The organism is Streptomyces sp. NPDC038280, from assembly GCF_055600045.1.
Genome location: NZ_JBVJYZ010000005.1, coordinates 227,390 through 282,069, shown reverse-complemented (window position 1 = coordinate 282,069; position 54,680 = coordinate 227,390). Strand labels below are relative to the sequence as shown.

Genomic DNA, 54,680 nt, shown 5'->3' with positions numbered 1-54,680 from the left:
GCTCAGTAGCAGGGCGGGACGATCCTTCCCATGAACTTCCTGATCCTGCACGGCTTCCAGAACCACCGCCCCGACGGACACTGGCAACACTGGCTGGCCGAACGCCTCACGGCGCTCGGCCACGACGTGCGCCGCCCCCAGCTGCCGGAGCCGGACGCCCCGGAGCTCGACCGGTGGCTCGCCGCCCTCGGCCGGGAGCTCGACGCGCCCGCCGAGGGCGAGCGGGTGGTCGTCTGCCACAGCCTCGCCGTCCTGCTCTGGCTCCACGCGGCCGCCCGCACTCCGGACGACCTGCCGGCCGACCGCGTCCTGCTCGTCGCGCCGCCGTCCCCCTCGATCACGCGCGAGTACCCGGAGATCAAGGGCTTCGAACTGCCGGACCTCGCCGGGGTGCGCCTCAAGGCGCCGACCCGTCTGGTCGCCGGACACCACGACCCGTACTGCCCCGAGGGAGCCGTCCACCACTACGGGGCCCCGCTCGGCCTCGACACCGACGAGATACCGACCGGCGCCCACCTCGACATGGAGGCGGGCTACGGCCCCTGGCCGTCCCTCCTCGACTGGTGCCTGGACCCGGCCGTACGGATCCGTGCGCGGGCCTGACCGGCCCCGCACGCCCGGACGGCCGCGAAGCGGGTGCCCCTGACCGGCCCCGCACGCCAGTCCGCGAGGCGGGTGACCCGGGTGGCGGAGGGACCCGTACGCGGGTACTCGCCGCGCCCGGCCGGTGGACGGGCGAGATCATCGGAGCATGACGAAGACCATTCACCTCGCCCAGCAGCCCGAGGCCGACGCGCTGCTCGCCCGCAGTCCCCTCGCCGCTCTCGTCGGCATGCTGCTCGACCAGCAAGTGCCGATGGAGTGGGCGTTCTCCGGCCCGTACACGATCGCCCAGCGCCTCGGCGGCGACGATCTCGACGCCCAGGAGATCGCCGCGTACGACCCCGAGGCCTTCGCCGCGCTGCTCTCCGCCAAGCCGGCCGTGCACCGCTACCCCGGCTCCATGGCCAAGCGGGTGCAGCAGCTGTGCCAGTACCTCGTCGACGAGTACGGCGGTGAGGCCGAAGCCGTGTGGGCGGACGTGGCCGACGGAAAGGAGCTCCTGGCGCGGCTCAAGGCGCTGCCCGGATTCGGTGTGCAGAAGGCGCAGATCTTCCTGGCCCTGCTGGGCAAGCAGTACGGCGTGCGGCCCGAGGGCTGGCGCGAGGCGGCGGGTTCGTACGGCGACGAGGGGTCGTACCGGTCCGCCGCCGACATCACCGGGCCGGAGTCGCTCGCCAAGGTCCGGGCGTTCAAGCAAGAAGCCAAGCGGGCAGCAAAAGCAGCCAAATCTTCCGCGGAATGATGTCAATACTGCGAAATATCGCGTGAGTTGTGGCACATCTGTTCACAGGAGCTCTGGAGATCGCTAGCTTCCCTTCAACCTCGCTCGTAATTGGGAAGGACCTCTGTGAAGGCATCGCATCGCAGAGCCGTGGCCACCCTGGCCGCAGCCGCACTCGCCACCCCGCTCCTGCTGGCATCCGCCTCCCCCGCCTCCGCCACCCGTGACCCCGGGAAAGCCGCGGCAAAGGACGCTGCGAAGCTGTCCAAGAAGCTGGTGCGCGGGGCGTCCGCCAAGGACGCGTTCAAGCACCTGCAGAAGTTCCAGCAGATAGCCGACTCGGCCGGCGGCAACCGCGCCGCCGGCACGCTCGGACACGACGCCTCGGCCGCGTACGTGTACCAGCTGCTGAAGAAGGCCGGATACAACGTCTCGTACCAGAAGTTCGAGTTCATCTACACCCAGACGCAGGCCGAGAAGCTCTCCGTGGTGACGCCCTCGCCGCGTGACGTCGACGTCAAGGCCATGACGTACACCAAGTCGACGCCGACCGGCGGCATCAAGGCCGACCTGGCCGCCGTGCCGGTGGACGCCACGACCGGCTGCGAGCCGGCGGACTACGCAGCCGGTGCCTTCACCGGCAAGATCGCGCTGATCCAGCGCGGTGGCTGCACGTTCGCCGACAAGCAGGCGCAGGCGGCAGCGGCGGGCGCGGTCGCCGCAGTGATCTACAACAACACCGAGGGCGCCCTCTCCGGCACCCTGTCGGCGCCGGAGAACGGCAAGATCCCGACCGGCGGCGTCACCAAGGCCGACGGCGAGAAGCTCGCCGCCGACCTCGCCAAGGGTCCGGTGAACATCTCGCTGGAGATCCGTCAGCTCCAGGAGAAGCGCACCACCAACAACGTCCTCGCCGAGACGAAGACCGGCAACGCGGCCAACACCGTGATGCTCGGCTCCCACCTCGACTCGGTCACGGCCGGCCCGGGCATCAACGACAACGGATCCGGCTCCGCCGGTCTGATCGACGTCGCCCTGAAGCTGGCCGCGTCCAAGGAGAAGCCCACCAACAAGGTGCGCTTCGCCTGGTGGTCCGCCGAGGAGAACGGCCTGCTGGGCTCCGAGCACTACGTCGAGAACCTGAGCGAGCTGGACCGCAAGGAAATCAAGCTCTACCTGAACTTCGACATGATCGCGTCGCCGAACTACGGCCTCTTCGTCTACGACGGCGACGACTCCGACGGTGTCGGCGCACCGGCGGGCCCGGCGGGCTCGGCCCAACTCGAGCGCGACATCAACGAGTTCATGGACAAGCAGGGCGCGCCCCACGAGGGCACGGACTTCACCGGCCGCTCGGACTACGGCCCGTTCATCGGCGTCGGCATCCCGTCGGGCGGCACGTTCACCGGCGCCGAGGGCATCAAGACCGAGGCCCAGGCGGCGAAGTTCGGCGGCACGGCGGGCGTCGCGTACGACGTGAACTACCACGCCGCCGGCGACACGATCAACAACATCAACATGAAGGCGTTCGACGTCAACATCGACGTGATCGCCCACGCGGTGGGCACCTACGCCCACGACCTGAGCTCCCTGCGCAAGCCCGTGGTCACCGTCCCGACGGACGGCGGCGCGGGCAGCGGTGGCGGCCTGCACGAGGACCACGGCCACGAGGTCACCGAGTAGCGGCTCCCTGTTCCACGTTCCACCCGGCCCCCGGGGCCCCGCCACACCGGCGGGCGGCCTTCCCCGGGGGCCGGCCCCGTCGCGGGGGACCTACCGGCGGCGTCTCGCCGTGCCGAAGAGGGAGCGGGAGATCTCCCGGCCCAGTTGCGTGCCGATCGACCTGGCCAGCGACCTGAACATGCCGCTCTCCACCACCTGCTCCACCAGCGACTCGTCGCGCTTCGCCTTCGGGGCGGGTCCCCGTGCCGGTGGCCCGGCCTTCGGCTCCCCCTCCTGCGGGGCGGGCGCCGTCAGCCTCTCGTACGCCGACTCCCGGTCCACCGCCTCCGCGTACCTCCCGTACAGCGGGGACGACGTCACGGCCCGCTCCAGCGCCGCCGCCTCGATCGGCCCCATCCGCGAGACCGGTGCCCGCAGACGCGTCGCCGCCACCGGCGTCGGGGCACCCCTCTCGCTCAGTACGGTGATCACCGCCTCGCCCGTGCCGAGAGCCGTCAGCAGCTCCTCGAGGTCGTACGCCGAGTTCGGGAACGTCCGCACCGTCGCCTTCAGCGCCTTCGCGTCGTCCGGGGTGAACGCCCGCAGCGCGTGCTGCACCCGGTTGCCCAGCTGGGCCAGCACGTCGCCGGGCACGTCCTTCGGCGTCTGGGTGACGAAGAAGACGCCGACCCCTTTCGAGCGAATCAGCCGCACGGTCTGCGTGATCGACTCCAGGAACGCCTTCGACGCCCCCTTGAACAGCAGATGCGCCTCGTCGAAGAAGAAGACGAGCTTCGGCTTCTCCACGTCCCCGACCTCCGGCAGATCGTGGAAGAGGTCCGCCAGCAGCCACATCAGAAACGTGGAGAAGAGCTGCGGCTTGTCCTGAACGGCGGGCAGCTCCAGTACGGACACCAGCCCCCGCCCGTCCGGCGCGGTCCGCAGGAGTTCGCCCGTGTCGAACTCGGGCTCCCCGAAGAACCCCCCGGCTCCCTGCTGCTCGAACGCCGTGAGAGCCCGCAGGATCACCCCGGCCGTGACCGTCGAGAGCCCCCCGATCCCCTTCAGCTCCGGCTTGCCGACGTCCGACACCAGGAAGGAGACGACGGCCCGCAGGTCCTTCAGGTCGATGAGCTCCAGGCCCTTGGTGTCGGCGTAGTGGAAGATCAGCCCGAGCGACTGCTCCTGCGTCTGGTTGAGCTGGAGCACCTTCGACAGGAGTACCGGTCCGAAGCTGGTCGCCGTCGCCCTCAGTGGAATGCCGGGGCCGATGCCGCCGAGGCCGTAGAACTCGCACGGGAAGCCCGCCGCGCGCCAGTCCTGTCCGACCTCCGCGGCCCGCTCCCGGACCTTCTCCCCCGCTTCTCCGGGTGCCGAGATGCCGGAGACGTCGCCCTTGATGTCGGCGAGGAAGACGGGGATCCCGTGGGCGGAGAGCTGCTCCGCGATGAGCTGGAGGGTCTTGGTCTTGCCGGTCCCGGTGGCGCCGGCGACGAGGCCGTGCCGGTTGAGCGTCGGCAACGGGACGCGGATCCGGGCGTCGGGACGGCACACGCCGTCCCACAGCAGCGCGCCGAGGTCCAGGGCGTCCCCGTCGAAGGAGTATCCGGCGGCGATCTCCGCGGCGGGCCCGGACAGGTCCGGCATCGGCTCGCTGTCGCTCATCGCAGCCCACCCGTTCTGGTTCGCTCAGGTTTGGTCCGGTTGAGGGGATTTTGACCAGCATGGCACTGCCCGCGCGTGGCTGCGCCGGGCACCCCTTGCCCGGTAGGCTTTCCGTGTGATCTTCAAGCGCATCGGTAACGGGCGGCCCTATCCCGACCACGGCCGGGAAAGCACCCGGCAGTGGGCGGACGTCGCGCCGCGCCCGGTCCGCCTCGATCAGCTGGTGACCACCAAGGGCCAGCTGGACCTGGAGACGCTCCTCGCCGAGGACTCCACCTTCTACGGCGACCTCTTCGCGCACGTCGTGAAGTGGCATGGCGATCTCTACCTCGAGGACGGACTGCACCGCGCCGTGCGCGCGGCGCTCCAGCAGCGCCAGGTGCTGCACGCGCGCGTCCTCGAGATGGACTGACCGGAGAGACGGCTGGGCCTTTCGGGGCCTAATACCGCTCGACCGGACGCGATCTATTGATCATTTAGTAGGCATCGCCACCGCGTCCCATTACGCTGCGCCCATGAGCATGCTCACTCCCCCAGGGATGGGCGGAAAGTACCGCATCACGGGCAAGACGTTCCCCCGGATGCGCCGCCCCCACCGCCGCCGCAGGATCGCGCTCGTGCTCGTCGCCGCCGTGGTCGCCCTCGGCCTCGCCGGCTGGGGGACCCTGCAGGTCGTCGACGTCTTCTCCGGCGGCGCGCAGAAGAAACGGACGACCGCCGGACACAAGGCGTGCGAGAAGGCCAAGGCCGCCGCGCCCGCCGCCCCGGCCGTCACCCTGCCCAAGCCCGGTCAGATCACGGTCAACGTCTACAACGCGACCCCCCGCTCTGGGCTCGCCAAAACGACCGCCGACGAGCTGAAGAAGCGTGGCTTCGCGATCGGCAAGGTCGGAAACGCCCCGCCCGCCTACGACAAGAAGGTTCCCGGCACCGGGATGCTGCTCGGCGCCGCCGACGCCACCAAGGGGGCCTTCACCGTCCTCGGCACCCAGCTGAAGGGCGCCACGACCAAGACCGACCCCCGCCCGACGGCGGACGTGGACCTGATTCTCGGCACGGCCTTCAAGGCGCTGGACGCCAAGACGACGGCGGACGCGGCCCTGGTCGCACTGACCAGGCCCGCGCCCGCGCCGTCGAAGAAGTGCTAGCCCGACGAGTGCCGGGGAAGCGGGGAGGGACGCCCTAGTCGGCGGTCCCGTACATGCGGTCACCCGCGTCGCCGAGGCCCGGCACGATGTAGCCGTGCTCGTTGAGGCGCTCGTCCACGCTGGCCGTCACGACCGTCACCGGCGTGCCGGCCAGCTCGCGCTCCATGACCGCGACGCCCTCCGGCGCCGCCAGCAGCACGACCGCGGTCACGTCGTCGGCGCCGCGCTTGATCAGCTCCTGGATCGCCGCGACGAGCGTGCCGCCGGTGGCCAGCATCGGGTCGAGGACGTACACCTGGCGTCCGGAGAGGTCCTCCGGCATCCGGGAGGCGTACGTCGACGCCTCCAGCGTCTCCTCGTTGCGGATCATGCCGAGGAAGCCCACCTCGGCGGTCGGCAGCAGCCGCACCATGCCGTCCAGCATGCCGAGACCCGCCCGCAGGATCGGCACCACCAGCGGTCGCGGGTACGACAGCTTCACGCCGGTCGTCGCGGCCACCGGGGTCTGGATGTCGGCCTGCTCGGTGCGCACGTCCCGGGTGGCCTCGTACGCGAGCAGGGTGACCAGCTCGTCGGCCAGGCGCCGGAAGGTCGGGGAGTCGGTGCGCTTGTCGCGCAGTGTGGTGAGTTTGTGCGCCACCAGCGGGTGGTCGACGACATGGATCCGCATGTCGTCCACAGTAGCCGGGACTGGCATCAACCCATGCTCTGGAGGGAAGGTGGGGTCAGACGGACCCAGCCTTGGGGTGGTGCGTTATGCCGGACCAGGACGAGGAAGAGTACGAGAGCGCCGTGGAGCGCAGGCGGCGCCGCGCGCAGTTCCTGCGCGATCTGCACGAGGCCAAAGCACTGCGCGACCGGGTCCAGCCACGGCGGGCCCGGGCGGCCCGGATGCGTCAGGCGATGCGGATGCGCACTTTCCGCTGGTGAGCCCATGGCGAGGCCCCCAAGGGGCCAAGAGCTCAGACTGATGCACGACGCAAGAGCGGAAGACCTCTCCTGAAGGCGAGGTTTCTGCCACGATGCCGATTGGGCGGGGCACTTCAAGCAGGCGCCGCCGGATCGACACACCTCTGATCAGTGGGAGAGTCACGGTGTACTTCGCCGCACTGCTCGCGCGCACCGAAGACGGGTGGAAAGCGAGCGACACAGAGCTCGACGACGTGGAGACCCTGTCGGATCTGACCGACCTGGCCCGTGAGGCCTCGGTGGACGAGGACACGGTCCTCGTCTACATCGAGCAGGAGGACGCGTGGTTCGGCCTTGTCCGCGTGGAGGGCGAGGAGGACCCCCGTATCTATGTGTCGGATGCGGCATCGGCCGCCCGCTCCTCGTACGGGGAAATCCTCACGAATGAACTGCTGGGCGCGGACCAGGACGGCGACCCCGACCTGGACGCACTGGACCTCGACGGTACGGAGGACGGAGAACCGGACGCTGACGCCACCGAAGACGACGAGGACGGGCCGGACGTCGCGGCCGATGCCGTACCCGCGGCACCGGTCGGCGACCGGGAGATCCTGAGGGACCTGGGACTGTCCGAGAAGGACCTGCTGGCACTCGACACCGACGCCCTGTCGGAGATCGCCGACGCACTGGGGGCCGCGGAAGTACTGGAGTCCGTCCGCTAGTGCGAGAAGCAGTACACGACCCCCTGCCCGACCCCGACCACGCATCGGAGCACGGCTCCACCTCCGCCCCCGCGCCGGATCCCGTACGGGATCCGTGGCGGGCGCCGATGCGCCTCGCGCTCGAAGAGGCCGAACGAGCGGCGCTGGCCGGCGACGTGCCGGTCGGCGCGGTCGTGCTGTCCCCGGACGGCAGTGTCCTCGCCACCGGACACAACGAGCGGGAGGCGACCGGCGATCCGACCGCGCACGCGGAGGTCCTGGCGCTGCGCAGGGGCGCCGCGGCCCACGGCGAGTGGCGGCTGACCGGGTGCACGCTCGTCGTCACCCTGGAGCCGTGCGTGATGTGCGCGGGCGCGCTCGTGCAGGCGCGCGTGGAGCGGGTGGTGTTCGGCGCCCTGGACGAGAAGGCGGGCGCCGCCGGCTCGCTCTTCGACGTCGTCCGCGACCGCCGCCTCAACCACCGACCCGAGGTCGTCCTGGGCGTGCTCGGCGAGGAGTGCGCGGCGCAGCTCACGCGCTTCTTCCGGGACCGCTGACCCGCTGATCGATACGGATTTCTGCGCACGGGCACCTTTGGGCTAAGCTCTCTCTCGGTAGCGTGTCCGAGCGGCCGAAGGAGCTCGCCTCGAAAGCGAGTGTGGCGCAAGTCACCGAGGGTTCAAATCCCTCCGCTACCGCTCTCTTGGAAGGGCCCCGGCGCGAAAGCGCCGGGGCCCTTCGCTTGTTCACCGGCCTGTTCAGGCGCCCGTTCACACATGCTGCGCGCCCGCCTCCTCCGCGCTCCGCGAGCCCTCCGCGAGGCCTCCACGAAAGGCCCCCGCCGCCGGGCTCTTGGCCCATAAACGCTCGGCTAGACTCACGCGACCGCGCAGGGGAGGCAGAAGATGGTGCAGGCGAAGAAGGTCACGCTGTACATACTGGTCGTCTTCGTGCTGTACACGATCATTACCTCCCCCAAGGAGGCAGCCGACCTGGTCCAGATAGGGTTCGAGGGAATTTCCAGCGCCGCGAAGGCCGTCGGCGAGTTCATGACTGAGCTCATCAGGTAGGAGTGCCCCCGTGATCCGTCACCTCGTCCTCTTCAAGCTCAACGAAGGTGTGGCGCGCGACGAGCCGCGCGTGGTCGCCGGCGTCGAGGCCTTCCGGGCGCTCGACGGGGCCATTCCGGAGCTGGAGTTCTGGGAGTGCGCGTGGAACATCACCGACCGGCCCATCGCGTACGACTTCGCCATCAACTCGGCGGTCGCGGACACCGATGCGCTGAAGCGGTACATCGAGCACCCCGACCACCAGGCCGCCGCCGGCCAGTGGCGCGAGTTCGCCACCTGGGTGATCGCGGACTACGAGTTCTGATCCACGGCTCCCCGCCACCCCTTTCATCCCTGCCTCCGCCCCTCACCGTCACGGTGAGGGGTGTTTTGTGGTTTAAGAACCCGCATGCCGTCAACACGACGTTATGAGGTGCTTGCACACAGTGGACATGTCTTGTGATGCTATGACCGCTTTTGATGGATGAGTGGACCGTAGTTGACCAGATCGTGAACCACAAAGGGGTGGCGTGAACGTGCCGGCCAGTACTGCGCCTCAGGTGCCGCCCCAGAACGAGACCAGCGAGAACGAGACGGCGAGGAGCCAGGCCCCGAGGACCGAGCAGGGCGCCGGCGAGGCCGCCGACGAGGCCGCGGGCCGCCCCAGACCCCAGGGCCGGGGCGCGGACACACGGGCCCTCACCCAGGTCCTCTTCGGCCAGCTCAAGACCCTGGAACCGGGCACCCAGGAGCACCACCGGGTGCGCGGCGCGCTGATCGAGGCGAACCTGCCCCTGGTGCGGTACGCGGCGGCCCGCTTCCGTTCCCGCAACGAGCCGATGGAGGACGTCGTCCAGGTCGGCACCATCGGGCTGATCAACGCGATCGACCGGTTCGACCCCGACCGGGGCGTGCAGTTCCCGACGTTCGCGATGCCGACCGTGGTCGGCGAGATCAAGCGGTACTTCCGGGACAACGTACGGACCGTGCACGTGCCCCGGCGGCTGCACGAGCTGTGGGTCCAGGTCAGCGGCGCCACCGAGGACCTGACGACGGCTCATGGCCGTACCCCCACGACGGCCGAGATCGCCGAGCGGCTGAAGATCTCCGAGGACGAGGTCCTGGCCTGCATCGAGGCGGGCCGTTCCTATCACGCGACCTCGCTCGAGGCCGCGCAGGAGGGCGACGGCCTGCCGGGGCTGCTCGACCGCCTCGGCTACGAGGACCCGGCCCTCGCCGGCGTCGAACACCGCGACCTCGTACGCCATCTGCTCGTACAACTGCCCGAGCGCGAACAGCGGATCCTGATGCTGCGCTACTACAGCAACCTGACCCAGTCTCAGATCAGCCAGGAGCTCGGCGTCTCGCAGATGCATGTGTCAAGGCTCCTCGCCCGCAGCTTCGCCCGGTTGAGATCCGCAAATCGGATCGAGGCGTAGCTGAAACGGGTAGACCGGTTCGGAGTAGTTCCACGGGGCCCGAAGAGGCGCACACCCCTTGTTTCCTGCGCGAATCCCCCTCTGCCTTGTCGACATGTCACTACAGCGTGTTGCCGACATGTGACATTCTGCGGGAACCGCGTTTGCCGCAGCCCCGCCTCCGGTATTCAGGTGGAGGCTGCGTTCCTCCGATGGTCGCGGCCACCGCGACCGTCCGCGACCTCAAGGGGGTGGCATGTCCGTAGAACAGGGCAGCTCGAAGGTGCTCACGCGTGCGTCGAACGAGCCCGCGACGCCTCTCGGCCCTACGCCTGTCGGCACTTCGGAAGCCATCGACACCCGCACGCTGTCCCGGGCCCTGTTCCTGCGGCTGGCGGTACTCGACCAGGACAGCCCGGAGCGCACCTACGTACGCGACACGCTCATCGAGCTCAACCTCCCGCTGGTGCGGTACGCGGCGGCCCGCTTCCGCAGTCGCAACGAGCCGATGGAGGACATCGTCCAGGTCGGCACGATCGGCCTGATCAAGGCGATCGACCGGTTCGACTGCGAACGCGGCGTGGAATTCCCGACGTTCGCGATGCCGACCGTGGTCGGCGAGATCAAGCGGTTCTTCCGCGACACCTCGTGGTCGGTGCGGGTGCCGCGCCGGCTCCAGGAGCTGCGGCTGGCGCTCACGAAGGCCAGCGACGAGCTGGCACAGAAGCTGGACCGGTCCCCCACCGTCCCCGAACTCGCCGCGGTACTGGGCGTGTCGGAGGAGGACGTCGTCGACGGGCTCGCGGTGGGCAACGCCTACACGGCCTCGTCGCTGGACTCCCCCTCCCCCGAGGACGACGGCGGCGAGGGCTCGCTCGCCGACCGGCTCGGGTACGAGGACATGGCACTCGAGGGCGTCGAGTACCGCGAGTCCCTCAAGCCCCTGCTGGCCAAACTCCCGCCCCGGGAACGGCAGATCATCATGCTCCGCTTCTTCGCCAACATGACCCAGTCGCAGATCGGCGAGGAGGTCGGCATCTCGCAGATGCACGTGTCGCGGCTCCTCACCCGGACCCTGACCCAGCTGCGCGAGGGCCTGATCGGCGAGTGAAGTGAGCGCTGACGCTTCCTAACTGACGCATCGTCAGCCACACTGGCGCGATGCGAAGGACGGGTCTGGCCACGGTCGCGCTCTGCCTCTGCGGAGCGCTGACCGCGTGCGGCGGGAGCGGTGACGGGGACGGTTACGCGGCGGTCGGCGCCGCCGGAGCCTCGCCGGGAGCGGCGGTGCCGCCGTCGGGCAAGGTGGTCCTGGAGCCGCTGGACGGCTCCCCGTCGTCCTCCACCTCGTCGTCCACCTCGTCGTCCACCTCCTCGCCGCCGGCGGGGAGCGGTGAGGGCGGCGCGAGCGGAGGCGGCGGCGGCGGCGACACGAGTGGCGCGAGTGGCGGTCCGGGCGCCGACGGCGGCCCGGGAAGCTCGGCGCTCCCACCGGCCGGGACCGGAGCCACTGGCGCCCCTGGATCCACGACACCGCTCCCCGGCACCCCGGGCGCTTCGGGACCTCCCGACTCACCGGGGACGACGACACCCGGCCCGACCGCGCCGGCGACCAGCCCGCCCGCGACGACTCCGCCGCGGCCCGCCGCGCTGACGATCAGCACCCCGGCGCTCGCGGACGCGGACCGGCGCTGGTGCGAGAAGGTGACCGTGGAGTTCCGCAACACCGGTGGCTCACCGGTGCGTTCGGGCACGGTCACCTTCGCGACGCACATCATCGGCGCGCTCGGCGTCGACTGGGCGACGATCGAGTCGGCCCAGGCCCTGCCCGCGCCGATCGCGGCGGGGGCGGCGAAGAAGAAGACGTACACCGTCTGCCTGGACGCCTGGCGGGTGCCGCTGGGGATGCACGTGGACACCCGGCGCGTCACCGCCGTGTGGAAGTGACCTAGCTGAAGGCGAGCCAGGCGACCGCGGCCAGGACCACCACGAGCGCGACCACGCCGGCGATCACCCCGACACGGGGGCCGGCCGGCGCCGGGGCCTGCTGCTGTCGCTGCGGGGTGCCCTCGTCGACGAAGGCGCGGAACATCTGCGTGCTGCCGGAGGGGTCGTAGGAGCCCTCGGGGCCCTGACCCTGCGGTGCGTGGGGGTTGTGTGCCATGGGGCAGGACCCTAGCGAACCTGGGGTTCCGGCCCAACCCCCGCACGCGCCTGAGCTCCTTTGCCAGTTTTTTAAGACCCTTCGCCCCTTTTTAGTTTGCCTGTAGCAACCAACAGCTTCTATGGTTGCCCTAAGCAACAAGATGGAGAAGGGTGCTCTCGATGGCCGAACAGAGTCGGTACGAGAACCTCGCCCGGCAGCTGAGTGCCATCGGCGCCGTGAAGCGGGGACTCGCACGGACCCTGCCCGCCGAGTGCCCGGGTGGTTCCGCCGCCGTCCTGACCCTGCTCGACCACCACGGCGACATGCGGATCAGCCGGCTCTCGGAGCTGATGGCCGTCGACATGTCGGTCAGCAGCCGTCATGTGGCCCACGTCGCCGAGCGCGGCTGGATCGAGCGGCTGCCCGACCCGGCCGACAAGCGCTCGCGCATCCTCCGGCTCACCCCCGCGGGCAGGGACATGCTCACCGAACTCGACCGCCGGGTACGGGAGATGTTCGCCCGCACGCTCACCGAGTGGTCCGACGAGGACGTCGAACGGCTCACCACCCTGCTTGGCCGTCTCCGCGACTCGTTCGGGGACTGCCGGGCCCACGCCACCCGTACATCAGCACCACAGACTTAGAGGCAAAGGAAGTTCATGGCTACGACCACACCAAGTACCGGTGTGCGGGGCGGCCACGCCAGGCATGGTGGGCACAGCTCCGCCGACGGCGCTCCGATGACCCACCGGCAGATCATGGAGGCGTTGTCCGGGCTGCTGCTCGGCATGTTCGTCGCCATCCTCTCGTCGACGATCGTCTCCAACGCCCTGCCCGAGATCATCAAGGATCTCGACGGCACGCAGAGCGCCTACACCTGGGTCGTGACCGCGGCCCTGCTGTCGATGACCGCCACCACCCCGCTCTGGGGCAAGCTGGCCGACCTCTTCTCCAAGAAGCTGCTCGTCCAGGTCGCCCTGGTCATCTATGTGGCGGGCTCGGTCGTCGCCGGTCTCTCCCAGAACACCGGCATGCTGATCGCCTGCCGGGTCGTCCAGGGCATCGGCGTCGGCGGTCTCACCGCCCTCTCCCAGATCATCCTGGCCGCGATGATCGCGCCGCGTGAGCGCGGCCGGTACAGCGGCTACCTCGGCGCCACCTTCGCCGTGGCGACCGTCGGCGGCCCGCTGCTCGGCGGGGTCATCACCGACACCGACTGGCTCGGCTGGCGCTGGTGCTTCTACGTCGGCGTGCCATTCGCGCTCATCGCGCTGCTCGTCCTCCAGAAGACCCTGAAGCTTCCGGTCGTGAGGCGGCAGGTGAAGGTCGACTGGGCGGGTGCCCTGGTGATCAGCGCCGCGGTCTCGCTGCTGCTGATCTGGGTCACCTTCGCCGGTGACAAGTACGACTGGATGTCGTGGCAGACGGCGGCGATGGTCGGCGGCGCGGTCGTGCTCGGCGCGCTCTTCGTCCTCGTCGAGTCGAAGGCCGGCGAGCCGATCATCCCGCTGCGCCTGTTCCGCAACCGCACGATCACCCTTGCCTCGCTCGCCTCGCTCTTCGTCGGTGTCGCGATGTTCGCCGGCACGGTCTTCTTCAGTCAGTACTTCCAGCTGGCCCGGGACAAGTCGCCGACGATGTCCGGCGTGATGACCATCCCGATGATCGCGGGCCTGTTCGTCTCGTCCACCGCGTCCGGCATGATCATCACCAAGACCGGCAAGTGGAAGGCATGGCTGGTCAGCGGCGGTGTGCTGGTGACGGCGGGTCTGGGTCTGCTGGGCTCGATCCGCTACGACACCGCGTACTGGCAGATCGCGATCTTCATGGCGGTCATGGGTCTCGGTCTCGGCATGATGATGCAGAACCTGGTGCTCTGCACCCAGAACCAGGTGGCCCCCGCCGATCTCGGCGCGGCCTCCTCGGTGGTCACCTTCTTCCGGTCCCTCGGCGGCGCCGTCGGCGTCTCGGCGCTGGGCGCGGTGCTCGCCAACCGGGTCACGAAGTACGTCAAGGACGGGCTCGCGGACCTCGGCCCGCAGGGCGCGGCGATGGGCCACGGCGGCACGGGCGGCGGCGGCATCCCGGACCTGGACGCGCTGCCCGCGCCGATCCGTACGGTGATGGAGAGCGCCTACGGGCACGGTGTGGCGGACGTCTTCCTGTGGTCGGCGCCGTTCGCGCTGCTGGCGTTCCTGGTGACGCTGTTCATCAAGGAGGTGGCGTTGAAGAGCAGTTCGGTGACTCCCGAGGAGAAGGCCGCCGAGAAGTCCGTCGAGATGACGGGCGAGATGACGGGCGAGATGAGCGCGGAGCTCCCGGCGTCGGCTCCGGCCACCGCGGCTCCGGTGAACGGCGTCGCCGTCCGTGGTGCGGTCCGCACCGCCGAGGGCACGCCCGTCCCGGGCGCCGCCGTGACCCTGATCTCGCTGGGCGGACGGCAGTTGGGCCGCGCGGTCGCCCCGGCCGACGGCGTCTACACGCTGGACGCGCCCGGCACCGGCTCGTACGTGCTGATCGCCTCCGCCGACGGCTTCCAGCCACAGGCGTCCACGGTGGTCGTCGGTGACGAGCCGCTGGCCTACGACATCCTGCTCTCCGGTACGAGCGGACTGACCGGTGTCGTGATCGCGGCGGCCGGCGGCTCTCCGGTGGACGGTGCGATGGTGATCGTCACGGATGTGCGCGGCGACGTGCTGGCGACCGGGAAGTCCGCCGAGGACGGCGCCTTCTCCTTCGCCGAGCTCGTCCCGGGCTCCGTGATCGTCGCGGTCAACGCCGAGGGCTACCGACCGCTGGCCCTGCCGGTGGAGATCGGCGGCCAGGGCGTGACCCGGATCGAGGCGGCGCTGCAGGCCGGCGCGCTGGTGCGCGGCACGGTCCGGGCGGGCGGCGACCACGCGCCGCTGTCCGACGCCCGGGTGACCCTGCTCGACGCGGCCGGGAACGTCGTCTCCACGGCGACGACCGGTTCCGACGGTGCGTACGCGTTCGCCGACCTGGACGCGGGCGAGTACACGGTCATAGCGACCGGCTATCCGCCGGTGGCGGGAACCCTCACCGTGGCCGGCCGCGGTGTGGACGGCCACGACATCGCACTCGCCCACCCCGGCGAGTGATCCGACCCCCGCGGGCGCTTCGAGCGGACGCCCGCGGGTTCCGGGGCGGCAGGCAGGGGACGGCCTGCCGCCCCGTTTTTTCTGCGCGAGGAGAGATACGGGATGGGACTGCACGCACGGGTTCGGACGCGGGACGGCTGGGCGCTCCAGCACGCGGTCGTGACGATGACCGACATGACCGGTACGCAGGTGCTGCGGGCGGCCGCCGACAGCGAGGGCCTGGTCAGGGACGATGTGGCGCTCGCGCCGGGCCCGTACACGGTGATCGTGACGGCCGTCGGCTACGCCCCCGCGGCGCAGACCGCGCTCGTCACGGCGAGCGGCCGGGCCGATGTGGGCACGGTGGTCCTGGCCCGCCAGGGCGGTGCCGAGCTGCCGCCGCCGGGCCCCTGGTCGATCGACCCGGTCCACTCGACGGTGGCGGCGGTCGCCCAGCACCTGGGGATGTCCAGTGTGCGCGGCCGGTTCACCGCGTTCGGCGGCCGTATCGAGATGGCCGGGAACGGCGAGGACCTGGAGCGGTCGCGGGTCGACGCGGTGATCGAGGCGGCTTCGATCGACACGGGCAACGGAATGCGCGACAAGCACCTGAAGTCGCCGGACTTCCTGGACGTGGACACGTACCCGCGGATCACCTACACCTCCACCGGCCTGACCCCGTCCGGCCCCGACCGCTGGACGGTGCACGGCCACCTGTCACTGCACGGTGTCGTACGTGAAGTGCCCCTGGACCTCGCCTACCTGGGGACCGGGCCGGACCCGTGGGGCGGGGTACGGGCGGCGTTCCGGGCGACGGCCGAGCTGAGCCGGGACGACTTCGCGATGAACTACAACCAGGTGGTGCAGGCGGGCATCTCGGCGATCGGAACGACCCTGAAGGTGGAACTCGACATCCAGGCGGTCCAGGGCGACCTGCCGGCGCTGTAGGGGGACGCGGGGGCCGCGCCGCGCGTGGCGGGGCGGTCGGCCGGGCCGCAAAAGGCCGCCCGCCGGGGCTTAGTCCGTCTCCCGCATCGCCTCGATGCCCTTGACGAGGAGGTCCAGCGCGTAGACGAAGTCGCGCTCGCGCTTCTCCTCCACCGAGCCGCCGCCCCTGGCCTCCATCAGCGCGGCCGCCTCCTCGAAGTCCTTCGCGAGCTCGGGCTGTTCCCCGATCGCACCCATGGCCTGCGCCACGTACTCGTCCTGGCTGACCCCCGCGCTCGCACAGTGCGCGATGAAGTGGCCCTCCACCGTGCCGAACCCGTAGACGAACTGGAAGACCGCCGCGAGGCCCCCCATCTGGCCGTGCGGCGGCAGGCCGGTGTTGCGCAGGACCCGCTGGGCGCTGCGTCCGAAGGCCGTCGAGTGCGGGCCGATGTTGAGGAAGCTGCCCACCAGCTGGGAGACCCAGGGGTGCTTCACCAGGACGCCCCGGTAGCCGGTGGCCAGCTCCCGCAGCTGCCCGCGCCAGCTCTCGGCATCGGACGTGTCGGGGAGGGCCACCTCTCCGAAGACCTCGTCGAGCGCCAGCTCCAGCAGGTCGTCCTTGGTGTCGACGTACCAGTAGAGGGACATCGCCGTGACGTTCAGCTCGGCGGCGAGCCTTCGCATCGAGAACTTGCCGAGCCCCTCCGCGTCCAGCAGCCGCACCGTCGTCGCCGTGATCCTGTCCCGGTCGAGTCCGGAGGGCTGGTCGGCCTTGCGGCCGCGCCGGCCCTTGCCGTCCAGCCACACGCTCGACCGGGCCGCCGGGCGCTTCGTACGGTCCGCTGCCGACCCCATCGCACTCCTCCTCGCTGCTGGCTCCCGATGCTATGCCGCCGCCTTCCCCACCCCGTTCCTCGCCGTCCCGTTCCTCTCCGCCCGGCGCAGCAGGAGCGCCGCCAGCAGACCGCCCGCGAGCACGGCCGCCGCCCCGACCAGCTGGCTCGTTTCCAGGCCCGAGGCGAAGGCGTCCGAGATCCGTTCCCGCTCGACCGGCCCGTCCGCCGCGGCGAGCGCCGCCGGGAGGGACGCCGCGGAGACGGAGACGAGCGCGCCGAAGCGGGAGTTCAGTACGGCTCCGAGAACGGCTACGCCGAGTCCGTTGCCGAACTCCGCCAGCGTGCCGTTGACGCCCGCGCCGACGCCCGCCTTCTCCGGAGGGATCGCGCTCATGATCGCGTTGGCCATCGCCGGCATGGACAGGGCCACGCCCGCGCCCATGACGACGAGTCCGAGCAGCATTCCGCCGTAGCCGTGCTGTCCGCCCAGGAGGGCGATGGCGGCGAGTCCGGCCGCGACCAGGGCCATGCCGAGGGCGATGGTCCAGGGGGTGCCGATCTTCGGCAGCAGTCGCGCGCCGACGCCGGTGAGGTTGAGGGCGACGACGGTCAGCGCGAGCGGCGCCGTCCGCAGACCGGCGTCAAGCGGCCCGTACCCGAGCACGAACTGCAGGTGCTGGGTGAGCAGGAAGAGCGAGCCGGTCATGCCGAAGGCGACCAGGATCGCGCCCGCGACCGCGCCGACGAACCGCTGGTCGCGGAAGAAGTGCATGTCCAGCATCGGGTGCGGGGTGCGCAGCTCCCAGAGCGCGAAGGCCCCGAGGACCAGCAGTCCGACCGCTCCGGCGCCCAGCACCCGGGCCGATGTCCAGCCGTGGCCGGGGCCGGAGATGATCGCGTACACGACGGCGGTCATGCCGACGGTGGAGAGCAGCGCGCCGATCAGGTCGGGGCGGGCGCCCTGCCGGTGCTTGGACTCGGGGACGAGCGCGGCGACGGCGAGGAGGCCGACGACCGCGACCGGGATGTTGACGAGGAAGATCGCCCCCCACCAGAAGTGGTCGAGCATGACGCCGCCGATCAGCGGTCCGGCGGCGAAGCCCAGCGAACTGACCGTCGACCACAGCGCGATGGCCTTCACCCTCTCGCTGTCGTCGAAGATCTGGACGACGACGGCGAGGGTCGTGGTCATCAGCAGCGCCCCGCCGATGCCCATACCGGCGCGGGCCGCGACGAGCTGCGTGGAGCTCTGGGCGAATCCGGCCGCCAGCGAGCCGATGCCGAAGACCGCGAGGCCGGTGATGAGCATCAGCTTGCGGCCGTAGCGGTCTGCCGCGCTGCCGGCGGTGAGCAGCAGGCCCGACTGGACCAGTGAATACGCGTTGATCATCCACTGGATGTCGGCGGTGGAGGCATCGAGTTCCCTGGTGAGGGAGGGGATCGCGACGCTGAGGACGGTGTTGTCGAGCAGCACGGTGAGCTGGGCGAGGCAGATGACGCCGAGGATCAGCCAGCGCTGCGGGTGGCCGCCGGTGGGGGCGGGGGTGTCGGTCTCGGCTGTCGTCGCCGTCATGCACGCTCCTTGTACGGTGTATGGGACTCGGTCGCCATACACCGTACAAGGATTTCCCTTACGCCGTACAGGAGTTTGTGGCGGAGCCGGGGCTCACCCGCCGGCCCGGGGTCCGGCGTTCGACAGGCTCATGCCTTCCGGGTCAGGTCGTAGAGCGTGACTCCGTCGACCGTGACCTTCTTGAACGTGGCCTCGACCCAGGTGCTGATCCCGCTCCCGGGGCTCTCGCCCTGCCCCGCCCGCATCCCGCCACTGCCCGGGATGAAGTAGTGGATCTCCCCGTCAGCGACGTACTGCTTGAACCGGGCGAGCGTGGGCGACGGATCGCTGCCGTTGAAGCCGCCGATCGGCATGACCGGCTTCCCGGTGGCCAGTTGGTACCCGGCCGCCTTCTGGGAGGGGGACGTCGCGGCGACCCAGGTGTAGGCGTCGGCGTTCTCCATCAGTTTCTTCTTCGTCGCGGCGCCGAGTTCGGTGGTGTCGAGGAGCCCGCCCGGACCCCGGCCGGAGCGCCCACCGTCACCGCCGGGCCGCGTTCCGGCCTGCGCCCGCCCCTGGCCGGGCCCCTGGCCCTGGCCGACTCCCCGGCCCTGTGGGGGCGTCTGGCCCTGGGGAACGACCTGCGGGCCGCCCCCCGGCGGCGGGAACTGTCCCTGCCCGGGCGTCCCCTGCCCCGGAGCTCCGTAGAACACCGGCCCCCCGCCCACGCGCATGCCGCCGGGGCCGCCCCGCGCCGACGCCGGACCCGCCGTGATGATCGAGCCGCTGCTCCCCCCGGCCACGGTCGTCAGCGTGTACGCGAGAGGCCCGGCGAGCGCCGACGCCAGCCCGAGCCCGGCGGCGCCCAGCGCGAGCCGCCGGCCGAGCCGTCCCGCCCGCCCCGCGACCAGCAGCGCGAGAGCAGCCACGATCCCGCCGAGGAGCACCGCCCAGCGCAGCCAGGGCAGGTAGTCCGGCGTCCGGCCGAGCAGGACGTACGCCCACCAGCCGGTCACCGCCACCGTCCCGGCCAGCGCCGCCGCCGCGAGCAGCCTCGCGCGCTCCTCCCACAAGACGGTGACCCCCATGCCGATGAGCGCGGCGATGTACGGGGCCAGGGCCACCGTGTAGTACTCGTGGAAGATGCCGGCCATGAAGCTGAAGACCGCCAGCGTCGACAGCAGCGCCCCGCCCCACACCAGGAACGAAGCCCGGGCCATCCCCTCGACCGTCTCGGTGGTGCGGCCCGCCCGCCAGGTGACGACCAGGCCCGCGACGAGCAGCAGCAGCGCGGCCGGGAGCAGCCAGGAGATCTGACCGCCGACGGAGTCGTTGAACATCCGGACGATGCCGGTCTCTCCCCAGCCGCCGCCGGCTCGCACCGGCGCGTCGACGCCCGCCGGAGCCCGGCCGCCGCCGACACTGCCGACCTCGTCTCCGTTGATCCGGCCGAGGCCGTTGTAGCCGAAGGTCAGTTCCAGGAAGCTGTTGGTCTGCGAGCCGCCGATGTACGGGCGCGAGGCCGCCGGCCACAGCTCGACGATCGCCACCCACCAGCCGCCGGACACGATCAGCGCGACGGTGGCGAGGCCCAGTTGTCCGAGCCGGCGCCGCAGGGTCGTCGGCGCGCACACCGCGTAGACCAGCGCCAGTGGCGGCAGGATCAGGAACGCCTGGAGGGTCTTCGTCAGAAAGGCGAAGCCGACCGCGACGCCCGCCCACACGAGCCACTTGGTCCGCGCGTCCTCCAGGGCGCGCAGGACGCAGTACACGGTGACGGTCAGCAGCAGCGCGAGCAGCGCGTCCGGGTTGTTGTAGCGGAACATCAGCGCGGCGACCGGGGTGAGCGCGAGCACCAGCGCCGCGACCAGCCCGGCGGCGGTGCTGAACCGCCTGCGCACCGCCGCGTACACGACGGCGACCGTCCCGACCCCCATCAGCACCTCGGGCAGCAGGATCTGCCAGGAGCCGAGTCCGAAGAACCGCACGGACAGGGCCATCGGCCAGAGCGCGGCCGGCGGCTTGTCGACGGTGATGGAGTTCCCGGCGTCGGACGAGCCGAAGAAGAAGGCCTTCCAGCTCTCGCCGCCGGCCTGGACGGCCGCGGAGTAGAAGGAGTTGGCGTATCCGGAGGCGCCGAGGTTCCAGGCGTAGAGCACGCCGGTGACCAGAAGCAGGGCGCACAGCGCGGGCCTGACCCAGGGGGCGTCCTCGGCCCGGCCGCGCCACAGCCGGGCCGCCCGCGTGGCCGCCGGGCCTGCGGCGCGCGGCGGAGCCCCGCTGTCGTGCGGGCCGCCGTCGTGCAGGTCGTAGGTCGTCGTCATCGTGCGTTCCTCGGTTCGTCGGCACAGGGGTGGTGGACGTGCGCGGGGTGGGTATACGCGTCGTCGCGCGGGCTGGGCTGATCCCGATGCCCGGGACCGCCGGGCGCCGGGGCGGCCTCGCGCCGGTCCGGGAAGACCCAGGCGCGGAAGAGCAGGAACCGCAGCACCGTCGCCGCGAGGTTGGCGGCGATCAGCACCGCGAGTTCCGTGCCGTGGGACGGATGGCCGGAGGCCGCTCCGAGCGCGGCCAGCGAGCCGCTGGTGAGGGCGAGGCCGATACCGAACACGACCAGGCCCTGCGCCTGGTGTCGTACGGCACGATCCCGGCCCCGTACTCCGAAGGTGAGCCTCCGGTTGGCCGCCGTATTGGCCACGGCCGAGATCAGCAGCGCGCCCGCGTTGGCGAACTGCGGTCCCACGCCCGCCCGGAGGGCGGAGTACAGCAGCAGATAGAAGAGCGTGGAGAGCGCCCCGACCGCGCAGAAACCGACGAGCTGGCGCGCGAGCCCGCCCGGCACGCCGTGCAGGGCGCGGTCGCGGGGGTCGTCACCGAAGGGCCGGGCGAGCCGGTCGAGCGGCAGCGACCCGGTGGCCAGCGCCCGCCCCACCCGCCAGACGCCCTTCAGGTCGTCCGTCGCCGTGCGGACGATGCGCACGGTCGATTCGGGGTCGTCGACCCAGTCGACCGGCACCTCGTGGATGCGCAGCCCGGCCCGCTCGGCGAGGACCAGCATCTCGGTGTCGAAGAACCATCCGGTGTCCTCGACCATCGGCAGCAGCCGCTCGGCCACCTCACGCCGTATCGCCTTGAATCCGCACTGCGCGTCCGAGAACCGCGCCGCCAGAGAGCCCCGCAGGATCAGGTTGTATGTACGGGAGACGAACTCCCGCTTGGCGCCCCGCACCACCCGCGACGACCTCGCGAGGCGGGACCCGATCGCCAGGTCCGAGTGGCCGGAGATGAGCGGGGCGACCAGCGGCAGCAAGGCGTTGAGGTCGGTGGACAGATCGACGTCCATGTACGCGAGGACGGGCGCGTCCGAGTGCGACCAGACGGTACGCAGCGCCCGCCCCCGCCCCTTCTGCTCCAGCCGGACCGCCCGCACCTCGGGGAGGGTCGCCGCCAGCAGGGACGCGATCTCCGGCGTCCGGTCGGTGGAGGCGTTGTCGGCGACGGTGACGCGGAAGCCGTACGGAAAGGTGCGGGCCAGATGCTCGCGCAGCCGCAGTACGCAGGTTTCGAGATCCTTCTCCTCGTTGAAGACGGGGATCACCACGTCCAGTACGGGCCGGCCGGCGACGCCCACGGGCAGGTGCTCGCGGGCGGGCAGGGCCCCCACAAAGCTGTCGGTTCGCATGACCCCGACGCTTCCGGGCCGCGCTGTCACACCTGTGTGATGCGCCTGTGCCCCGCCTGTGAGCCCGGGCCCCTCGCCGGGAGACGGACGGAGAAGACCGTGTGTCCCGGCGCGGACCGCACGTCGACCTCGCCGCCGTGCGCGGTGACGACGGCCCGCACGATGGCCAGCCCGAGGCCGGTGGAACCGGCGTTGCGGGACCGTGAGGCGTCGCCGCGGGCGAAGCGCTCGAAGACGTGCGGACGCAGAGGGGGCGGGATGCCGGGGCCGTCGTCCTCGACCTCGACGACCACGCGCGCCGCCTGCCTGCGGAGCCGGGCGGTGACCTTGGTCCCGGGAGGGGTGTGCGTACGAGCGTTGGCGAGCAGGTTGACCAGGACCTGGTGAAGCCGGGCGGCGTCGCCCTCCACGGTCAGCGGCTCGTCGGGACGGTCGGGCAGCTCCAGGCGCCAGACGTGGTCCGGCCCCGCCACCCGCGCGTCACTCACCGCGTCCACCACCAGCGGTGCGAGATCGGTGCTCCGGTACGAGAGCGGGCGTCCCGCGTCCAGCCGTGCCAGCAGCAGCAGATCCTCCACGAGCCCGGTCATCCTGGTCGCCTCGGACTCGATCCGCCCGAGCGCGTGCCGGGTGTCCGGCCCGGTCCTCTCATGGCCGCGCCGGGTCAGCTCCGCGTACCCGCGGATCGACGCGAGCGGGGTGCGCAGCTCATGGCTGGCGTCCGCGACGAACTGCCGTACCCGCGTCTCGCTCTGCTGCCGCGCGCTCAGCGCGGCGTGGACATGGTCGAGCATCCGGTTGAGCGCCGCGCCCACCTGCCCGACCTCCGTACGCGGATCGGCCTCGGCGTCCGGCACCCGTTCGTACAGGTCCACCTCGCCGCTGTGCAGCGGCAGTTCGCTCACGCGCCGCGCGGTCGCGGCGACCCTGCGCAGCGGACGCAGCGCCACCCCGACCAGCGTGGCGCCCGCGATACCGGCGGCGACGAGCCCCGCCCCGGTCACGGACACCTCGACGAGGACCAGGGTGTCGACGGTGTCCTGGACAGCGGCGGTCGGGAGCCCCACCAACAGCGACCCGTTGGGGCCTGAGGCGGCGACCACCCGGTACTCGCCGATCCCCGGCAGGTCCACGCTGTGCGGCTGCCCGTCCGGCGACACCTTCTCCAGGGCGTGGACCTGCCGCTCGCCGAGCGGGCTCCGCGCGTCGTCGGAACTTTGGCTGGTGCTCCGGCGCTCGACGCTCACCGCCCCACTGGTGACCGTGCCGTCGGGGCCGAGCACGGCCCCGAGCGTGCCGATCTGCTGGCCGCCCCTGGTGAGGAAGTCCAGCGGATCGGGCCGGATCCCCGGCAACGGGGGAGCGGTCAGTCCCGCCCCGCGCTCGGCGACCTTGTCGAGGTCGGTGTCGAGCCGTTCGTACAGAGAACTGCTCAGCGCCAGCGTGGTGACCGTGCCGATCACGGCCGCGACCACGGCGATCAGCGCCACGGCGGACACCACGAGGCGCCTGCGCAGCGACCAGCGGCTCATCCCTCATTCACCGGGCTTGATCAGGTATCCGGCGCCGCGCCGGGTGTGGATCATCGGCGACCGCCCGGCGTCGATCTTGCGCCGCAGATACGAGATGTACAGCTCGACCACATTGGCCTGCCCGCCGAAGTCGTACGACCACACCCGGTCCAGGATCTGCGCCTTGCTGAGCACCCGGCGCGGATTGCGCATCAGATACCGCAGCAGTTCGAACTCGGTCGCGGTCAGATGAATGCCCTGGCCGCCCCTCGTCACCTCGTGACTGTCCTCGTCGAGCGTCAGATCCCCCACGGCGAGCAGCGACTCGGAGCGGGTCACCGCGCACCCGGAGCGCCGGATGAGGCCGCGCAGCCGCGCCACGACCTCCTCCAGGCTGAACGGCTTGGTGACATAGTCGTCGCCGCCGGCCGTGAGCCCGGCGATCCGGTCCTCCACGGAGTCCTTCGCCGTCAGGAAGAGAACGGGCACGTCCGGCAGGTCCCGCCGCAGCCTGCTGAGCACCGCGAGGCCGTCCATGTCCGGCAGCATCACGTCCAGGACCACGGCGTCCGGCCGGAACTCCCGCGCCGAGCGCACCGCCCCCGCCCCGTCCCCGGCGCTGCGCACCTCCCACCCCTCGTAGCGCAGAGCCATCGAGAGCAGCTCGGCGAGCGACGCCTCGTCGTCCACGACGAGCACCCGGACGGAGGATCCGTCGGGCCGGAGCATTTCGGTACGCCCTTGGGGCGAGGTCGCGGTCATGGAAACACGCTCGGCCGGGTGGCTGAGAGAAGTCTTTCGCGTCCCTGTGATTTCCCTAAGAATCCGCCGGCCCGGCGAGCCCGAACAGCGCCGCGGCGTTGTCGTGGCAGACGCCCCGCAGCCACGCGTCTCCCAGCTCCAGCCGCTCCAGGGCCTCCAGCTGATGCGTGTAGGCGTACGGAATGTTCGGGAAGTCGCTGCCGAGCACGATCCGCTCCCCCAGCTCCCGCAGCCGCCCCCGCTCGGCCACCGGGAAAGGCGCCAGCCGCTCGCTGAAGTCGGTGAACGCCATGGTGGTGTCCAGGCGCACCTCTCCGTACCGCTCGGCCAGGTCGAGGAAGTCCGTGTACTCCGGCATCCCCATGTGGGCGATGATCAGCCGCAGCCGCGGATGGCGGGCCAGCAGCCGGGCGATCGGCTCGGGACCGGTGTACTTGCCGGGCGCCGGCCCGGAACCGCAGTGGATGACGACCGGCACACCCGCGTCGGCGAGCAGCCCCCAGGCCGTGTCGAGCCGCCCGTCGTTCGGGTCGTAGTTCCCCACCTGCAGATGCGCCTTGAAGACCCGCGCACCCTCCTCCACCGCCTCCCTCACATACCCCTCGGCCCCGTCCTCGGGGTAAAGGGTCGCGGTGTGCAGACAGTCGGGCGTCCGGGAGGCGAAGCCGGCGGACCAGCCGTTGAGCCACCGGGCCATGCCCGGCTTGTGCGGATAGAGCATCGACGTGAAGCGCAGCACCCCGAACTCCCGCAGGATCGCGACCCTGCGGTCCTCCTCCTCGCGGTAGGTGATCGGCCACTCCATGCCGGTCAGCGGCCCGACGGCATCGAAGTACGCCCAGACCTTGTCGAGGACCCGCTCGGGCATGAAGTGGGTGTGTACGTCGATCAGCCCGGGGAGCCCGAGCCGCCGGGAGAACGCCCTGACCCGCTCACGCTCGCTCAAAGTCATAGCTCCGCTCGACCTTTCCGACATGGACGCTGTACCGCTGGTACCACTCGGCGCGGCCCTGCTTCTGCGCGGCCTGGTGCTCCAGGTTCCGCTGCCAGGCGGCGATCGCCTCCTCGTCGCGGAAGTATCCGACGGTGATGCCGAGCCCGCCGGGCACCCGGGCGGACTCGTATCCGAGGAATCCGGGCACCTCCTGGACCAGCTCGTGCATCCGTTCGGCGGTCTCGGCGTAGCCGTCGGCGTTCTCGACGAGGTGGGAGGTGAACACGACGGTGTAGTAGGGCGGTTCGAGACCGGCCACAAGGTGATCGCTCATGTGGATCACCCTCCGCCGGACCGTGAGGCCCTGTCCAGGCTCCGGCGCCAAAGGGATCCAAGACTTGACCATCGGGTCAGAAGAGCCCGCCCTGCAGACCCCGCACCGCTGTGACCGGCACGTTCACCGCTTCTCCCGCCCCTGCCGCCACGAGCTCCCATCCGCTCATCAACCGGGTGTCGAGGACCAGCCGCCGCCCGTCCCCGGCCTCCAGATGCAGATCGGGCCCGGCGGCCGCGACGAGCGTCCCGGCGACGCGTCCGCCGTCGACCAGCTCGGTGACGACCCCGTCCACCCCGGTCACCGCCGCCAGCCCGAAGGCCTCGGCGTGATCGGCCACGGCCGGATCCAGCCGCTCCAGCGACTCGGCCCACCCCTCGAGTGCCACGGCCCGCCCGTACAGCTCCCCGATCTCCCGCGCCCGCTCGCCGGGCCCGGGCAGCGCCGCCCGCACGGCCCGCTTGCGCGCGTACGGAATCCGGTCCGGCACCCCGAGCGCGTGCCGCAACAGCTCCTCGGTCCGCCGCGCCGCCATCAACGGCCCCCGGCCCAGCCATCCGTACGCCACGGCCCCCTGCTCGAGCAGCCGCACGTCCCCGCGCTCCTCGGCGGTGATCCCCACCTTGACGAGACCGGGCCCGAACCAGGCCAGATAGACCCGGAAGACCCGGGGATCATCGGCCACGGTGTCAGCGGCCACCGAATGCGCCCGATCGAGCCGCGCGCACTCCCCGCACTGCCCGCCGGTGGCGCGCCCCGGGACGACGGCCCCGACGGGACACGGATTCCCCCGCGCCCCGCCGCAGACCCGCTGACCCACACTGCGGAACCCGATGCCCTGCCCGTAGCGCAGCGCACTGACCCGCCCGCCTTCCCACAGCAGCCCGGGCCCGCCGTCCCGCCACACGAGCCGCCGACACCGCCACCCCGCCACGGCCCCGCCACCTCTCACTCACACGTGCCACGCCCGGGGACCGGCACGACTGTCGGGAACAACGCAAGAGGCCCCCGGATTTCTCCGGGGGCCTCTCGGGCTGTGCACTCGGCAGGATTCGAACCTGCAACCTTCTGATCCGTAGTCAGATGCTCTATCCGTTAAGCTACGAGTGCTTGGCGTTCCGGGCTTTTCTTCCCGGTCGGCGTTGCGGGAACAACATTACATGACCTGCGCCGTCACGCGAAATCCATTAGCCCCACCCCTTCTGACCTGCGCAAATGCCGTCAGGGGCGATCCTGGGGCGCCCACGTTCATCCGGTCGGGTGAGGGCCGGTCTCACGAAGTGGACGCCGTCGAAGGGCGGGAACGGCCGAAGCCCCGGCCGTGGGGCCGGGGCTTCGGTGATCATGCGCGGAGGCGGAGGGATTTGAACCCTCGATGGGCTTTAAGACCCAAACCGCATTAGCAGTGCGGCGCCATAGACCGGACTAGGCGACGCCTCCAGCACACCCGCGCGGGCGCGAGTGGTGCGTGCAGATGATGACACAGCCCAGCGGGCCGTCACCAATCGATCCCCACGGTACTAGGCACGTGGGGCGCAGGGCAAAACCCTTCCCGGCCCGGTCTCGCCCCGGTCCTGCCGCGGACTCGGTCATGGCCCCGGGGCCCGGTGGTGGCCGGCCGCCTCGGGCCGTGGACGCCCGGGTGCCCGACTTGCGCAACGCCCCGGCGTGCGGAGCGTTAGACGTGTCGGAGATTCCGGTGGCTCTCCCCGGATCCGTACTTCTCGGGAGTTCGTATGCTGCGTCGTCTCGTTCTGACCACTGCCGGTTCCCTGGCCGCGCTGACGGCCGCCGCGCCGTCGGTCTCCGCGCTCCAGTTCCCACCGCTGCCCCTGCTGTCGACGCAGGACTCGCTCACCGTGACGGTGTCCAAGAGCACCGACCGGGCGGCCAACGGGACGTTCACGCTGGAGTGCGGGACCGGGTCCGGCGGGAACCACCCGGCCGCCGAGGCCGCCTGCGAGCGGCTGCGGGCGCTCGCGGGGCAGGGCGAGGACCCGTTCAAGCAGGTCGGCAAGGACCAGATGTGCACCCAGCAGTTCGGCGGGTCGGCCGTCGCCCGTGTCACCGGCACCTGGCGGGGACGGGACATCGACGCCCGCTTCACCCGGGGCAATGGATGCGAGATCGACCGCTGGGAGAACCTGGAGCCGGTCCTGCCCCGCGTCCGGGGCTGAGGCGGGCACGGGCGGCCGATATTGGAGGAGGGGGCGCACGGTGGCGTATGCGCAGGTCAAGGCGTGGGAAACGTGCCGGAGGCGTGCGCCGCGTGCACATAACCTTGGTGAGAGCTCCCCCTCATCCGCCGCCCCCGGCCCCTCCCCTGCCTTTAGACTCCTTCAGTGACAGGCTGCGGCCCGAGGGGCAAGATGGGGCCGGCCGTCCGCAAGGTGCAGTGGGTCAGGGAGGAAGCGTCGTCGTGAGCAGCAGGCCATCCCGAGGCGCTGCTCGCCTCGCAGCCATACTCGACGCTCTGCCCGACGGGCTCGTGCTCGTCAATTGCAACGGCACGGTCGTCAACGCCAACACCATCGCGCTGGGCATGTTCGAGACGCCCGGTACGGCGCTGGTCGGGCGTGGACTGCTCGATCTGCTGCCCGCGTTCGACTCCCGGCTCATCCCCGGCTCCATGCGGCGCCCCGAGGGGGCCGACGACCAGGGCCGTACGAAGCCGACCCGGATGGTCGCGCGCCGCACCGACGGCAGCGAGTTCCCCGCCGAGGTGACCAGCGCCAACCTCGAGGACGGACGCGAGGCGTACGACTCGTACACCTCCTACACCGGCGACGAACTGCTCATGCTGGTCGTCCGCGACCTTTCGGGCACCGTCGACACCGAGGCCGAACTCGCCCGCTCCCAGCGGCAGACCGAGATGATTCTGCGGGCCGCCTCCGAGGGTGTCGTCGGGACCGACACCGACGGGCGGGTCGTGCTCGTCAACCCGGCCGCCGCGCAGATCCTCGGCTACCGCGCCAGCGACCTCGGCGGCCAGGCGCTGCACCAGCTGATCCTGCACTCGCGGGGCGACGGCGAGGCGTTCCCGTACGAGGACTCGCCGCTCGCCGACACCCTCAAGTCGGGGCGCAAGCACCGGGTGCGCGGCCAGGTCCTGTGGGCCAAGAGCGGCGCGCAGGTGCCCGTGGACCTGACGACGGCGCCGGTACGCGACGGGGACCAGCTCGTCGGCGCGGTGATGACCTTCACCGACCGGCGGCCGTACGAGGAGCTGGCCGAGCAGCACGCAGCGGAGCTCGCGGACAAGAGCGAGCGCTACAGCGCCGAGATCGAGAAGCAGGCCGAGCGGTACGCGGCACTGGCCGCCCGGCACGAGCAGCTGACCGCCGTCCTCGGTGAGGCGCTGCGCGGTCCGCTGGTGGAGCTGCGCACCGAACTGGGCACGCTCGCCGCCGACCCCGCCGGACAGCTGTGGCCCGAGGCCAACCAGCTGCTGCACCATCTCGCCGCCGGGTACGCCCGGATGACCACGCTCGTCGACAACGTCCTGAGCTTCCAGCGGCTCGACGCGGGCACGGAGCAGCTGAAGAAGACCGTCACCCTGCTGGACGCCGTCGTGGCGGCCGGCGTCGAGGGGGCCATCGAGCTCATCGGCCCGGGGCGGGCGCAGTTCGCCGTGCACGCGCCCCCGATCGAGGCCGAGGTGGACGCGGCCCGCCTGTCGACGGCGCTCGCGCACCTGGTCGCGGATGTCGCCGGGGTCGATTCCACCGGCAGGGCCCGGCCCGTTCCGGGCGGGGGTTACGTGGACTCCACGATCGTCGTCGCCGCCGCGCAGCGGGGCGAGGTCGTACGGATCGAGGTGCGCGGGCCGTACGCCGGGGGTGACCCGGTGCACGAGCCGATCGTTCGCGGCATCGTCACGGCGCACGGCGGTGTGCTCCAGACGCACGACGTGCCCGGGATGAGCGGCAGCGCGTATGTCCTGGAGGTGCCGCTGGGGGCGGGCGCGGGGACGGTGCCGAGTCCGGCGGCCGCGGTGCCTGCTCCTTCGCCGGCTTCCGGCGAGGGACCGGGGACGGGGCTCGCGCTTCCGTCGCAGCAGGCCTCGTCCGGGACGGCGGCGGGTACCGCGGCCGGTGCCGGTGACACGACCGGGGCCGGGCGGCGGCGGGCGCGGCGGGCGTCGACCGATGCCTTCCTGGAGAGCGCGGTCGCCCCGGAGGGCGTGAGCGAGCCGACCGGGCGACGCCGTGGGCGTACGGAGGACGGGGGTACGGGTGCGGGGACGGCTCCTGCCGCTGCTGCTCCTGCCCCTGACCTGATTCCGACGCAGAACTCGGGCCCGGGCGGGCCGGGGACGGGGCCCGGTACGGGTGCGGGCGGGGCTGAGCCCACGGGGCGCCGGCGCGGACGGCCGAATCCCTCGGAGGGCGCCGTCGTCACGGCCGCCGAGGGCGCCCAGGGGCGTGCGGCGCTCGGGGAGACCGTGCCGCCGCAGGGAGTTCCCTCGGACGCGCCGACCGGGCGCCGGGCCCGTCGGCCGGAGGGCGCCATGCCGGCGCTGCCTCCCGCCCTGGAGGCCGTGCAGCCGCAGCCGACCCCACAGTCGCCGTCCCCGTCCCAGCCCCTGCCGCAGGTCCAGTCCTCGGCGCAGGTCCAATCTGAACCGCAGGTCCAGTCCGAACCGCAGCCTTCGGGGCGCCGTGCGCGGCGGGCGCTCGGCGCCGCGCCCGCTCCCGCTGCGGAAGGTCCGCGTTCGGCCTTCGCGCTGCCGCCCGCCGCGGCGGACCGTGCCCCGGAGCCCGTACCCGGCGTACCCGCTGCGGAAGGCGGTCACGACGCCGTACGGACCGAACCAGGCATCGATCACGACCACACCCCGCCGCAGCCGCATCCGGTGCCCGCGCCGACGGGTCGCCGCCGCGCGCGCAGGGAACCGGAGCCCGCGAGCGCGCCCGGCGTCGAGTGGCCGGAGAGCGGCACCTCGGGCACCGGCCTCGCAGGGCCGGCTCAGGGCCCGATGAGCACCGGCGGTGCGGGGGCGGCCCGGAGCCCGATGAGCACCGGCGGTGCGGGGACGCCTCATGGGGTCCCCACGCCTCCGGCGCCTCCCTCGTCGTCTCCCGTATCTCCTCCCGTACCTTCCGTATCTCCTGTGCCCCCGGCGTCCGCGGCGGCTCCCGCGGCCTCCGGTGCGGGACTCGCGCCGGCGGCTCCCGGGGCGCAGGAGACGCGTTCGGGCACCGGTTCCGTACCGCTGCCGCCCGCCATGCCCCGCCCGTCCACGACGCGCCCCGTCGCGCAGCCGCTCCCGGCCGAGTCGCCCGCGACCGGATCCGGATCGGCCGCGGAGGACGCCGGCGCGTCGCAGGGGCGGGCGTTCAGCGTGCGCACGCTCGGGCAGGGCGTGCCGTTCGCCCAGCAGATCGCCGCTCAGCAGGCCGGGCCCGTGCCGGCGCCGGCTCCCACGCCCACGGCCGTGGGCCGTCGCCGCAAGCTGGCCGCGCCTCCGGAGGGTGAGCGTCCGGCGGCGGACTCCGCCGCCCGGCCGCATCCGCAGCCCCAGGCGCAGCCCCTGCTGTCCACGCCGCCCGAGGGCCGCGCCTACGCCATAGGGGCACCCGACGAGGACGGACCGGAAGGCCCCGAGCCGCTGGACGGCCCCGGCGGCGCGGTCGAGGTGGCCAACAAGCCCCAGCCACAGCCCATCGACGACGAACTCCCCCCGGAGCCGCTCGACAACCCCCGTCGGCTGCTCGTCTGGCCCGCGCCGGACGTCTCGACGCAGCAGGCGCTGAGCGACCGGGGCTACCGCCCGGTGATCGTGCACTCGCGCGAGGAGGTCGACGCGCAGATCGCCGCGTTCCCGGCCGCGCTGTTCGTGGACCCGCTGACCGGGCCGATCACCCGAACCGCGCTGCAGTCGCTGCGCCAGGCGGCGGTGGCCGCCGAGGTACCGGTGCTGCTGGCGGCCGGGCTGGGCCAGGCGACGCGTGAGGCGGCGTACGGCGCCGACCCCGCCGTCCTGCTGAAGGCATTGGCACCGCGCGACAGCGAGCAGCACCCGTCCCGCGTCCTGTTGATCGAAGAGCACGACGACATCGCGGCCGCGCTCGCCGCGACGCTGGAGCGGCGCGGCATGCAGGTGGCACGCGCCGGCGCCGACACGGACGCCGTGACGCTCGCCCAGCAGATGCGGCCGAACCTGGTGGTGATGGACCTGATGCAGGTACGCCGCCGACGCGCCGGAATCATCGACTGGCTGCGGGCGAACGGTCAGTTGAACCGGACTCCGCTGGTCGTCTACACCTCGGCCGGCCTCGACCAGGCGGAGCTCCCCAAGCTCTCCTCGGGCGAGACGGTTCTCTTCCTGGCGGAGCGCTCGACGAGCCCGGAGGTCCAGTCCCGGATCGTCGATCTGCTGGCCAAGATCGGCACCAACTGACCGCGGGGTTCGCGGTTCGCGGCCATGGTTCGCGGTTCGGCGTTCGCGGTCATGTATCGCGGTTCGGCGTCCCAGTCATGGAGCGCGGTTCGGCGTTCGCGGTTCAGCCAGGGTGCGGGCCGAAGCGGCCCTGGCTGCGGGCGGGACCCGGGTCAGGGGTCCCCGCCTCGAGGTCGCACGTAGGCTGACGCGGGCGCGCGACAGCAGGATCCGTACGACCGTACGAGGAGAAGCCCGTGACCAGTAGCGTGACAGCCCAGCACGAACATGCCACCGTCCCCGCCGACAACGGCGAGGTGACCCTCCTCATCGCGCGCCAGGTGGAGGAGGGCTACGAGGAGGCCTTCGAGGTCTGGGCGCGGGGCATCCTCGACACGGCCGCCCGCTTTCCCGGGCATCTCGGACATGGCCTGTTCCGGCCGTCGGCGGACGGAGCGCCGTGGTTCCTGGTGCACCGCTTCCGGGACGCCGCCGCCTTCGAACGGTGGCAGGAGTCCCCGGAGCGCGCCGAGTGGTTCGCACACTGCGAAGGCCACCATCACACCGAGATAGCCCGGCGTGAACTGACCGGCATGGAGACCTGGTTCGCCAAGCCGGGCACGACCCGGCCCGCGCCGCCCCGTTGGAAGATGGCCATCAGTTCGGGCCTCGCCATCTTCCCGATCTCGCTGCTGGGCAACGCGGTGCTCGGGCCGTACCTGTCCGTACTGCCGCTGGTCGCGCGGACCGCGGTCTTCGCCGTGCTGTTCAGTGTGCTGATGACCTACGTGGCGATGCCCGCGATGAGCAGGCTGCTGCGCCGCTGGCTGACCGGCTGAGCGCCGCGGCCGACGGGCTGAGCTCGGCCCGACGGACCCTTGGGGACCCGGCGGGCCGCCGGGTCAGCGCAGCTCGGTGACGTCCAGCTCGCCTTCCGCGTACTGCTTGCGGATCACCTTCTTGTCGAACTTGCCCACGCTGGTCTTCGGCACCGCCGGGACGATCGCCCAGCGCTCCGGCAGCTGCCACTTGGCGATCGACTCGCCGAGGAACGCCTTCAGCGACGCGTAGTCCGCTGTGGCGCCCTCCTTGAGGACGACCGTGGCCAGCGGGCGCTCGCCCCACTTGTCGTCGGGGACGGCCACGACGGCCGCCTCGGCGACCTCGGGGTGGGCCATCAGGGCGTTCTCGAGCTCAACGCTCGAGATCCATTCCCCTCCGGACTTGATGACGTCCTTCGCCCGGTCCGTCAGCGTCAGGAAGCCGTCCGGGCTGATCACCCCGACGTCACCGGTCTTCAGCCAGCCGTCCTCGCTGAACTTGTCCGCGGGCCTGATCGGTTCGCCCGAGGCGCCGCCGTAGTACGCGCCGGCGATCCACGGGCCGCGGACCTCCAGCTCACCGGCCGACTCGCCGTCCCAGGGCAGGTGTTCGCCGCCGGGGCCGACCAGGCGGGGCTCGACGCCGGCGGGGAAGCGGCCCTGGGTGACGCGGTAGGGCCACTCCTCCTCGGCGGTGAGTCCGGCCGGCGGGTTGGCCATGGTGCCGAGCGGCGACGTCTCGGTCATGCCCCAGGCGTGACAGAGGCGTACACCCAGCTTGTCGTACGCCTCCATCAGCGCGGGCGGACAAGCCGCGCCGCCGATCGTGACGCTGGCCATGGAGGTGAGGTCGCGCGGGTTCGCCGTGACCTCGGCGAGGAGGCCCTGCCAGATGGTGGGAACGGCGGCCGCGTGCGTGGGCCTCTCCCGCTCGATCATCTCGGCGAGCGGGGCGGGCTGCAGGAAGCGGTCGGGCATCAGCATGTTGACGCCGGTCATGAACGTGGCGTGGGGCAGACCCCAGGCGTTGACATGGAACTGCGGGACGACGACGAGGGTCGTGTCCTTGTCGGTCAGACCCATCGACTGGGCCATGTTGACCTGCATCGAGTGCAGATAGATCGACCGGTGGGAGTAGACGACGCCCTTGGGGTCGCCGGTGGTGCCGGAGGTGTAGCACATGGCCGCGGCGCTGCGCTCGTCGAGCTCGGGCCAGTCGAAGGTGGTCGGGCGGCCGGAGAGCAGCTCCTCGTACTCGTGCACCCGGGGCGTGACGTCGGCCAGCGCCGAGCGGTCACCGGAACCCGAGACGACGATGTGCTCGATCGTCGGCAGGTGGGGAAGGAGCGGCACGAGCAGCGGCAGCAGAGAGGCGTTGACGAGCACGACCCGGTCGGCGGCGTGGTTGACGATCCAGACCAACTGCTCCGGGGGGAGCCGGAGGTTGAGCGTGTGGAGTACCGCGCCCATGGACGGGATCGCGAGGTACGCCTCCACGTGCTCCGCGTTGTTCCACATCAGCGTCGCGACTCGCTCGTCCGCGGCCACTCCGAGCTCGTCGCGCAGGGCGTTGGCCAACTGCGTCGCGCGCGATCCCGCTTCCCCGAAGCTCCGGCGGTGCGGCTCCGCCTCGCCGGTCCATGTGGTGATCTGCGAACCGCCGTGGATGGTCATCCCGTGGCGCAGGATGCGGGTCACTGTCAGTGGTACGTCCTGCATGGTGCTGAGCACGGCGTCCTCCCGGTGGGCGCTGCGTGTCCGTCAAGGTGAGCCGATTCTGCGCGCATACCAACAGGTATGTCACTACCCGAGAGTAGATTCGATTGAGGAAAACTAGCAGCGATCACTTCGCTGGTCAGCGCGGCAGTGGGCGGTGGAGCGGTCCGGGGACGGACAGGACGACCGGAGCCGTACGGTCCGGGCGAGGCTGACCAGCGGTTACCCCGAGTTATCCGGTGTTACCCGGGATTATCGGCTGGGGGCACGCACCGGGTCGTCGGTCGAGGCGTCGCTCGGGGCATTGGTCGGGACATTGGGCGAGCTTGGGCGAGCACTGGTCGGGGATTGGTCGGGGATTGGTCGAGCATGGGTCAGGTCATCGGTGGGTCATTGGTCGGGGCATCGGTCCGGGCACCGCTCCGAGCACCGGCCCGGGCACCGGTGGGGTCATCTGACGGGCGCCAGCTCCGGGTCCTCGCGCAGCTTTCCGAGCGCCCGTGACACCGCGCTCTTGACCGTCCCGACGGAGACGCCGAGCACCTCGGCCGTCTGCGCCTCACTCAGGTCCTCGTAGTACCGGAGGACCACCATCGCGCGCTGCCGGTCCGGGAGCCTCATGACCGCGCGCCACATCGCGTCGTGCAGCACCTGCTGCTCGGCGGGGTCCGGTTCGGGCAGACCCAGCGGCTCGGGCAGTTCCTCACAGGCGAACTCGTCGACCTTCCGCTTCCGCCACTGCGACGTGCGGGTGTTCACCAGCGCGCGGCGGACATAGCCGTCGAGCGCCCGATGGTCCTCTATGCGCTCCCAGGCCACATAGGTCTTGGTGAGCGCGGTCTGCAGCAGGTCCTCGGCGTCGCACGGGTTCGCGGTCAGCGAGCGTGCGGTCCGCAGCAGCACGGGTCCCCTGGCCCGTACGTACGACGAGAACGAGGGGTATCCGGTGGCTACGGCGGCGGCCTTCGAGGCGCCGGTGCAGACGGGCGTGGTCATGACGACCACGCTATGAGCGCCTGTCGCGCCGGGGATCGGCCCCAGGTCCCGACCCTGGGTCCCCCTCAGGTTGTAGGGGTGCGACCGCCTCGACCTCCTGGAGGTGGAGGACCTCTCAGGGTTGCCGGGGTCAGCGGGGCGCGGCCGCCGCTTCCTGACTGGGCGGGGGCGGGGCGGGCATGCCGGGGTCGAGGGCGAAGGCGGGGGCAGACGTAGGGGCGGGCGTGGTGGGACGGGGGCGGGTGTGGGGGACGGGGGCGGGCGTGGTGGGCGAGGGCGGACTCGGGACCCGGACCAGAGGCGACGGGGACCCGCGGCCGGGGCGGACCCGGGGCCCGGACCGGGACCGGGCGAGGGCAGGGCCGGGGCCGGGACCGGGGCAGGGCCGCGACCGGCCCGGGATCCCACGCCCGGCCCGAGGCCCCGGGTCGCGCCGCCTCCTAGCCGTCCGCCGCGAGGATCAGCGCCGAGGTGGGGACCCCCGTGCCCGCCGTGACCAGCGTCCGGGCCGCGCCGGATATCTGGTTCACCGAGGTCCCGCGCACTTGGCGGACCGCCTCGGCGATGCCGTTCATCCCGTGGAGATACGCCTCCCCGAGCTGCCCGCCGTGCGTGTTGAGCGGCAGCGCGTCCGCCGCCACGAAGTCGGCCGCCTCACCCGGCCGACAGAACCCGAACTCCTCCAGCTGCATCAGAACAAAAGGGGTGAAGTGGTCATAGAGGATGCCCACATCGATGTCGGCGGGGGCGAGCCCGGACGTCTGCCAGAGCTGACGCGCGACCACGCCCACCTCCGGAAGACCGGTGAGTCCGTCGCGGTAGAAGCTGGTCATCGCCTCCTGACGCCTCCCCGCGCCCTGCGCGGCGGCGACCACGACCGCGGGCGGATGGGGAAGGTCCCTGGCCCGCTCGGCCGAGGTGACGACGATCGCCTGACCGCCGTCGGTCTCCTGACAGCAGTCGAGCAGCCGCAGCGGCTCGACGATCCACCGCGACGCCGCGTGGTCGGCGAGCGTGATCGGCTGCTCGTAGAAGTACGCCGCCGGATTGCGGGCGGCATGGCGGCGGTCTGTGACGGCCACGTGACCGAAGGCCTCGGGAGTCAGACCGTACGTGTGGAGATAGCGCTGGGCCGCCATCGCCACCCAGGAGGCGGGGGTGAGCAGCCCGAACGGCAGCTGCCATCCGAGCGCCGCGCCCTCGGCCGACGGCTCGCGCTGCTGGACACCGGAGCCGAAGCGGCGGCCCGAGCGCTCATTGAACGCCCGGTAGCAGACGACGACTTCGGCGACGCCCGTGGCGACGGCGAGAGCTGCCTGCTGGACGGTGGCACAGGCCGCTCCGCCGCCGTAGTGGATGCGGGAGAAGAAGGACAACTCACCGATGCCGGCCGCCTGCGCGACGGTGATCTCCGGGCTGGTGTCCATCGTGAAGGTGACCATGCCGTCGACGTCGGCGGGGGTGAGCCCCGCGTCGGCGAGGGCGGTCCTGACCGCCTCGACGGCCAGCTTGAGCTCACTGCGCCCGGAATCCTTGGAGAACTCGGTCGCCCCGATGCCCACGATCGCCGCCCGGCCGCCGAGCCTGTCCGCTCCGCGTACGCTCATGCTTCCGCCTCCCCGAGGGTCACCGTCACCGTGCCGGTCACGTGATGGCCGATGCCGTTGGCGCCGACGACCCGCACCTCGGCGGTGTCCCCGTCGACCTCGGTCACGGTCCCCGTCAACGTCATGGTGTCGCCGGGGTAGTTGGGTGCGCCGAGTCGTATCGCCACCTTGCGGAGCACGGCGTACGGCCCGAAGTGATCGGTGATGTACCGCCCGACGAGGCCGTTCGTCGTCAGGATGTTCATGAAGATGTCGGGAGACCCCTTCTCCCGGGCGAGCTCGCTGTCATGGTGCACGTCCTGGTAGTCCCGGGAGGCGATCGCCCCGGCGACGATCAGCGTGCGGGTGATCGGGATCTTCAGCGGCGGCAGCGTGTCACCCGCCTTCACATCGCCCCTCGCGGCGCGATTCGCGGCGTCACTCACCGCGCCACGTACGACCTCACTCACCGCGTCCCCTCCTTCGCGATCATGTCGCCCAGTTCCGAAAGGACTTCACTGCCGCAGCCCAGATAGGCGTCGAGCTGCCGCCCCCACAGGAAGTGCCGGTGGACCGGGTGGTCGAGGTCGGCGCCCAGACCGCCGTGCAGATGCTGCCCCGCGTGGACGACCCGGGTGCCGGCCTGCGAAGCCCACCAGGCCGTCGTCAGCGCGGCCTCCCCGCACGGCAGACCCTGGTCGTACCGCCAGGCTGCTTCGTAGGCCGTGACCCGGATGGCCTCGGTGTCCATATGGGCGTCGGCGGCCCGGAGCAGGACGCCCTGGTTGGTGGAGAGCGGCCGGCCGAACTGCTCACGGGTGGAGGTGTACGCGACGGCCCGGGCGAGCGACCCCGCGCACACACCGGCCTGCAGCCCGGCGAAGGCGGTACGCGCGGCGGCGAGTACGTCGTCGTAGGCCCCCGCCCCGCCCAGCCGCTCGCCCGGGGCGCTGTCCAGGTGGAGCCGGCCCGCCGACCAGGGGGCGGTGAGCTCGACCGGCTCGGTGCGCGCGTCGGCTGTGCGGATCAGCCAGAGCGCCCGGTCCTTGTCCGGGACCAGCACATGGGTGGCGTCCCGCAGCCAGGGCACCCACTCCACCATGCCGGTCAGCCGCCCGTCCACGCCGATGCCGCCCCGGGCAGGAAAGGCCCCCGTCACCACCGCCGAGCCGTCCCGCAGCCCGGGCAGCAGCCGCTCCCGCTGCTCGTCCGTCCCGTGCCGGCCCACCGCGAGGATCCCGTACACACAGCTCGCCGCGAAGGGTACTTGTGCGGTCGTGCGGCCCTGCTCCTCGAGAAGCAGCACCAGTCCGAGGAGCCCTATGTCCTCCACCGCCGCCGTCAGCCCCGCACCGCACAGCGCCTTCCACAGCTCCGCGTCGCTGCCGCCGCCGGCGGCCGTGAGCCGCTCGTGCGTGGACAGGTCACCGAAGATCCGCGCTGCCAACTCCTGCGCCGCGCTCTGCTCCTCCGTGGGCGTGAAGTCCATGTCAGCCCTCGCCTCCTGGTGCCTGCGCGAAGACGGGCAGCTCCCACTCGTCGTCCACCCGCAGGAACTCGAGCCGCACGGCCATCCCGATGCGGACCTTGTCGTAGGGCACCCCCACCACGTTGCTGACCATCCGAACGCCCTCGGCGAGCTCGATCAGCCCGACGGCGTACGGCGGGTCGAAGGCCGGGAACGGTGGATGGTGCATCACCACATACGAGTAGACGGTCCCCTCACCGCTCGCCTCGACCGTGTGCCACTCCTGTGAGCCACAGGCATTGCACCCGGGCAGCCAGGGAAAGCGCAGCGTCGCGCATCCGCCGCAGCGCTGGATCAGAAGCCTCTGCGCGGCGACTCCCTCCCAGAATCCTGCGTTGTCCCGGTTGACGACCGGCCGCGGCCGCACCGGCCGCACGCCCTTCCCCGCCCCGGCGACGCCCGTCGCTCGAGGCTCCCCGGCCGGTTCACGGTGCGCGGGCGCGGCCGGTGTCCGTGGCGCCGGCGCGTACTTGAGGATCCGGAAGCGGTGTGTCCCGGCCGGTTCCCCCTCGGCCCGTACGTCCATCCGCGTCGTGATGAAGTGCCCGGTCCCCAGCTTGGTCGTCTTGCGCTCCGACACCGACTCGATCACCGCGTCGAAGGTGATCCGGTCGCCGGGCCGCAGGGGCCGCAGATACTCCTGCTCGCAGTCGGTGGCGACCACCGAGGTGTAACCGGCGCCGTCGAGCAGCCCGAGCAGCTCGTCGTACGCCCCCGAACGGCCCGTGTGACCGGACAGGCCCCCCATCGTCCACGCCTGAAGCATCGTCGGCGGGGCGATCGCGTCCGCCCCCTCGTACGCCGGGCAGGTGTCCCCCATCGCCTCGCACCAATGCCTGATCATCGGCTCGTTGACAGGGTCCTTGCCCAGCCCGGCCGTGGCGGCGGCCCGCCCCTCGTACGCCCTCAGCCGCTCGTAAAGATCCGTCACCGCCGCCCCCTCCTCATGCCGAGTCGCATCGTCGCGACGATCTCCCGCTGCACCTCGCTCACCCCGCCCCCGAACGTGTTGATCTGCGCCGCCCTGTTCATCCGCTCCAGCTCGCCCTCCCCCGGAGTGCCCCCTCCCAAGGCCCCCGGCGAACCCGACCGCACCAGCGCCGCGTCCCCCGCGATCTCCTGACACATTCGATACACCTCGACCGCCGATTCGGTTCCCATGAACTTCACGCCGCTGGCGTCACCCGGGGCCAGCCGGCCCGCCCCCACGTCCCCCACCAAACGCCAGTTCAGCAGGCGTGTCGCGGCCAGCCGGGCATGCGCTTCGGCGGCCCGGATCCGTACCCACGGCTCGTCAATGCGCCGCCCGCCCGTCACTGGATCGGGGGTACGCGCCCGCTCCACCGCCGCCGCGTAGAAGTCCTCGGCCTGCATCCCGATCGCGGCCAGCGCCACCCGTTCGTGGTTGAGCTGGTTGGTGATCAGCCCCCAGCCGCCGTTCTCGTCGCCGACGAGATTGCCCGCGGGCACCCGTATCCCGTCGTAGTACGTCGCCGTCGTCGTCAGACCGCCGACCGTCTCGATCGGTGTCCAGGAGAACCCGGGCGCGTCGGTGGGGACGAGGACGATCGAGATGCCCCTGTGCTTGGGGGCTCCGGGGTCGGTGCGGCAGGCGAGCCAGATCCAGTCGGCGTTCTGCGCGTTCGAGGTGAAGACCTTCTGCCCGTCAATCAGCCAGGAGTCCTCGTCCCGCACCGCCCGCGTACGCAGCGCGGCGAGGTCCGTACCGGCCTCCGGCTCGCTGTAGCCGATGGCGAAGACGCTCTCGCCGCGCAGGATGCGGGGGAGGAAGAAGGACTTCTGCTCGTCGGTGCCGTACTTCATCAGGGTCGGGCCGACGGTGTTGAGGGTGACCATCGAGACCGGCGCGCCTGCGCGGTAGGCCTCGTCGAAGAAGACGAACTGCTCGTCGGGCCCACGCCCCTGCCCGCCGTACTCGACGGGCCAGCCGAGCCCCAGCATCCCGTCGGCTCCGATCCGGCGCAGGACGTCACGCTGGGCGGCCGGATCGTCGGGCGGCGGCGGGCCGTCGGGCATCACGTCGCGGAAGTACGCGCGGAGCTCGGCGCGCAGCATCAGCTGCCGCTCGGTCGGGGCGAGGTGCACGACGAGGCCTCCCGGACGGACGGGTCCATGATTTCTGACTGTCCGTCAGAAACAAGGAGCCTGTCAAGGTCGGGAGCACACGGACCGGGGACGCGGGGGCACAAACGGCGAACGGCCTGCGCGCCGGAACCGAAGTACCGCCGCGCAGGCCGCTGTTCACCCCTCAGCCATGCCCCCCATCGGGCCGGTCCCTACCAGAGGTTCGAGAAGTTGACGAGGGCGTTCGACTGGTCGATGGCCGTGAACCCGGAGCCGTTCACCGCGGCGGTGTTGTTCTGGTTGGACGCTCCGGCACCACTGGCCACCTGCTGCGTTGTGGTCGAATTGCCGCTATTGCTCCCACCCACACCACTGCCGGCGATCGAGGCGACCGTCGCGTTCGATCCGTTGCCCGCGAGGGCGCCGTTGTCGGCCTGCGCCACTCCGGTGAAGAGCGTGGCGGCGAGGGGCAGCGCGGCGACGGCGGCGATGACGCGGGCGGTACGGATGCTTGCCATGTCTTTTCCTCCAGGAACTCGCTGCAGAAGTACTGCTGATCCCAAGGCAGTTGGCCGACCGCCTCGGTCGTGCTCACGACGTCGCGAGTCCAGAGTTGCCCAGCGAATCCCCGGCGAACCGCCCCGGAGCGCCCCATTCCCCCGCAAGCGTGAGGACAAGCCGATAAACCTCCTCCACACCACCCGCCCCTCACGCACACTCCCTCCCGGTCGCGCATCCCGGCCGCCCCATGAGCCGAAGCGTTCCTGCAGCGTTTCGGCCAACCCCTTCCCCCTTCCCTTCTTCGAACATGTGTACGAACATAGAGCCATGGCCATCCCCGATCGGCGCACCGCCACCCTGGCCCTCGCCCATGCGCTCACCGCCGCCGAGCGCGGGCTGCCCGTGATCCCCCTGTCCCCCACGAAGCTCCCCGCGCTCCCGTCCCCCCACAGGGGCGAGCCGGGTCCGCCGCTCTGCCGGGGCGAGTGCGGGCGCCCCGGCCACGGTGTCCACGACGCCACCACCGACCCCGCGGGCGTACGCGCGCTCTTCGCCGCCGCACCATGGGCCACCGGTTACGGCATCGCCTGCGGGCGGCCGCCGCACCACCTCATCGGCATCGACCTCGACACCAAGTCATCGACGGACTCCCTGGCGGCGCTCCAGCACCTGGCGCTCCAGCATCTGTTCACGCTGCCGCCGACCGTCACCGTCCTCACGCCGAGCGGCGGCCGCCACCTCTGGCTCACCGGCCCGCCCGACGCGGTCGTGCCGAACTCCGCGAGCCGGCTCGCCCCCGGCATCGACATCCGAGGCGCGGGCGGCTACCTCGTCGGCCCCGGCTCCGTCACCGCCCATGGCGCCTACCGACTCGCTCCCGGCACCGCCGATCTCTCCCCCGCGCCGTGCCCCCGCGCCCTTCTCCACCTCCTCGCGCCCCCCGCGCGCCCCCACCACCCCTCGACGCCCCACGCCCAGCGAGGTCAAGGACTGATCCACTTCGTCCTCGCGGCCCATGAGGGCCAGCGCAACACCCGCCTCTTCTGGGCAGCCTGCCGCGCCTACGAGAACGGCCTCGGCGACGCCTTCACCGAGGCCCTCACCACCGCCGCGATCCGCACGGGCCTCACCCCCCACGAGGCCCGCGCGACCATCGCCTCAGCGGCCCGCCTCACCGCGCGCTGACCGATCGGGGGACGACCCGGCGCCCCCAGCGAAAGCCGGGCACGCGACAAGGGGCAGAGCACCCCTTGTCGGCCGCGCTGTCGGCTCAGTCGCCGGAGAAGCCCCAGAAGTAGATCTCCTGCGGCTCCCCTTGTTCGCCATGGAGCACGGCGCACCGCCCGTACCAACGCCAGTGGTCGAACTCCTCGAACCTCGGCACATGCGCCCGGGTGAGTTTCCGCGTGCCCAGGACACGCAGCGCCTCCTCATCGGTCACCTGCTTGACCGTGCCGTAGTCCGGCTCCTCGTCGGGCCCGATGACCCGGAAGATGTCGAGGATCGAGTGCGTCCCGTCGTGCTGCACGAGCTCGTGCTCCCACAGCTCCTCCTCGGTCTCGGGCCACGGCAGCCGCTCCCCCTCCGGCCTCCAGTCGCCGCCCGGGCCCCAGTAGTAGTCCCGCTCCTCGAAGACCTTCCACCGCAGCGCCTTGAACGCCCCTACGAGATCCTCCTGATACGGCACCGAGTAGTCCCACCCCGACGCGCCCATATGCCGCCCCCTCCCCACACAGCGCTTCCAGAACGGCCGGACGCTAACAGCGGCCACTGACAACCGCCTGGCTCAAGAGAGGGATGAGAACCCGGAGAAGCCCAACCGCGGGCCTCCCTTGCTGTAGCTCCGCGGTGCGGGTCTACGCCGCTCAGGTTTCAAACACACCCAGCCGTTCCCCCATGGTGAGCGCCGCAGAGGCAGCCACCAGCAAGGAGATGCCGACGCCGCCAAGTACGTACATGGCCCATGGCTTCGCTTGCTGCACGCCGCCAGATGCCTCACGCCTACGCGCAACCCGGAAGCGCCGGAGGAACAAAGCCACGCCCAACAGGCAGAGAACCGCACCCCCGAGCTGCATCAACTTCAGGCCCCATTGAAGAACGGCAAGAAGCACGGCTGAGATCAGCAACCCCATAGCCGCTCCTCCAATACACCCACCCGATTCCACCTCCCGCGAATCGGGTGGGTGTCGCGACACCGGGCGTCCGTTGCGCGTGAGCACTGACGCCGACCGTTCCCTCTGCAGCTCCGGACCAGAAGGCGTCCGCGCCCCGCCCGCGCCCGATCGTACGGGGAGCTTCGGGGGACCACGGTGGCGACCAGGCACCGCACAGCACAACGGCCCCTGACTGTTTCGCCCAGTCAGAGGCCGTTCACATGCGGTGGGTGTGGATTTTGAACCCCACGGTGACTCGCGCCACGACGGTTTGCAAGAGAGTGCTGTGGGAGGTGTTGCTCGGGCGTTTGACCTGCACGTCCCCCACCGTCAGGCCCTCACATGTCGGCAGACGGTCCACACCTGGTCCACAACGGTGGGCAAGACCCGCCCACGACCTCTGTCTGGTCCTACAGCTGAAGCTCGGCGATCCTACTGAGCAAGAGGTTGGTCTGCTGCTCCATGAGGCCGGCGCGCTCACGACTCAGCTCATCGAACTGACCGTGAGCTGCCGCATTCCGCAGGCCGCCGACCTGCTCAAGGTCCTTCGCTTCCTGCTTGGTAATCAGCTCATCCTTGCGGAGAAGCCGCGAGTAGGCGCTGAGAGAAGGGCGCTCGGTCAGCTCCAGTCCACGGGCCTCAGCCAGCGCCCGCAGTGCGCTTTCCAGGGCTGCGCCGCACAACACGATGGCCGCAGCGGGATGCGTCTGCTTGTCGTCCAGCAGCCGCCGTACCTGTCCCATCATGTCTGTGCTGATCACACCGACTTCTGACCGAGCACGGGCGCCCACGATTTCGCTGACGCCCGCCTCGACCTGCCGAACCCACGTAAGCAGGACATCACCGACAGCGCGAGCTCCAGACTCAGTGGATTGGTTGTCTCCCCTGCTCTGGTACACCTCAGCTGCTCGCGAGGTCCAGAAGCTCTCCGCTCCGGCGTACTGGCGCAGAAACTCCATGCCAGCGAATGCGTTCGCCATGAGGGTGGGAAGCTGCTGATGGTCAGATATCTTCCACCAGCCCCGATCTTCTCGGCTAGGCGTCCACACCAAGCCTTCTTGCAGCGTCTCGGCCAGCGAACGGGCGTACGAAAGAACGTCTTCCTGAGTGGGCATATCAACACTCCGACTGCGCGATGGAGCTCCCGATCATCGCTGTCCGGACGGGGGAGCGCATCCGTTTCGGGAAGTCGCAGGAGACTGATGCCATGGCAGAGGAGTACCGCGTAGGAATCGTGTGCACCGACAAGGGCCAGCACCCACGGGTCCGCCTGACCATGGCACGCCGTGAACCCGACGGAAGTCACGGCATGACCCACGCCTTTCGCAACTTTGCACCGCCGATGAGCGACGCAGAGCCGCGAACCGCGGTTGGTCGGAACTCTTACGTGTTCAGATGTCCATCTTGCCCTCGCATGCCCCAGGTTGAAGCTACGCGATGGTGGGACATCATCGATCGCCTAGCTGCCGCGGGTCTCAAAGAACTGGATGTCTCGTTGCTACCATGAGGCTGCTGCTGTACATGGGCAGCCCCTGGGCGAGGACGGGGTTACTTTCCAGCCACTCCCGTGGCAGTCGCGGCAAGCCCGCTCATCCGGTGGGTAGCTTCAAGCTGCCTACGGAGACCTCATGCACGGCTTCCTCCTCGACATCCTCGCCAACCTGGCTGCAAGCACGGTCACAACCGCCTGCATCCTCGCGAGTCGAAACGCACTCGCCCGGTGGCGTGGGCGCCACAACCAGGAGGACAACAGCGACTCCTGCTAGTTCGGTGATGGTCAGACCCCTCCACCAGTGAGTGGCGTCTTGGCATCAACAGCCCTCGTGCGACGCATCGGACGAGGGCTGTTCCTAGCATTCCTCCAAGGGCACTGCTGGCGCTGCTCATCGCCCCATCCCTCCGCGCATCCCGCACCATATTCGTCACTATGACGCTAATTTGCTTGAACCTAGGCGGAGTTCAGCCTGGCTCTGCGATGCTGGAGGCCGATCGAGAGGGGACGCAGCGATGCAGTGGAAGATCCACGGGGAACGTCCGATCTACGAAAACAAGTGGGTGAACCTGTGGCTCACCGACATCGAAACGCCGGACGGCCACCGCTGGGAACACCACGTCGTCAAGCTCCGCCACCTGGCCGTGGCCGCTGTACTCAACGACCGCCAAGAGGTCCTGATGATGTGGCGCCACCGCTTCATCACGGACGCATGGGCCTGGGAACTGCCCATGGGCCTAGTAGAAGCGGACGAGACCCCTGGTGAGGCTGCCGCTCGTGAAGTCCTCGAAGAGACCGGCTGGCGTCCGGGTCCGATGAAGCCGCTGATCTACGCCGAACCGGCGAACGGCATCACGGACTCCCAGCACCACCTGTTCCGCGCGGACGGTGCGACGTACGACGGGCCGCCGACCGAAAAGAACGAGTCGGACCGGGTCGAGTGGATCCCGCTGGCGAACATCCGGGGCATGATCGACCGCCGCGAGATCGTCAGCAGCGGCTCCCTGGTCGGCCTCCTCTACGTCCTGATGGACGAACGGGTTCGCTGACCCGGCAGGGGAAGCATCGCTCGCAAGCGTGCCTCGAAGGCAACCGCGGCCGGCACCTCGCGATACGGCGCAAGCTGCTCGTAGAACTCGCGAAGGTGTCCGGTCACCCGCTCGGACGAGACGGCGGAGGCGGGCACCAGTGCCTCGATCGCCGTGTGGCACGCCTGGTCGAGCTTGCCCCGCTGGAGCTGCGTACGGGCTAACCAGAAGGCGTGGAACGCCCGACCCCGCTGGTTCGCGGGGTCCTCCCGGTCCAGCGCGTCCGCGATCAACGGTTCGGCAATCGCCGCCTCGCCGAGACGGCCGTGCGCGATGCCCGTGTCCACGATGAGCTTCGGCTCGTCGAAGTACGTCACCCATGCCGGGTCCGGGTCGTCCGTCTTGATCCGGCCGTACTGACCGTGCGCCTCAGAGATCGCGGTGTGGGTCGCTGTCCGGTCGCCCAAGGCCGCGTGGGCGAACGCCTCACGCATGGCCAGCATGGCCCGGACTCTCGGCGTCGTGCCGATGGCCGCTCGGGCCTGGTCTTGGGCGGCAGACACCAGTGCAAGCGCGTCCGCCGGCTTGTCCTGGTAGGTCGCTTGCAGGCTCATGCACGCCAGCACGTTGGCCATGAATGGGTGGTCGTCAATCTCCCGGGCCAGTTGCAGAGCCTCCGAGAAGTACGCGCGTGCCTGGTGGTACTGCCGGGCATCGAAGTACATCCACCCGGTCAACCGAGCCAGCTCCGCCGCGATGCCATAAAGGCCGTGCTGGATCGGCGTCGGTCGTTGGTCCTTCAGCAGCCCCTCGACGTATCGCAGCTGACCGACGACAGCGGGCCGGAGCGTCTCGCCCCCGTGCTCGTCGTCGCGACGCCAGTAGTCCTCGATCGAAGAACGCAGGGCGTGCAGCGTGGATGGGCTCGGGTTCGTCCCGGCGGCCAGGGCCAGGATGCTGTCCACCTCCACGCTTGGTATGGCGCTTAGGGGCTTCGGCTCAACGGGCAGGTGACCGCGCTCCGGCCTCTCCCGCTCGGCCACGGCCAAGACAGCCGGCGTCTCCCACGTACGGCGGGCAAGCCCGAGCATGTGACCCGGGATGCGCAACCCATCGGCGATCCGCTCGATCACTTCCATGTGGAGGAGCTGCCGCTGGCCCGCGATCACCTCACCCACTCGGCTCGGCGTCAGCTCGCACTGCCGCGCGATCATCGACGGGTAGATGCCTGCCCGAGTCTTGACCAGGCGAAAGACCCTCGCGAAGTCGCGCACGCGGCACGCGTCGATCATCTCGGGCTCAGTGAGCAGACTTACTGGTAGTTCCTTCGCACGACGTGTCTCGGGCATCGGGCACGCTCCGGAGGAGGACTACGGATCGCTTCAAGGTCTCAACCGACCGTGATGTTACCCAAGTTGGGTAATCCGCTGGGCCTTTCTGGCTCGTCGTCCTGATCGCGATCCTTCTGGACATGGCGAAGCGACCGAGGACGACCGCCTTGAACGATTCGGCGGGCACTCCTGACACACAGCGAACGGCCCTCGGGGAAACCCCTGACCTGGGCATAGAGCCCTGCGTCCTGATGAGCATCCGGGTATCGCGGGACTCAGGCCGGACGTGGTCGCCGAGCACGCGGGTCCTGGAAGGCGACCCGTTCGACATCCTCTCCAACCCCGGCCGCTACCCCCCGTGCGAGTGTCCCCGCTGCGGCGGTACCTCATCGTCGGTCCGTGCCCTGCAGCCGGCATCCATCGCGCCGGGGGCGGCGTAGTGGCCGCCTTCCGACGTTGAAAGCTCCCTTAGAACGGGATTCCCGGGTACGTGGTCGAGCTCCGCGGGGCTGGCGCCAACAGCTCGCCGTGTTCCTCTACGCCGCTGCCGTCACCGTCCTGGTGGTCACCCTGGCCATCGCCGGTGATCCCGGCCGCTGACCGGCAACCGGCTTCCGGCACGAATCCCGCATGCGCTCGATCCGTGGCATCACGCCACCCCCCGTCTCCCCACCCGCCCGGAAACAACCGGGCTGGTGAGGCACGCCCCATCGGGGCTCGGGCTGGCACCCGTCGGCCCCGGACTTCCAGGAAATGGAGACACACATGGCAGCACAGAAGGAAGACCTGCTGATCGGCGTCGCGAGCCTGATCAAGGTCCAGGACCGCTTCACCGCCGCGGCGGCCGAGTCCGACTCCACCGGTACCTCCGCGGGCGACGACGGCGAGAACCGCGACGGGCTGAACCTCCCGCAGGAGTAGCACCCAACAGCTCCAACCGGGGGCCCGTCATCCACGACGGGCCCCCGGGCCCTCACGCCTATGACGCCGACCGGAGGAACACGTGGACCACCACTTCGTCACCGCACTGGAAAAGGCCCTCGGCTGGGACGGGCCCGGTGAACTCGGGGCCGCCTTCACCCGGGGAACGATCGAAAACCTCGGGCTGCTCGATCGCCTGCTCAACCCCAGGAAGCTGCTGGAACTGGTGATGCGCCGCAGCGTCACCACGCCCCAGTTCCGCATCTTCCAGGACGGGGCCGAACTGCACCCCGGCCGCTACATCCAGCCCTCCGTCACCCGGCGGGGACAGGCCATCCCCATGGCCGACATGCGCCGCGTCGGCGGGCTGATGCGCGAGGGTTGCACCATGGTCCTGGACGAGGTCGACTTCTTCGACCCGGCAATGGAGGCCACCTGCCGCGCGCTTCAGTGGTGGGCCCGCGAGCTGGTGCAGGTGAACGCGTACCTGACCACTCAGGACGCCAGTGGCTTCAAGCTCCACTGGGACGACCACGACACCCTGATCGTCCAGCTCGCCGGCCGCAAGAGCTGGGAAGTCCGCGGCACCTCGCGCAAGGTTCCGATGTACCGCGACTCCGCCCCCAACGCCGAGCCCAGCGAGGAAATCGTCTGGCAGGGCGTCATGGAGCCCGGCGACGTGATGCACATCCCGCGCGGCTTCTGGCACCAGGCCACCCGCGACGACCAGGGCGACGGCTACAGCCTCCACGCCACCTTCGGCATCGTGAAGCGCGTCGGTGTGAACTGGCTGGCCTGGCTCGCCGACCAAGCCCGCACGCAGGACCTGTTCCGATACGACCTGGACCGCTGGAACTCCCCCGGCCAGTGGGACGGGCAACAGCAGCTCCTGGCCGACGCCGTCGCCGAGATGGCTACGAAGCTGACCCCGCAGGACTTCTTCAATGCCCGCGAGCGGGAACGCCTGGCCGCCCGGCACGTCCCGGCCACCGGCCTGTTCGGCAAGTCCGCGGCCGTCGTGTGCGTCACCGACTTCGAGCCCGTGATCGAGCAACACCACGACACGGTGGACGTGCTTGCGGCGGGCAAGAAGCTCACGTTCGCCGGCAAGGCGTATCCCGCCCTCACCCTGCTGCTGAGCGGCCACCCTGTCGACATCGCCGACGCCGCAGAAAAGACCGGCCTGGACGTGGAACAGCTCGCCGAGATCCTGCTGAAGGAGGAACTGTGCACGGAGCTGACCCCCGCCTTGTCCTCGGCCTACATCGGTCTCGTCACCACCGCGACATCCTGACGGCTGCACTCGACCTCGGCGTCACCGCCTTGGACACTGCGGCTCCCTACTTCGGCTTCCGCTCACACACGGTGCTGGCCGAGACGGCCGCCGATCTGCTGCCTAGGTTCACCCTCTCCACGAAGGTGGGCTTCTTCCCGAGCGCTGGAGGCGCTGAGCACTCCCTTGATCCGGTCCGGCTGCGACTGGCCGTCGAGCGGACGGCCAAGGAACTCGGCAGGGAACCTGACACCGTGCTCCTGCACAACCCCGAACGGAGCCTTGCGGGCCTATCTCCTGCCGACGGCCGCGCCCTTCTCGGCAATGCCTGCACCGCCCTGGCCGACGCCGCCCACGACGGTCTCTGCCGCGCCTGGGGTGTTGCCTCCTGGGACACACAGTCGCTAGGCATGGTCCGCGTGGAGGGCCTTCCGTCTCCGGACGTCCTCATGGTCCGCGCCGGTCTCCTCGTGGGCATCGACCTCCTCGACGCCACCACCGTCCTGCGCACCGCCTGGCAGGCGGGTGAGACCTGGGGCATGAGCCCCTTCGGTGGCGGCCACAGAAAGGTGTGGGATGACTTCGACCCGCGCCCGTTCCTCCGACCGCCCCACGATGGCTTGTCCCGCGTGCAGGCGGCATTCCGGACCGCATTCCACCTGCCCACCGCCTCCGCGATGGCGGTCGGTACCGACGACCCTGGGCACCTGGCCCAGTTGGTCCAAGCCCTGGGCGCGGAGGTGGACACCGCCACCGTCAGTCAGTACCTACGCGCCCTCCATGGGCTCCGTCAGAGCTGAAGCTCGGCCACCAGACGCTCGGCCTCCTTCCGGGCCGGCTCCAGCAGCGGGTCCTCCTCGTACGCGTAGGGTCCGACGATCTTCGACAGGAAGAACAGCGACATCAGCTTGCCGTCCCGGCTCTCCAAGTCCGCACGCCGCTCCTGGTGGACGCGGTCCGCGAGCCTCGGGACGGCAAGCGCGTTGCCCCACAGCGTTGCGGCGTCTAGGCCCCCGGGCGCCATGCCCCAGTCCTCCCAGTCGATGATGGAGAACTCCGGTCCCATCACATTGGCCCAGGTCAGATCCGCATGAGCCGGCGCCCACCGCTCGATCCGCGTATCGGCAATGCCGGGGAAGACCTCGCCGAGTGTCTGCGTCACCTGCTCCTGGGTAATCGTCACCGTGTCCGGCGTCGCGACTCGCGGCGTCTGCTGGTCCGCGAGCGCGTCCAGCGAGGCGTTCAGTGCTGCCCACCAGGCATCCGGTAGGCCCGGGTCTTCGAGCGCCAGGGCGCCCTTGGCGACAGACGGCGACGCAAGCAGCTCCAGCTCATCCGCACGCCACATCACCGGTTCGCCCGACTCGCGCCACGCCACGCCCTGGTACCACTCGGGCATCGCGACCCCTTGCAGAACGGCAGCGGCTTCGGTCCCGTTCCAGCCCTGCGGGCCGATCCGCTCGAATCCCCGCCGCTCGATACGCACCCACGTCCCCCGGTCCGTACGGCCGCCCAAGGAGCGCCGTTTGCGTACCAGCTCTTGCCGGTCCAATCGCACATGCAGGGCCTTCTCCACACGCCCCACTACGCCTTCGACCGACTGACGGCGTAGATCCACTCGGGCAGCGACGGGCAGGGAAACAGTCATCACGACCTCCTCGGCGAACAGACGACCGTAACAGGAGAGGGCCCGCCTACACGACCTGCTCGTCAATGGCTCATCGCAGCAACTCCACTATCAAAGTGGTCGATCGAGGTCTTACACGACGTACCTACCGACCCAGGATGTCGTGGAGAAAGGCAACAACTACGACGCCGACGGCAAGCGCAGCTCCTAGTGGCGGGTTCCGCAGCGCGACGTAGACCGTCAAGGCCCCTACGACTGCGAGTAGAAGCGTGCGAGTGCTGATCTGCTCCACGAAGACTCCAAACGTTGGTGTGGGCAGCAGCTTGAGTCACGCGGCAGAGCCATTTACGTCTCGTGACAGGCGCACGGCAACCTCTCACTTTCCCTGACAAGCCGTGACGCTTCCTGACACCATCGGATCGTAAGAGTGCTCGGATGGAGGTTGCTGTGGGCCGCTGGACGAAACCGACCTTGCCCGCGGGACCCCTCCGCACCCTCAACAGTGAACTCCATGCCCTCCACCGCAAGGCAGGACATCCATCTGCCCGTGAACTGCAACGAGCGGTCAAGAAGGCTGCAAGCCACACAAAGATCCACCACGCCTTCATCAAGCCCCAGCTTCCTGCCTGGGGCGTCGTGGAGGTGGTTGTCGAGCAACTCGCCAAGGCTGCGCGACCAAAGCTGTCAGAGGAAGCGGAGGTCGACCGTTTCAAGACCCTCTGGGATGCCGCTTCAGATGCAGTGTCAGCCTCGGTCACTCCAGAGCCGAACGAGCATTCCTATGGACTCGCGTTCGGTGGATTGAGCCGGAACGGTGCGATCTACAGCGCCATCGTCGACCTGCACCGGGCTGGCAAGCCCACTGGGCTTCACGATGTAGCAGCCGAGCTTGCGCGAAGGGGCCAGCTGGAAGCTTGTGGCGGTGAGGACTACCTCTTCGAGTGCGTGAAGATCGCGATGAAGGGCTCCTTCGAAGCTGGCATGGGGATCGGCGAGTTTGGCGTCTTGAATGCTCGCCGAGTCAAGGAGGCGTCGGATACCCGGCATGCCTTCTTCTCTGTAGCCCTCAGCGGGAAGCCTGATCGACAGAGCCTCCAGACGGCGTACGAGCGTGTTATCACGTACCACCCAGACTGGGCCTTGCCGGGCGGCTTTAACCAATCTCCCCGCTCCTGAACCGACCTTGGTACGCCGTCAGCTCACAGCGCGGCCGGCCGGAGCGGCTTTGGCCGGTCATGTCCCAGCACGGCCGCCCCGGCTTCATCCGCATCCGCACCCCCTACGTCGCCGACGAGCACGCCGCCCGCGTCGCCGAAGCCACCACGCACCTGGTCCGACACCCCGCCAGGCTTCTGGAAGACCTCACCAACCGCACGGTTGTGGACCTGTCCAAGGAGAACGGCGACCCCGAACCCCCGGCCATGGCCGCCTGAACTGCCAGCCCCCCAGCCTCAACCGCCCCTGGAAGGAGGTGAAACCCCCTCATGTCAGAAGACCGGATCACACAGCGCACGGTCACCGTGGTCATGGCGGTCATCGCCTTGCTGGCCTTCGTGTTCTCCTTCGGCAACGTCTGGAGCCTGGCCCTGCGCCTGGGTATCCCCGACCCGATCGCTCCCCTGATCGCGCCCATGGTGGACCTGTCCGTCCTCGGCCTCCTGGTCGCCTTGCGGTACCTCTCCCTGCGCGGCGTACCCGCCGAAGATCTCACCGCGGCAACGCGCCTGATGCACGCCTCCGGCTTCTTCACCCTCGCCCTACAACGTCGCCGAACCCATCATCGCCAGGCACTACGGCCGCGCCTGCGTGGACGCCGTGGCCCCTCTGCTCCTGCTCGGCTGGGGCGCCGTCGGCCCCGCGCTCCTGCGCCACTTCCACGCCGTCACCTCCCCGACTCCGGCCGCAGCGCCAGCCGTGCCCCTGGCCCTGGTTCCCGAGCCCGCCCCGGAAGCACTGCCGCAGGACACACCGGCCGAGGCCGCACCTGAGCCCGCCCCGGAGCCCGAACCCACCCCCGAACCCGCTCCCGAACCGACGGCACCCCCGGCGCCTGCCCCGGCACCGGCCCGCGCCTCGGCCCCGGCTCCGGCTCCGGCCGTCAAGGTGGCCCCGGCCCTGCTGGACACCGCCCGCGAAATCGCCGACGCCCACCAGTCGGCAAACGGTCAGGCGATCACCGTGCCCCAGCTCAAGGCCCGCCTCGGCGTCAGCCTCCCGCTGGCCACCGCCGCACACGCCGCGCTGTCGGCCTGACCCACCCTCCGCCGGCCTTCCGGCTCACCCCTCCTTGGCCCCCTGGGCCTGGCCCGTCATGCCCTCGGGCAGCACCACACCCCTCTGCTGGTGCTGCCCGGGGCCTCCACCAGCGGAAAGGATTCTCCCGCCGATGCCCCGCAACCTTGACCTGCGGCACGTGATCAGCCCCGCTGTCCGGGACCTGATCGAACCGGCCAACCTCGACGGCTTCGACCGCACCCGCGAACAGGTCACCCGCCTGCGCGGCTGCACCCGCCCCGCCAACCTCGTCGGCCACACACACCAGCAACGCCACCACAGGAGAAACGATCCGCTCGTACTCCACCAGCGACGAACCCACCGGACGTCTCCTGACCACCTGCGGCAACCGCCGCGCGTCCCGCTGCCCCGGATGCTCCCGCACCTACGCCGCCGACACCTTCCACCTCGTCCGCGCCGGACTCTGCGGCGGCAAGGACGTCCCCGAGACCGTCCGGACCCACCCCCGCGTCTTCCTCACGCTCACGGCCCCCTCTTTCGGCCCCGTGCACAACCGCCCCACCACCACGGACGGTAAGCCGCGCCCCTGCCGCTGCGGCACCCGCCACCCCGAGGACGCTCCCGAACTCGGCACGCCCCTACCCCCCAAGACGTACGACTACACCGGCGCCGTGCTGTGGAACGGGCCCACATGCTCGGCTTCCGCGGCCACTTCTCCACCAAGTCCCGCGCCTACTCCACCACCCTCGGCGCCCTCCGCGACGTACGCCGCGCCTGGCGCCTCGCCCAAGCCGACGCCGCCCGCGCCGGCCACCCCGCGCCCAGCCCGGACACCGTGCTCGTCACCGAGTCCTCCTGGGCATACCTCGCCTCCGGCTACCGCCCCGGCGAAGAACTCCTCGCCGCCCAGACCCGCCACGACATCAACCAGACCCGTGCCGACAAGGAACGGGCCAAGACCGAAGGGGAGGTATGGCAGTGACCGACGCACCGACCACCCGCATGCTGACGATGGTGGAAGCGCTGGCCGAGCTGCGCATGTCGCGGGCAGCCTTCTACCGGCTGCGCGCTCGCGGGAACGCGCCCCGCTGCCTCAAGCTCCCCAACGGTCAGATCCGTATCCGCCGTGCCGATCTCGACGCCTGGTTCGAGGGCTGCGAGGTGCCCGCGTGCTGACCTTCGATGTGCAGATCTGGGGCATCCGCAAGCGCCCCGACCGCGCTGCGGCCTATCAGCTGCGCTGGCGGGTCGGCGTGCAGCCGTTTTCGAAGAGCTACAAGATCAAGGCCCAGGCGGACGGCCGGCGCTCCGAGCTGCTGGCCGCGCTGCGCAAGCGCGAGCAGT

The 54,680-nt window shown here is 70.7% G+C and carries 55 protein-coding genes, 3 tRNA genes and 2 pseudogenes (1 of these 60 cut by a window edge); 33 read left to right on the top strand and 27 right to left on the bottom strand.

The genetic code is table 11. From position 1 onward, the window contains the following. The first annotated feature begins 30 nt into the window (after positions 1-30). From ACZ7J0_RS14440 to ACZ7J0_RS14430, 3 genes are all read left to right on the top strand, one after another. Positions 31-603 carry an RBBP9/YdeN family alpha/beta hydrolase gene (locus ACZ7J0_RS14440; protein WP_470887213.1) on the top strand — a complete coding sequence of 191 codons (573 nt, stop codon included), beginning with the start codon at positions 31-33 and terminating at the stop codon, positions 601-603. A gap of 148 nt (positions 604-751) precedes the next feature. Further along, positions 752-1,345, top strand: a complete 594-nt coding sequence (locus ACZ7J0_RS14435) for an HhH-GPD-type base excision DNA repair protein (protein WP_470887211.1) — start codon at positions 752-754, stop codon at positions 1,343-1,345. Positions 1,346-1,474: 129 nt separating this feature from the next. Then, on the top strand, positions 1,475-3,007 hold the full coding sequence (locus tag ACZ7J0_RS14430; RefSeq protein WP_470887334.1) for a M28 family metallopeptidase: 1,533 nt from the start codon (positions 1,475-1,477) through the stop codon (positions 3,005-3,007). A gap of 90 nt (positions 3,008-3,097) precedes the next feature. On the opposite strand, the gene ACZ7J0_RS14425 is transcribed toward ACZ7J0_RS14430, so the two are convergent. Further along, on the bottom strand, positions 3,098-4,651 hold the full coding sequence (locus tag ACZ7J0_RS14425) for a helicase HerA-like domain-containing protein (RefSeq protein ID WP_470887209.1): 1,554 nt from the start codon (positions 4,649-4,651) through the stop codon (positions 3,098-3,100). 115 nt (positions 4,652-4,766) lie between these two features. Between ACZ7J0_RS14425 and ACZ7J0_RS14420 the strand changes: the two genes are divergently transcribed. Then, positions 4,767-5,063 carry a type II toxin-antitoxin system VapB family antitoxin gene (locus ACZ7J0_RS14420; RefSeq protein WP_431035023.1) on the top strand — a complete coding sequence of 99 codons (297 nt, stop codon included), beginning with the start codon at positions 4,767-4,769 and terminating at the stop codon, positions 5,061-5,063. Between the two features lie 103 nt (positions 5,064-5,166). Beyond that, positions 5,167-5,799 (top strand): LytR C-terminal domain-containing protein, encoded by a 633-nt coding sequence (locus ACZ7J0_RS14415; RefSeq protein ID WP_470887207.1) that lies wholly within the window; start codon positions 5,167-5,169, stop codon positions 5,797-5,799. 34 nt (positions 5,800-5,833) lie between these two features. Here the strand turns inward: ACZ7J0_RS14415 and upp are convergent, their stop codons facing one another. Then, a complete protein-coding gene (gene upp, locus ACZ7J0_RS14410) occupies positions 5,834-6,469 on the bottom strand; it encodes a uracil phosphoribosyltransferase (RefSeq protein ID WP_468708786.1) in 636 nt (211 codons plus the stop codon). An 86-nt stretch (positions 6,470-6,555) separates the two neighbouring features. On the opposite strand from upp, the gene ACZ7J0_RS14405 reads away from it, so the two are divergent. From ACZ7J0_RS14405 to ACZ7J0_RS14365, 9 genes are all read left to right on the top strand, one after another. Further along, a complete protein-coding gene (locus ACZ7J0_RS14405) occupies positions 6,556-6,729 on the top strand; it encodes a hypothetical protein (RefSeq protein WP_468708788.1) in 174 nt (57 codons plus the stop codon). A gap of 164 nt (positions 6,730-6,893) precedes the next feature. After that, positions 6,894-7,430, top strand: coding sequence for a tRNA adenosine deaminase-associated protein (locus ACZ7J0_RS14400; RefSeq protein ID WP_468708790.1), 537 nt, complete (start codon positions 6,894-6,896; stop codon positions 7,428-7,430). A gap of 107 nt (positions 7,431-7,537) precedes the next feature. Next, positions 7,538-7,966: a tRNA adenosine(34) deaminase TadA gene (tadA, locus tag ACZ7J0_RS14395; protein WP_470887332.1), complete on the top strand. Its 429-nt coding sequence runs from the start codon at positions 7,538-7,540 to the stop codon at positions 7,964-7,966. Positions 7,967-8,022: 56 nt separating this feature from the next. After that, positions 8,023-8,107, top strand: a tRNA-Ser gene (locus ACZ7J0_RS14390). A gap of 207 nt (positions 8,108-8,314) precedes the next feature. Then, positions 8,315-8,479 carry a hypothetical protein gene (locus tag ACZ7J0_RS14385; RefSeq protein ID WP_468708792.1) on the top strand — a complete coding sequence of 55 codons (165 nt, stop codon included), beginning with the start codon at positions 8,315-8,317 and terminating at the stop codon, positions 8,477-8,479. Between the two features lie 10 nt (positions 8,480-8,489). After that, positions 8,490-8,783, top strand: coding sequence for a Dabb family protein (locus ACZ7J0_RS14380; protein WP_470887203.1), 294 nt, complete (start codon positions 8,490-8,492; stop codon positions 8,781-8,783). A gap of 211 nt (positions 8,784-8,994) precedes the next feature. Continuing rightward, complete coding sequence (locus ACZ7J0_RS14375) at positions 8,995-9,897, top strand: RNA polymerase sigma factor SigF (protein ID WP_470887201.1); 903 nt, start codon at positions 8,995-8,997, stop codon at positions 9,895-9,897. Between the two features lie 235 nt (positions 9,898-10,132). Beyond that, a complete protein-coding gene (locus ACZ7J0_RS14370; RefSeq protein ID WP_470887199.1) occupies positions 10,133-10,987 on the top strand; it encodes an RNA polymerase sigma factor SigF in 855 nt (284 codons plus the stop codon). A gap of 50 nt (positions 10,988-11,037) precedes the next feature. Continuing rightward, on the top strand, positions 11,038-11,823 hold the full coding sequence (locus ACZ7J0_RS14365) for a hypothetical protein (RefSeq protein ID WP_470887197.1): 786 nt from the start codon (positions 11,038-11,040) through the stop codon (positions 11,821-11,823). A 1-nt stretch (position 11,824) separates the two neighbouring features. On the opposite strand, the gene ACZ7J0_RS14360 is transcribed toward ACZ7J0_RS14365, so the two are convergent. Next, positions 11,825-12,040, bottom strand: coding sequence for a hypothetical protein (locus ACZ7J0_RS14360; protein WP_469120291.1), 216 nt, complete (start codon positions 12,038-12,040; stop codon positions 11,825-11,827). 161 nt (positions 12,041-12,201) lie between these two features. On the opposite strand from ACZ7J0_RS14360, the gene ACZ7J0_RS14355 reads away from it, so the two are divergent. From ACZ7J0_RS14355 to ACZ7J0_RS14345, 3 genes are all read left to right on the top strand, one after another. Beyond that, positions 12,202-12,666 (top strand): MarR family winged helix-turn-helix transcriptional regulator, encoded by a 465-nt coding sequence (locus ACZ7J0_RS14355; RefSeq protein ID WP_470887195.1) that lies wholly within the window; start codon positions 12,202-12,204, stop codon positions 12,664-12,666. Positions 12,667-12,762: 96 nt separating this feature from the next. Next, positions 12,763-15,141: an MFS transporter gene (locus tag ACZ7J0_RS14350; protein ID WP_470887330.1), complete on the top strand. Its 2,379-nt coding sequence runs from the start codon at positions 12,763-12,765 to the stop codon at positions 15,139-15,141. A 102-nt stretch (positions 15,142-15,243) separates the two neighbouring features. Continuing rightward, on the top strand, positions 15,244-16,068 hold the full coding sequence (locus tag ACZ7J0_RS14345) for a YceI family protein (RefSeq protein WP_470887193.1): 825 nt from the start codon (positions 15,244-15,246) through the stop codon (positions 16,066-16,068). A gap of 69 nt (positions 16,069-16,137) precedes the next feature. Here the strand turns inward: ACZ7J0_RS14345 and ACZ7J0_RS14340 are convergent, their stop codons facing one another. From ACZ7J0_RS14340 to ACZ7J0_RS14290, 11 genes are all read right to left on the bottom strand, one after another. Continuing rightward, positions 16,138-16,905 (bottom strand): TetR/AcrR family transcriptional regulator, encoded by a 768-nt coding sequence (locus tag ACZ7J0_RS14340; RefSeq protein WP_470887191.1) that lies wholly within the window; start codon positions 16,903-16,905, stop codon positions 16,138-16,140. A gap of 30 nt (positions 16,906-16,935) precedes the next feature. Then, positions 16,936-18,459: an MFS transporter gene (locus ACZ7J0_RS14335; RefSeq protein ID WP_470887189.1), complete on the bottom strand. Its 1,524-nt coding sequence runs from the start codon at positions 18,457-18,459 to the stop codon at positions 16,936-16,938. 128 nt (positions 18,460-18,587) lie between these two features. Continuing rightward, on the bottom strand, positions 18,588-20,762 hold the full coding sequence (locus ACZ7J0_RS14330) for an ArnT family glycosyltransferase (protein ID WP_470887187.1): 2,175 nt from the start codon (positions 20,760-20,762) through the stop codon (positions 18,588-18,590). After that, a complete protein-coding gene (locus ACZ7J0_RS14325) occupies positions 20,759-22,120 on the bottom strand; it encodes a bifunctional glycosyltransferase family 2/GtrA family protein (RefSeq protein WP_470887185.1) in 1,362 nt (453 codons plus the stop codon). Before ACZ7J0_RS14325 ends, ACZ7J0_RS14330 begins: the two co-directional genes overlap by 4 nt. 26 nt (positions 22,121-22,146) lie before the next feature. Then, entirely contained in the window at positions 22,147-23,652 is a 1,506-nt protein-coding gene (locus ACZ7J0_RS14320) for a sensor histidine kinase (protein WP_470887183.1), read from the bottom strand. A 3-nt stretch (positions 23,653-23,655) separates the two neighbouring features. Beyond that, positions 23,656-24,393, bottom strand: coding sequence for a response regulator transcription factor (locus tag ACZ7J0_RS14315; protein ID WP_470887181.1), 738 nt, complete (start codon positions 24,391-24,393; stop codon positions 23,656-23,658). A 55-nt stretch (positions 24,394-24,448) separates the two neighbouring features. Further along, complete coding sequence (locus ACZ7J0_RS14310; RefSeq protein ID WP_470887179.1) at positions 24,449-25,345, bottom strand: amidohydrolase family protein; 897 nt, start codon at positions 25,343-25,345, stop codon at positions 24,449-24,451. After that, positions 25,326-25,661, bottom strand: coding sequence for an antibiotic biosynthesis monooxygenase family protein (locus tag ACZ7J0_RS14305; RefSeq protein WP_470887177.1), 336 nt, complete (start codon positions 25,659-25,661; stop codon positions 25,326-25,328). The genes ACZ7J0_RS14310 and ACZ7J0_RS14305 overlap by 20 nt, the downstream gene beginning before the upstream one ends. A 76-nt stretch (positions 25,662-25,737) precedes the next feature. Then, positions 25,738-26,595, bottom strand: coding sequence for a DUF2797 domain-containing protein (locus ACZ7J0_RS14300; protein WP_470887176.1), 858 nt, complete (start codon positions 26,593-26,595; stop codon positions 25,738-25,740). A gap of 103 nt (positions 26,596-26,698) precedes the next feature. Continuing rightward, a tRNA-Arg gene (locus ACZ7J0_RS14295) sits at positions 26,699-26,771 on the bottom strand. A gap of 239 nt (positions 26,772-27,010) precedes the next feature. Next, a tRNA-Ser gene (locus ACZ7J0_RS14290) sits at positions 27,011-27,101 on the bottom strand. 296 nt (positions 27,102-27,397) lie between these two features. On the opposite strand from ACZ7J0_RS14290, the gene ACZ7J0_RS14285 reads away from it, so the two are divergent. The 3 genes from ACZ7J0_RS14285 to ACZ7J0_RS14275 all read left to right on the top strand — a co-directional run bounded on the left by ACZ7J0_RS14285 (position 27,398) and on the right by ACZ7J0_RS14275 (position 32,882). Beyond that, the gene (locus tag ACZ7J0_RS14285; protein ID WP_470887174.1) at positions 27,398-27,838 is read left to right on the top strand and encodes an SSI family serine proteinase inhibitor; all 441 of its coding nucleotides are present in this window, start codon (positions 27,398-27,400) and stop codon (positions 27,836-27,838) included. Between the two features lie 242 nt (positions 27,839-28,080). Next, positions 28,081-32,064 carry a response regulator gene (locus ACZ7J0_RS14280; protein WP_470887172.1) on the top strand — a complete coding sequence of 1,328 codons (3,984 nt, stop codon included), beginning with the start codon at positions 28,081-28,083 and terminating at the stop codon, positions 32,062-32,064. A 236-nt stretch (positions 32,065-32,300) separates the two neighbouring features. Further along, entirely contained in the window at positions 32,301-32,882 is a 582-nt protein-coding gene (locus ACZ7J0_RS14275) for an antibiotic biosynthesis monooxygenase (protein ID WP_470887170.1), read from the top strand. A 63-nt stretch (positions 32,883-32,945) separates the two neighbouring features. On the opposite strand, the gene ACZ7J0_RS14270 is transcribed toward ACZ7J0_RS14275, so the two are convergent. From ACZ7J0_RS14270 to ACZ7J0_RS14235, 8 genes are all read right to left on the bottom strand, one after another. Continuing rightward, positions 32,946-34,595, bottom strand: a complete 1,650-nt coding sequence (locus tag ACZ7J0_RS14270; protein WP_470887168.1) for a long-chain fatty acid--CoA ligase — start codon at positions 34,593-34,595, stop codon at positions 32,946-32,948. Positions 34,596-35,030: 435 nt separating this feature from the next. Beyond that, entirely contained in the window at positions 35,031-35,576 is a 546-nt protein-coding gene (locus ACZ7J0_RS14265) for a SigE family RNA polymerase sigma factor (protein WP_470887166.1), read from the bottom strand. 440 nt (positions 35,577-36,016) lie between these two features. Beyond that, positions 36,017-37,183, bottom strand: coding sequence for a lipid-transfer protein (locus ACZ7J0_RS14260; protein ID WP_470887165.1), 1,167 nt, complete (start codon positions 37,181-37,183; stop codon positions 36,017-36,019). Further along, positions 37,180-37,572: a MaoC family dehydratase gene (locus ACZ7J0_RS14255; RefSeq protein ID WP_470887328.1), complete on the bottom strand. Its 393-nt coding sequence runs from the start codon at positions 37,570-37,572 to the stop codon at positions 37,180-37,182. Before ACZ7J0_RS14255 ends, ACZ7J0_RS14260 begins: the two co-directional genes overlap by 4 nt. Before the next feature lie 56 nt (positions 37,573-37,628). After that, the gene (locus tag ACZ7J0_RS14250; RefSeq protein ID WP_470887163.1) at positions 37,629-38,651 is read right to left on the bottom strand and encodes an acyl-CoA dehydrogenase family protein; all 1,023 of its coding nucleotides are present in this window, start codon (positions 38,649-38,651) and stop codon (positions 37,629-37,631) included. A gap of 1 nt (position 38,652) precedes the next feature. Beyond that, a complete protein-coding gene (locus ACZ7J0_RS14245; RefSeq protein WP_470887161.1) occupies positions 38,653-39,621 on the bottom strand; it encodes a bifunctional MaoC family dehydratase N-terminal/OB-fold nucleic acid binding domain-containing protein in 969 nt (322 codons plus the stop codon). Next, on the bottom strand, positions 39,618-40,796 hold the full coding sequence (locus ACZ7J0_RS14240) for an acyl-CoA dehydrogenase family protein (RefSeq protein ID WP_470887159.1): 1,179 nt from the start codon (positions 40,794-40,796) through the stop codon (positions 39,618-39,620). The genes ACZ7J0_RS14245 and ACZ7J0_RS14240 overlap by 4 nt, the downstream gene beginning before the upstream one ends. A gap of 191 nt (positions 40,797-40,987) precedes the next feature. Beyond that, positions 40,988-41,293, bottom strand: coding sequence for a hypothetical protein (locus ACZ7J0_RS14235; RefSeq protein WP_470887157.1), 306 nt, complete (start codon positions 41,291-41,293; stop codon positions 40,988-40,990). Between the two features lie 310 nt (positions 41,294-41,603). On the opposite strand from ACZ7J0_RS14235, the gene ACZ7J0_RS14230 reads away from it, so the two are divergent. After that, entirely contained in the window at positions 41,604-42,461 is an 858-nt protein-coding gene (locus ACZ7J0_RS14230; protein WP_470887155.1) for a bifunctional DNA primase/polymerase, read from the top strand. A gap of 85 nt (positions 42,462-42,546) precedes the next feature. On the opposite strand, the gene ACZ7J0_RS14225 is transcribed toward ACZ7J0_RS14230, so the two are convergent. From ACZ7J0_RS14225 to ACZ7J0_RS14215, 3 genes are all read right to left on the bottom strand, one after another. Next, on the bottom strand, positions 42,547-42,990 hold the full coding sequence (locus ACZ7J0_RS14225; protein ID WP_470887153.1) for a hypothetical protein: 444 nt from the start codon (positions 42,988-42,990) through the stop codon (positions 42,547-42,549). A 151-nt stretch (positions 42,991-43,141) separates the two neighbouring features. Continuing rightward, on the bottom strand, positions 43,142-43,408 hold the full coding sequence (locus ACZ7J0_RS14220) for a hypothetical protein (protein WP_470887151.1): 267 nt from the start codon (positions 43,406-43,408) through the stop codon (positions 43,142-43,144). A gap of 431 nt (positions 43,409-43,839) precedes the next feature. Continuing rightward, a complete protein-coding gene (locus ACZ7J0_RS14215; protein ID WP_470887149.1) occupies positions 43,840-44,544 on the bottom strand; it encodes a DUF4145 domain-containing protein in 705 nt (234 codons plus the stop codon). 892 nt (positions 44,545-45,436) lie between these two features. Between ACZ7J0_RS14215 and ACZ7J0_RS14210 the strand changes: the two genes are divergently transcribed. Then, positions 45,437-45,970 (top strand): NUDIX hydrolase, encoded by a 534-nt coding sequence (locus tag ACZ7J0_RS14210; protein WP_470887147.1) that lies wholly within the window; start codon positions 45,437-45,439, stop codon positions 45,968-45,970. Here the strand turns inward: ACZ7J0_RS14210 and ACZ7J0_RS14205 are convergent. Further along, complete coding sequence (locus tag ACZ7J0_RS14205; RefSeq protein WP_470887145.1) at positions 45,940-47,298, bottom strand: hypothetical protein; 1,359 nt, start codon at positions 47,296-47,298, stop codon at positions 45,940-45,942. The two genes, ACZ7J0_RS14210 and ACZ7J0_RS14205, sit on opposite strands and share 31 nt — an antisense overlap. A gap of 747 nt (positions 47,299-48,045) precedes the next feature. On the opposite strand from ACZ7J0_RS14205, the gene ACZ7J0_RS14200 reads away from it, so the two are divergent. The 3 genes from ACZ7J0_RS14200 to ACZ7J0_RS14190 all read left to right on the top strand — a co-directional run bounded on the left by ACZ7J0_RS14200 (position 48,046) and on the right by ACZ7J0_RS14190 (position 50,274). Continuing rightward, on the top strand, positions 48,046-48,201 hold the full coding sequence (locus ACZ7J0_RS14200) for a hypothetical protein (protein WP_470887143.1): 156 nt from the start codon (positions 48,046-48,048) through the stop codon (positions 48,199-48,201). Positions 48,202-48,283: 82 nt separating this feature from the next. Further along, a complete protein-coding gene (locus tag ACZ7J0_RS14195) occupies positions 48,284-49,495 on the top strand; it encodes a JmjC domain-containing protein (RefSeq protein ID WP_470887141.1) in 1,212 nt (403 codons plus the stop codon). 29 nt (positions 49,496-49,524) lie between these two features. Next, positions 49,525-50,274 carry an aldo/keto reductase gene (locus tag ACZ7J0_RS14190; RefSeq protein ID WP_470887139.1) on the top strand — a complete coding sequence of 250 codons (750 nt, stop codon included), beginning with the start codon at positions 49,525-49,527 and terminating at the stop codon, positions 50,272-50,274. Here ACZ7J0_RS14190 and ACZ7J0_RS14185 read toward each other — a convergent pair. Continuing rightward, positions 50,265-51,122, bottom strand: a complete 858-nt coding sequence (locus tag ACZ7J0_RS14185; RefSeq protein ID WP_470887137.1) for a hypothetical protein — start codon at positions 51,120-51,122, stop codon at positions 50,265-50,267. The genes ACZ7J0_RS14190 and ACZ7J0_RS14185 overlap by 10 nt on opposite strands. 414 nt (positions 51,123-51,536) lie before the next feature. Here ACZ7J0_RS14185 and ACZ7J0_RS14180 point away from each other — a divergent pair, with 414 nt between their 5' ends. The 8 genes and pseudogenes from ACZ7J0_RS14180 to ACZ7J0_RS14145 all read left to right on the top strand — a co-directional run. Continuing rightward, complete coding sequence (locus ACZ7J0_RS14180) at positions 51,537-52,277, top strand: DnaB-like helicase N-terminal domain-containing protein (RefSeq protein ID WP_470887135.1); 741 nt, start codon at positions 51,537-51,539, stop codon at positions 52,275-52,277. A 59-nt stretch (positions 52,278-52,336) separates the two neighbouring features. After that, positions 52,337-52,534, top strand: coding sequence for a hypothetical protein (locus ACZ7J0_RS14175; RefSeq protein WP_470887133.1), 198 nt, complete (start codon positions 52,337-52,339; stop codon positions 52,532-52,534). 51 nt (positions 52,535-52,585) lie between these two features. Next, positions 52,586-52,780, top strand: a pseudogene (locus ACZ7J0_RS14170) (DUF2637 domain-containing protein); the annotation flags it as partial. Between the two features lie 136 nt (positions 52,781-52,916). Continuing rightward, a complete protein-coding gene (locus ACZ7J0_RS14165; RefSeq protein ID WP_470887342.1) occupies positions 52,917-53,354 on the top strand; it encodes a hypothetical protein in 438 nt (145 codons plus the stop codon). 133 nt (positions 53,355-53,487) lie between these two features. Continuing rightward, positions 53,488-54,019: pseudogene (locus ACZ7J0_RS14160) on the top strand (replication initiator); the annotation flags it as partial. Between the two features lie 8 nt (positions 54,020-54,027). Then, entirely contained in the window at positions 54,028-54,318 is a 291-nt protein-coding gene (locus tag ACZ7J0_RS14155; RefSeq protein ID WP_470887131.1) for a replication initiator, read from the top strand. Continuing rightward, the gene (locus ACZ7J0_RS14150; protein ID WP_470887129.1) at positions 54,309-54,512 is read left to right on the top strand and encodes a helix-turn-helix transcriptional regulator; all 204 of its coding nucleotides are present in this window, start codon (positions 54,309-54,311) and stop codon (positions 54,510-54,512) included. Before ACZ7J0_RS14155 ends, ACZ7J0_RS14150 begins: the two co-directional genes overlap by 10 nt. Then, on the top strand, positions 54,506-54,680 hold the start of the coding sequence (locus ACZ7J0_RS14145) for a site-specific integrase (RefSeq protein ID WP_470887340.1). 866 nt of this gene lie beyond the right edge of the window; only the first 175 of its 1,041 coding nucleotides appear in the window; the start codon lies at positions 54,506-54,508; its stop codon lies beyond the right edge, outside the window. The genes ACZ7J0_RS14150 and ACZ7J0_RS14145 overlap by 7 nt, the downstream gene beginning before the upstream one ends.

Excerpts from the sequence above, each read along its gene's own strand:
- ACZ7J0_RS14440 (WP_470887213.1), top strand. The coding sequence starts at position 31 with ATGAACTTCCTGATCCTGCACGGCTTCCAGAACCACCGCCCCGACGGA.
- ACZ7J0_RS14435 (WP_470887211.1), top strand. The coding sequence starts at position 752 with ATGACGAAGACCATTCACCTCGCCCAGCAGCCCGAGGCCGACGCGCTG.
- ACZ7J0_RS14425 (WP_470887209.1), bottom strand. The coding sequence starts at position 4,651 with ATGAGCGACAGCGAGCCGATGCCGGACCTGTCCGGGCCCGCCGCGGAG.
- ACZ7J0_RS14415 (WP_470887207.1), top strand. The coding sequence starts at position 5,167 with ATGAGCATGCTCACTCCCCCAGGGATGGGCGGAAAGTACCGCATCACG.
- upp (WP_468708786.1), bottom strand. The coding sequence starts at position 6,469 with ATGCGGATCCATGTCGTCGACCACCCGCTGGTGGCGCACAAACTCACC.
- ACZ7J0_RS14405 (WP_468708788.1), top strand. The coding sequence starts at position 6,556 with ATGCCGGACCAGGACGAGGAAGAGTACGAGAGCGCCGTGGAGCGCAGG.
- tadA (WP_470887332.1), top strand. The coding sequence starts at position 7,538 with ATGCGCCTCGCGCTCGAAGAGGCCGAACGAGCGGCGCTGGCCGGCGAC.
- ACZ7J0_RS14385 (WP_468708792.1), top strand. The coding sequence starts at position 8,315 with ATGGTGCAGGCGAAGAAGGTCACGCTGTACATACTGGTCGTCTTCGTG.
- ACZ7J0_RS14370 (WP_470887199.1), top strand. The coding sequence starts at position 10,133 with ATGTCCGTAGAACAGGGCAGCTCGAAGGTGCTCACGCGTGCGTCGAAC.
- ACZ7J0_RS14365 (WP_470887197.1), top strand. The coding sequence starts at position 11,038 with ATGCGAAGGACGGGTCTGGCCACGGTCGCGCTCTGCCTCTGCGGAGCG.
- ACZ7J0_RS14360 (WP_469120291.1), bottom strand. The coding sequence starts at position 12,040 with ATGGCACACAACCCCCACGCACCGCAGGGTCAGGGCCCCGAGGGCTCC.
- ACZ7J0_RS14355 (WP_470887195.1), top strand. The coding sequence starts at position 12,202 with ATGGCCGAACAGAGTCGGTACGAGAACCTCGCCCGGCAGCTGAGTGCC.
- ACZ7J0_RS14350 (WP_470887330.1), top strand. The coding sequence starts at position 12,763 with ATGACCCACCGGCAGATCATGGAGGCGTTGTCCGGGCTGCTGCTCGGC.
- ACZ7J0_RS14345 (WP_470887193.1), top strand. The coding sequence starts at position 15,244 with ATGGGACTGCACGCACGGGTTCGGACGCGGGACGGCTGGGCGCTCCAG.
- ACZ7J0_RS14340 (WP_470887191.1), bottom strand. The coding sequence starts at position 16,905 with ATGGGGTCGGCAGCGGACCGTACGAAGCGCCCGGCGGCCCGGTCGAGC.
- ACZ7J0_RS14335 (WP_470887189.1), bottom strand. The coding sequence starts at position 18,459 with ATGACGGCGACGACAGCCGAGACCGACACCCCCGCCCCCACCGGCGGC.
- ACZ7J0_RS14330 (WP_470887187.1), bottom strand. The coding sequence starts at position 20,762 with ATGACGACGACCTACGACCTGCACGACGGCGGCCCGCACGACAGCGGG.
- ACZ7J0_RS14325 (WP_470887185.1), bottom strand. The coding sequence starts at position 22,120 with ATGCGAACCGACAGCTTTGTGGGGGCCCTGCCCGCCCGCGAGCACCTG.
- ACZ7J0_RS14320 (WP_470887183.1), bottom strand. The coding sequence starts at position 23,652 with ATGAGCCGCTGGTCGCTGCGCAGGCGCCTCGTGGTGTCCGCCGTGGCG.
- ACZ7J0_RS14315 (WP_470887181.1), bottom strand. The coding sequence starts at position 24,393 with ATGACCGCGACCTCGCCCCAAGGGCGTACCGAAATGCTCCGGCCCGAC.
- ACZ7J0_RS14310 (WP_470887179.1), bottom strand. The coding sequence starts at position 25,345 with ATGACTTTGAGCGAGCGTGAGCGGGTCAGGGCGTTCTCCCGGCGGCTC.
- ACZ7J0_RS14305 (WP_470887177.1), bottom strand. The coding sequence starts at position 25,661 with ATGAGCGATCACCTTGTGGCCGGTCTCGAACCGCCCTACTACACCGTC.
- ACZ7J0_RS14285 (WP_470887174.1), top strand. The coding sequence starts at position 27,398 with ATGCTGCGTCGTCTCGTTCTGACCACTGCCGGTTCCCTGGCCGCGCTG.
- ACZ7J0_RS14265 (WP_470887166.1), bottom strand. The coding sequence starts at position 35,576 with ATGACCACGCCCGTCTGCACCGGCGCCTCGAAGGCCGCCGCCGTAGCC.
- ACZ7J0_RS14260 (WP_470887165.1), bottom strand. The coding sequence starts at position 37,183 with ATGAGCGTACGCGGAGCGGACAGGCTCGGCGGCCGGGCGGCGATCGTG.
- ACZ7J0_RS14250 (WP_470887163.1), bottom strand. The coding sequence starts at position 38,651 with ATGGACTTCACGCCCACGGAGGAGCAGAGCGCGGCGCAGGAGTTGGCA.
- ACZ7J0_RS14235 (WP_470887157.1), bottom strand. The coding sequence starts at position 41,293 with ATGGCAAGCATCCGTACCGCCCGCGTCATCGCCGCCGTCGCCGCGCTG.
- ACZ7J0_RS14230 (WP_470887155.1), top strand. The coding sequence starts at position 41,604 with ATGGCCATCCCCGATCGGCGCACCGCCACCCTGGCCCTCGCCCATGCG.
- ACZ7J0_RS14225 (WP_470887153.1), bottom strand. The coding sequence starts at position 42,990 with ATGGGCGCGTCGGGGTGGGACTACTCGGTGCCGTATCAGGAGGATCTC.
- ACZ7J0_RS14220 (WP_470887151.1), bottom strand. The coding sequence starts at position 43,408 with ATGGGGTTGCTGATCTCAGCCGTGCTTCTTGCCGTTCTTCAATGGGGC.
- ACZ7J0_RS14215 (WP_470887149.1), bottom strand. The coding sequence starts at position 44,544 with ATGCCCACTCAGGAAGACGTTCTTTCGTACGCCCGTTCGCTGGCCGAG.
- ACZ7J0_RS14210 (WP_470887147.1), top strand. The coding sequence starts at position 45,437 with ATGCAGTGGAAGATCCACGGGGAACGTCCGATCTACGAAAACAAGTGG.
- ACZ7J0_RS14205 (WP_470887145.1), bottom strand. The coding sequence starts at position 47,298 with ATGCCCGAGACACGTCGTGCGAAGGAACTACCAGTAAGTCTGCTCACT.
- ACZ7J0_RS14200 (WP_470887143.1), top strand. The coding sequence starts at position 48,046 with ATGGCAGCACAGAAGGAAGACCTGCTGATCGGCGTCGCGAGCCTGATC.
- ACZ7J0_RS14185 (WP_470887137.1), bottom strand. The coding sequence starts at position 51,122 with ATGACTGTTTCCCTGCCCGTCGCTGCCCGAGTGGATCTACGCCGTCAG.
- ACZ7J0_RS14180 (WP_470887135.1), top strand. The coding sequence starts at position 51,537 with ATGGAGGTTGCTGTGGGCCGCTGGACGAAACCGACCTTGCCCGCGGGA.
- ACZ7J0_RS14175 (WP_470887133.1), top strand. The coding sequence starts at position 52,337 with ATGTCCCAGCACGGCCGCCCCGGCTTCATCCGCATCCGCACCCCCTAC.
- ACZ7J0_RS14155 (WP_470887131.1), top strand. The coding sequence starts at position 54,028 with ATGCTCGGCTTCCGCGGCCACTTCTCCACCAAGTCCCGCGCCTACTCC.
- ACZ7J0_RS14150 (WP_470887129.1), top strand. The coding sequence starts at position 54,309 with ATGGCAGTGACCGACGCACCGACCACCCGCATGCTGACGATGGTGGAA.